Source organism: Roseicyclus marinus, from assembly GCF_036322625.1.
In the GTDB taxonomy this organism is placed as follows: Bacteria; Pseudomonadota; Alphaproteobacteria; order Rhodobacterales; family Rhodobacteraceae; genus Roseicyclus; species Roseicyclus marinus_A.
In genome coordinates this window covers 2,817,281-2,873,141 of sequence record NZ_AP027266.1, presented here as the reverse complement: position 1 = coordinate 2,873,141, position 55,861 = coordinate 2,817,281, and the positions used below count along the sequence as shown (strand labels likewise).

Sequence of the window (55,861 nt, the reverse complement as noted above, 5' to 3'; positions counted from 1 at the left end):
GGCATCGAGCCCGTCCTCTTCCTCGAAAAGCTCGAAGACGGTCTTGGCCACTTCGCGCATCCGGTCGGCGTCATAGGCGGCGAAGACCGGCAGGTGGTTCACGATCTGCTCGATCTTGATCAGTTCGGCGGTGCGGATCGCCTCGTCGGCGACGGATACGGCCACCATGACGGCGACAAGGGCGTCTTCGGCGCTGATGATGTCGGACATGGGGACACTCCTGTGGTTCGGAGGGGTATTTATTGACGCCGCCCCATCGGCACAATAGGGCGGGGGCGCGCGGGCGATGGGGCCCGGCGCAGAATGGGACCGACAGACGATGACAACGCTCCGCGACGCCGCGATGACCTCCAAGGCCTGGCCTTTCGAAGAGGCGCGGGCGGTGTTGAAACGTTACGAAAAAGCGCCCCCCGAAAAGGGTTATGTCCTGTTCGAGACGGGCTATGGTCCGTCGGGTCTGCCCCATATCGGGACCTTCGGCGAAGTTTTGCGCACGACGATGATCCGCCGCGCCTTCGAGGCGATTTCGGACATCCCGACGCGGCTGATCTGTTTCTCGGACGACATGGACGGGATGCGCAAGGTGCCGGGCAACGTGCCCAACCAGGACATGCTGCGCGAGCATCTGCAAAAGCCGCTGACGCGCGTGCCCGACCCGTTCGGGGAATTCGAAAGCTTTGGCCATCACAACAACGCGATGCTGCGGCGGTTCCTCGATACCTTCGGGTTCGAATACGAATTCTATTCGGCGACCGAATTCTACGCCTCCGGCGCCTTCGACGAGATCCTGTTGCGCGCCTGCGAGCGGTATGACGCGCTGATGAAGGTGATGCTCAAATCCCTGCGCGAGGAGCGTCAGCAGACCTATTCGATTTTCCTGCCGATCCATCCCGAAACGGGCCGGGTTCTGTACGTGCCGATCAAGCATGTCGACGCCAAGGAGGGCACGGTCACCTTTGACGATGAGACGGGCCGCGAATGGACGGTGCCGGTGACGGGCGGTCAGTGCAAGTTGCAGTGGAAGCCCGATTTCGGTGCGCGCTGGGCGGCGCTGGGCGTCGATTTCGAGATGTATGGCAAGGACCATTCGACCAATACGCCGATCTATGACGCGATCTGCGAGATCCTGGGCGCGCCCGCGCCGGAACATTTCACCTATGAATTGTTCCTGGACGAGACGGGCCAGAAGATTTCCAAGTCCAGCGGCAACGGCATCTCGATCGATGAATGGCTGAGCTATGCCTCGACCGAGAGCCTGTCCTATTTCATGTATCTCAAGCCCAAGACGGCCAAGCGGCTGTATTTCGACGTGATCCCCAAGGCGGTGGACGAATACCACCAGCAACTGGCGGCCTATGCGGGGCAGACGCTGGAACAGCAGCTGGCCAACCCCGTGCATCACATCCACAACGGCAATGTGCCGAAAAGCACGATGGTGGTGCCCTTTGCGATGCTGCTCAACCTCGTGTCGGTGTCGGGCGCCGAGGAGAAGGAGAAGCTTTGGGGTTTCATCCGCCGTTACGCGCCCGAGGCGAGCCCCGAGGGCAACCCCGATCTGGACCAGGCGGCGGGCTTTGCCATCCGCTATTACGCCGATTTCGTGAAGCCCACGCGGGTGTTCCGCCTGCCGACCGAGCAGGAAGCCGCCGCCATGGCCGAATTGTCGGCCTGTCTGGGCGACGAGGGCAAGGCGCGCGAGGTTCTGGCGCGCAAGGCGGCGCTGGAGGGCAAGGAGGCGGTGGAGCCGGTCGTCGATTGGCAGGATGACGAATTCCTGCAATCCATCGTCTTTGCCATCGGCAAGCTGCACGGGTTCGAGCCGCTGCGTGATTGGTTCGGCGCGCTTTACGAGGTGCTTTTGGGCGCAAGCCAGGGGCCGCGGTTCGGCGGGTTCATCGCGCTTTATGGCATCGAGGAAAGCCGCGCGTTGATCGCCAAGGGCTTGGCGGGCGAATTGGCCGCGTGAGTTTGGGTGGGCGATTGCGCCCACCATTTGCAGGCGGCTGGACCGTGGTGGGCGGGATCGCCCACCCTACGTGAAACCTTGGGCGGGCGGGCTACGTATCTTCGGGACAACACCTGCCCGGAGGCCCAGATGCTGCGCAATATCCTTGCCGCCCTTGTCCTGACCATGGCCAGCCTGAGCGCGAGTGCGCAGGAGGTTCTGGCCCCCGATCCCGGCATCGAGGCGGTGATCGCGGGCCAGTTCGACGCCTTCCGCGCGGGCGAGGTGGACGAGGCCTGGACCTATGCCAGCCCCAATATCCAGCGGCTTTTCGGAAACGTCGAGAATTTCGCGCGCATGGTCGAACAGGGCTATCCGATGGTCTGGCAGCCCGGCCGGGTGGATTTCATCGACCTGCAGAGTTTCGGCGGATTGCTGGTGCAGCGGGTGCAGGTGATCGATGCGCAGGGGCGCGTGCATTACCTGGGCTACCAGATGGTCGAGACGGAGGGCGGCTGGCGCATCAACGGGGTGCAGGTCCTGCCCGCGCCGGATGTTTCGGCCTGAGGGGGCGCGGGCCTTAACGCGGTCTTAACCCCTCCGCCTTAGACCTGTGTCCCGGTTCCGATCGCTGCGGTCGGGGCAATCTTGCATCGTTTCACAACCGAGCTGGCCGTCAGGGGCGCAGTTCGGTGTTCCCTGTCCGGCCCGACATGAGCGCGCCGGGGCACCGCCCGCGCGGAAAGGGGACAGGACATGAACCAGGTGATCACGGACGGGCTTGTGCTGATGCCGCCGCCCTTTGCCAATGGGCTGGGCGTCTGGTCGCGGCAGGACGGGCGGCCGGGCAGCGACACCTGGGCATCGGCGGCCAATGCGGCGCTGGTAGCCGCCGATGCCGATTTCGGCAGTTGCCTGGAGATCGTGAAGACGGAGGCGACGACGCGGCTGCGCCACATGGGTCAGACGCCGATCCGGCCGGGTCTCTACCTGCGGGTTTCGGCGCGGGTGAAGGTGCTGTCGGGCAATTTGCCCTCGGTCCGGATCGCGGCCTGGGCGGGCAATGCGGCCTCCCAGAACCTGACGGGGGTGGTGCAGGCCGGGCCGAGCACGGCGTTGACCGCTTATGGCGCGGTCATCACGGTGTCGGCGATCATCGGGACAGGCACGCGCACGGGCGTCGACATGCCCTGGGGCCCGGCGGCCAGTTTCGCCCATGTGGGTCTGGACCTGACAGGGGCGAATGGCGGGCAGGTCCGGATCGACGACATCGTGGTCGAGGATGTCACGGGCGTGTTCCTGCGCAAGCTGATGGATTGGGTCGATGTGCGCGATTACGGTGCGCAGGGCGACGGACAAAGCGATGACCGCGCGGCCTTTGTCGCCGCCGATGCGGCAGCGGCCGGGCGGGAGATCCTGGTGCCGGCGGGCGATTACCTGATCGGGTCGAGCCTGACGCTGAACAGCCCGGCGCGGTTCGAGGGGCGGCTGGTGATGCCCGATGGCGCGCGGCTGTCGCTCAACCGGAATTTCGACCTGAAGGGCTATGCGGAAGCCATGGGCGACGATGTGCTGGGTCTGAAGAAGGGCATCCAGCAATTGTTCAACCAATCCGACCATGAGGGGTTCGACCTGTGCGGGCGGCGGGTGCTGCTGGACGAGCCGCTCGACGTGCAGGCCATCGTGGGCAACCGCAACACCTATGCCAACCGGCGGGTGCTGCGGAACGGGCAGCTGGCCGCCGCACCGGGGGCGGGATGGGCCGACGCGGTGGTGACGCGGACGGGCACCTGGAGCGCGTCGGATGCGCGCCGGATCACCGGCCTGTCGAATGTCGCCGATATCCCGGTGGGGGCGCTGGTCACGGCGGGCCAGGGCGTGGGGCGGGAGGTCTACGTGACCTCAAAGGATGTGGCGGGGGGGCGCGTGACGCTGTCGGCCCCGTTCTACGGCGCGCCGGTGACGCAGACCTACACCTTCCGCCGGTTCAAGTATCTGCTCGATTTCTCGGGCTGGCTGAACCTGCAACGCTTTGTCGTGTCCGATATCGAGTTTCTGTGCGCGGGCACCTGTTCGGGGATCAACCTGCCGCGCGACGGGCTGGTGTTCCAGATCCAGGATTGTTTCTTTACCGGTCCCAAGGATCGCGGCATCACCTCGACCGGGGAAGGGTGCCAGGGGATGCAGATCGACCGCTGCCAGTTCCTGTCGAACGAGCAGGACCTGAACGCGCCGCAGCGCAAGAGCATCGCGTTCAACACCAATTCCTCGGACATCAAGGTGCGCGACAACCGCGTGAACAAGTTCCGGCATTTCGGGGTCGTGGGAGGCACCGGAAACATCTTTTCGGGCAACCATTTCTTTCAGGGCGACGGGGTGACGGACGGGCCGCGCACGGCGGGGCTGATCCTGACGGACAACAACACCAAGACGACCTTCGAGGGGAATTACGTCGACAATTGCTACATCGAATGGACCAACGAGCGTGATCCGACCCCGGCCTTTACCGGTGGGTTCAGCTTTCACGGGCTGTCGCTGGACGGGAACATCTTTTTCTCGACCGAAAGCGCGCCGTGGATGAATTTCATCACGATCAAGCCCTATGGGCCGGGGCATTTCATCAACGGGCTGACGGTGACCGACAACCTGTTCAAGAAGACAGGGGGCGCGCAGCTCGCCGCGGTCGAGGGGGTGGACAGCTCTTTCGCGGGGCTGGATCTGAACCGGACGGCGGATCTGGTCTTCGAGGGCAACACCTATACCGGCATCGTGAAGCGGACCGAGAACCCGGTGACGCTGCGCCATACCGAGGGGAGTGCGAGCAGTGTCTGGAACGTGGATTTCACGCCCTTCACCCCCTTTGGCGCGCCGGTGCGCTCGGCCACATCGTTCCTGGCCGAGGGACCGCTGCGCAGTGCGTTCAACGTGATCGTTTACCTGACGCCCTATGCCGAACCGGGGCAGGGGGCGGGGGGGCGCACACTGCGTTTGCGCTGGCAACAGGACGTGCGCGGCACGGCGCAGGTAACGGCGCGCTGCGATCTGTAAGGGCGCGTGGCGCGGGATCGGTCCGGCCCCCTGCGGGGGTCGGGCTTTTCTTTGGTGGCGGGGCAAGATAGCTCGGGTCCATGACCCTTTTGCCCGTCGAGAACGTTCAGGATTATCCCCGCCCGCCCCGGTTGGAGCGGGTGGCGCAACCGCTGCGCGTGGTCTTTGCCGGGGTGCCGGTCGCCGAGGCCGAGGCGGGGACAGCGTGGCGGGTTCTCGAAACCCATCATGCGCCGACCTATTACCTGCCGCCCCAGGCGGTTCTGGGCGCGGCATTGGTGCCTGTGGCGCGCGAGACATTTTGCGAATGGAAGGGGCGGGCGGTCTATTTCGACCTGGTCCTGAACGGGCGGCGGTCGCGGAACGCGGCCTGGTCCTATCCGGCGCCAACCCACAGGTTCGAGGCGATCAAGGATCATCTGGCCTTTTACGCCACTTCGGTCGATGCGGCCTATGTGGGCGATATCAAGGTCATGCCCCAGCCCGGCGATTTCTACGGCGGCTGGGTCACGCCCAACCTGACGGGCCGGATCAAGGGCGCGATGGGCACGCTGCACTGGTAGGGGTCATTGTGCCAGATCCGCAGGCGTCAGGCGGTAGGCCTTGCCAAAGCCGCCGTTGAGATGGGCGGCGAGGGGCGCGAAGCGGTAAAGCCCGAAATCCCCGAAATCGTAGTAGAGCGTCGCCTTGGGATAGAGCGACAGGTAATGCGCCTTGAGCGCTGTCTTGTCGGCGGGTTCGGCGCGCGCCTGAAGCGTGAGGCGGGGATGGGTGAGCGGATCGCCCTTTTCCCCCGGTTCCCCGATCAGGAGCGAACAGCGCGGATCGGCGGCAAGGGCGGAGGTGTGGGCCGAGAGCGTCGAGATCAGCGTGAGCGGCACGCCGTCGGGACCCGGCACAAGCGCGATGCGCGTGACCATGGGCGCGCCGGAGTCGGGGTCGAGGACGGCAAGGGCGGCAAAGCGGGCATGGGCGATCAGGTCGCGGGCGAGCGTCCGTGCTTCGGCATCGGTGGGGCGGATCGGGTCGGCGGGGCGCGCGGTCGGGTCGGTCATGGGGCAGATCTAGGGCGATCCTAGAAATTGTGCCAGAGGCCCGCCCCGATCCCCCATGTTTCGATGCCCCATGTCTGGTTTTCCCATGTCCGGCGCCCCCATGTGTGGGTCCGCCCAAGCTGAAGGCGCGCGCCGATCTGCAGCGTGGTCCGGTCGGTCAGCGCATAGGCCAGACCCGGCATCAGGCTGTGGCTTGTGTCGGCATCCGGCCATTCCTCGACCTTGGCCTGCAACAGGACGCGCCATCGGTCGGTGAGCGACAGGCCGATGGTCCCCTCGACCGCCCAGATGAGGTCGGAGCTGTTGGTGTCGTAAAGCCCCGTGGCGTCGATCGTGACCCAGCCGCCATGATGGCTGCGGCCCGGCCAAAGGGGCAGGTCGCCCCCGCCAAAGCCGCGCCCGATGGACAGGCCCAGCCGGGCAAGCTGCCGGTCGGGGCGGCCCGGTTCGATCCGTTGGCCCGCGCCGGCATCGAGGGCGAATTGCCATGTCGCATCGGGGGGCGTGAGCGTGTAGCGCAGGAAGATCACGCCATCCTCGGCCGTTTCGCTATGGCCGAACTGCGCGCCAAGCGTCAGCCGGTGGCCCAGCCCGTATTCGCCATAAAGCCCCGCGTAGCTGTCGAATTGCATATCCCCCGTGATCAGGCCCGTGGTCGGGCTGTCGGAGGTGATGGAAAAGGCCAGGAACCCCTCACCCGCCTGTCGCGCCCATGGACCGGCAAGGCCCGGAGCCGTCCACGACAGGATCCAGAGCGGCAGGCAGGCACAGAACGTGGCGAGGCGGCAACGCATGGTGGCATTCTTTGCGTGGCATGGTTAACAAACCGCTAACCACCTTGCGCCCGCCCGGCGGCGCGGGCAGCTTGCGGTTTCGCCACGACCAAGGGGGGATTGTCATGGCCCTGGTTCCGCCGCTTTCAGAAGAGGCGATGGACGCCGATCTCTGCGCCCATGTCCAGTTCTTCAAGGGGCCGCTTGGGGTGATCCCGAATTCGGTTCGCACCATGGCCCATCGCGCGCCCATCGCGCGGGCCTTTACCGATCTGAACGTGGCGGTGATGACCGATTACGGATCGGGCGTGACGCCGGAATTCAAGCGGCTGATCGGCTATGTCTCGAGCTTTGCCTCGGGGTGCCTGTATTGCCAGGCGCATATGATCCTGGCCTCGGAACGGTTCAACGCGAGCGAGGCACGGTTGAACGATGTCTTCGATTTCGAGGCGAGCGCGGCCTTTACCGATGCGGAAAAGGCGGCGCTGGCCTTTGCACAGGCGGCGACGCTGGTGCCCAACGCAGTGACGCCCGAGGTGGGCGCGCGGTTAAAGGCGCATTGGGACGAGGGGCAGATCGTCGAGATCATGGGGGTGGTGGCGCTCTTTGGCTACCTGAACCGTTGGAACGATTCGATGGGATCGGCGCTGGAGGATCTGCCGCTATCCAAGGGCGAGGCGCGGCTGGCAGGGGCCACCGGCTGGAGCGTGGGCAAGCACCGATGAGCGACCTGGCAGGACCTGTGCGCGAGGCGCTTCGGGAACGGGGCGAGCCGATTTCCCGGCTGGGGTATTTCTGTGCGCCGTTCCGGCCCGCAGGGGGACCGCTCAGGGACAAGGTGATCAAGACCTATCGCGGCGGGCGCGACCCCGAGTTGCTGGAACAGCTGGCGCGGCGGCACACGGCCTATGTCGAGGTTCTGACTTGGGCGGGGGTGCGCCTGCCCGAGACGCGGTTCCTGATCCTGAACGAGGCGGGCTATCTGCAACCGGTGATCGTGCAAGATGCACTGGACGAGGCGCTGTTGATGCGGCCCCAGATCGAGGCTGCCGACCTGCCGGGCGCGCTGGCGCTTTTGGAAAGTGCCGCGGCCAGCATCGCGGACTTCTGGGCGCGGGTGGCGCAACGGCCCGAGCGGATCGGCTATCACCCCTCGATCCGCAATTTCGCCCATGACGCCGAGGGGCCGATCTTTTTCGACACATTCCCGCCGCTGATCGGCTATTCGCGCGAGGATATGGGGCGGCTGTTGCTGCGCTTTTCCGAGGCAGGTCTGGTGCGCAGCATGGGTGCTGTCATGCCCGAGCGCATCCGCGCCATCCAGGACGAATGGTATTCGCCCGCGGGCACCATCGTGGGGCTGATCGGCAGCGCGGTGCGGCTCCGCCCCGAGGATGGGGCGGCGATCCTGGCCTGGGCGCGGGAATTCGCCGCGAACCGGCTGGAGCCGGGTCTGGGCGCCGAGGTTCTGGCCGAGCTGGACCGGCCGCCGCGCCTGCCCGCCTTCTGGACCGGGATGCGGCGGCTGCTGGGGCTTGAGGGCAAGCCGAATGTCTGAGGCCGCCCGGCCCGACAGGCAGCCCGGCATGAAGGTCGTGCTGGTCGCCCCCGAAATCCCCGGCAATACGGGCACGATCGGGCGGACCTGCGTGGCGCTGGACCTCGAGCTGATCCTGATCCGGCCTTACGGCTTCGACATTTCCGACAAATCGGTGCGCCGCGCGGGGCTGGATTACTGGAAACATGTGCGGCTGTCGGAATACGACGATTGGGGCGCATTCCTGGCCGCGCGCGCGCCCGGGCGCGAGCAGCTGTTCTTTTTCGAGGACGACGGGACGGGCGGCACGGTCTATGACCCGGTCTATCCCGCCGATGCCTACCTGGTCTTTGGCCGCGAGACCAAGGGATTGCCACCCGAGATCCTGGACGGGATGGCGGATCGCTGTTTTCGTCTGCCGATGCGGAGCCCGCATATCCGGTCGCTCAACCTCGCCAATGCGGCGACGGCGGTGATCTACCAGGCGATGCGCGACCATCTTGCCTGATTTTATTCCAATTTTTTCCGGGTTTTGAACCGATCCGCGCCCTGTTTCCGCCTTATGTCTCGGGTCTTGTGGGCGGGATGGAAACCTCCTCAGGGGAGTTGGAACGATGCCTGATCCAGTCAGCAGCATGTGGGCCCAGGGTTTGGTGCCGACGGATAGCCCCTTGGAGCGGGACATCCGCAAGAATGCCACCGCGCGTGGTCACATAGTCGGAGATCTTCAGATGCGCATTTCAGATTTTGCCGAGTCGGATTCGGGCGCGGTCACGGTGGATTGGGTCGTCCTGACCGGGAGCCTTGTGGGTCTGGGGATTGCCACGGCCGGTGTGGTGTCGGGCGGGGTGGAGAGCCTGTCGTCCAGCATCAGCGACACCTTGTCGAACATCGACGTATCCTCGGTCGCCGCTTTCGAGCCGGAACCGGGATGGGGCGAATTGTCGATGTTCGTTTTCTCCGATCAGGCCGGGGCGGATGCGCATATGCTGTTCGTGCTGGAATACAGCTACGGCAACGACGTTCAGGCCATGTATGACGATGTCGTGGCCAATCTGGACGCGGCCATCCAGTCCAATGATCTGGACGCTGCGCATTACGAGGTCGACCGGTTGGGGTATCTCGTCCATCACGCCTCCACCAACAACATCACGCTGACCGGCGACAACCAGCCCAGCTATGCCCAGATGCATGCGCGCGTGCTGGCCATGTCGCAGTAACGATCCCCGCGATCCGGGCCTGCGCCACCCCCGCGCCATTGGCAGGACGGGGGTGGTGTTGCTAGGCTGGGATCCAGGAGGATGCCAGCATGGTCCAGACCGTCATCACCACCTTCGAAACCTCGCCCGGGCAATGCGCCGATCTGCTTGACGAATTGCAGGCGGCCTATGCCGAGTTCATCTCGCGCCAGCCGGGGTTCGTGTCGGCGCGGCTGCATGTGAACGACGCGCAGACGCGGATCGCCAACCATTCGCAATGGCAGCGCCGCGAGGATTTCCAGGCGATGCTCCGCTCCGAGGAGATGCGGGCGCGCAACCGCAGGATCGGGGCGCTCTGCCGATCCTTCGAGCCGGTTCTGTACGACGTGGCGGCCAGCTATGGCGGATGAACCGGGGCGCGACCCGTCGCAGCCCGATGCGCTGGCTGAGGAAATACGCGCGCTCAACCGGGAATTGGCGCTGTTGCGCAGCCACCGGATGTTCGTGATCTATCAATCCGTGCCGCGTGTTCTGCTGTTGCGCTTTGCCAGCGGCATGGCCGTGGGGCTGGGCACGGTGATCGGGGCGACGGTTCTGTTGTCGCTGATCATCTGGGCGCTCAGCCAGATCGAATTCATCCCGATCATCGGGGAATGGGCCGTGCGCATCGCCAGCGAGATCGAAGCGGTGACCGTCGGGGAATAGGTTTTGCCTATCGCGTCTTGTGCGCCCCCTGTCCCCGCCTATCTGCGGATCAGGCAGAACAAGGAGGCACCGACCATGCAATGTCCCATCGACGGCACCACCCTTGTCATGGCCGACCGGCAAGGCGTCGAGATCGATTATTGCCCGCAATGCCGGGGTGTCTGGCTGGATCGCGGCGAGCTGGACAAGATCATCGAACGCTCCGCCCCGGCGGCGCAGCCGATGCGCGCGGCCCCCCAGCCAAGCTACCGCGACGAGGATCGCGGTTACGAGAAAAAGAAGCGCCGGGGATCCTTCCTCGACGACATCTTCGATTTCTGAAGCGACCGCTTAGAGCATGTCGCGCAAAAGTGGGAACCGGTTTTGCGCTCCCCGGACATGCGAAATAAGGAGCATGTCGCGCAAAAGTGGGAACCGGTTTTGCGCTCCCCGGACATGCGCACTAAGAAGGTCAGAGCGCGACGCGTGACTGCGAATGGCCGCGACGCGCTCCAGGGATCAGCCGTTCAGCGCCTCCCAGATCCGGGCGGGCGAGAACGGCATCTGCGGCGGGGTCTTGCCCAAGGGCCGGAAGGCATCGGTGATCGCGTTGATCAGTGCCGCTGGCGCGCCGGTCGTCGCGGCCTCCCCCACACCCTTGGCACCCAGCGGGTTCATGGGGCTGGGCGTTTCGGTCTGCGACAGCGTGAGCGGCGGCAGGTCATCGGCGCGCGGCATGGCGTAATCCATGAAACTGCCGGTCAGAAGCTGCCCCTCGTCATCGAGCGCGATGGCCTCGAGCATGGTTTCGCCCACCGCCTGGGCAAAGCCGCCGCGAATTTGCCCCTCGACCTGAATGGGGTTCACGATCAGGCCGGTATCGTCATGCCCATGGGCGGCAATCAGGCGGGCGATACCGGTTTCGGGGTCGATCTCGACCAGCGCAGCATAGGCGCCAAAGGCCCAGGCCTGTCCCGCGACCTCGTAGCGGCTTTCGGCGGTCAGGGGCAGGGTTTGGCCCGCCTCGCGCATCGCAAGCGCCTTTTCGCAGGCCTCCAGCAGCGCGCTGCCGCCGATGGCGGTGGCCCGGCTGCCGACGGCCCCCACGCCCACGGGGGCGGTGCCGGTATCGCCTGCATCGAGCGTGATCGCCTCCATCGGCACCCCCAGCGCATCGCTGGCGATCTGGGAAAAGGCGGTGAGCCGCCCATGGCCCTGTTGGGTCGCCCCCGTCACGATATGCACCGTGCCATCGGCGTTCAGCGTGACGCTGGCATATTCGAACCCCGCCGCCGAAGGGTCGACGTAGAAGGCCGTGCCAAGCCCCGCGATCCCGCCCGCCGCCCGGATCGCATCGCGCCGGGCGCGCAGGCCCGCCAGATCGGCCGCCGCTTCGAAGGCGTCAAGCGCTGCAGCGTAATCGCCGCTGTCGAGCTTGTTGCCCGTCGCCGTGTCATGCGGCAGGGCGGAGGCAGGCAGGAGGTTCGCACGGCGCAGCGCGATCGGGTCGCGGCCCGTGACGGCGGCGGCCTCCTCGATCAGGCGTTCGATGATCACATTCGCCTCGGGCCGGCCCGCGCCGCGATAGATGCCGACAGGCGGGCTGGGATGGGCGGTGACGGATGTTTCGATGTCGAGCGCGGGGATCACGTAGCCCGAAGGCAGAATGCGCGCCGCGTTGAAGGCGGGCATGAGCGCCGTGCCCGAGAGCCAGCCGCCCACCGGCGCGTCGATCCGCGCTTCGAGCGCGAGAAAGCGGCCCTCGGCGTCGAGCGCCAGCCGCCCGCGCGAGGTCAGGCCGCGCCCGTGGCCCGAGGACAGGAATTCCTCGGACCGTGTCGCGATCCAGCGCACATCGCGCTTGAGATGCATCGCGGCCCAGACGGCCAGAACCTCCTCCGGGTAGGAAAACCCCTTCATCCCGAAGCCGCCGCCGACATCGGGGGCCCTGACGCGCACCCGGTCGGGGTCGAGCTGCAGGATGCGGGCCAGGTCGTTTTTCGTGCGATGCGGCGTCTGGGTGGATTGCCAGATCGTGACGCCCTCGGTCGCGGGGTCGTATTGGACGGCGATGCCGCGCGGCTCCATCGGCGAGGGCGCGACGCGGGGATGGCGGGTTTCGACCTCGACCACATGGGCGGCCTCGGCAAAGGCGCGGGCGGCATTGCCGGTGCGCCAGGCGCGGCTTGCGATGCGGCGGGGTTCGGGCAGGGGGCTGTCGTCGATGTCGAGGACGATCAGGTCGACCGCGTCGGCGGCATGGGCCGGGCTGTCGGCGAATACGGCCACGACGGGTTCGCCCACCGCCGTCACATGCGCGCGCGCCAGAAGCGGAAAGGGCAGAACCTCGGCGATGTCGAGCACGGGCTGGACATCGGGGGGCAGGGTCGGGGGCAGGTCGGCCCCGGTCAGGATCGCCACGACACCAGGAGCCTCCAGCGCCTCGGAGATGTCGATGGCGGCGATGCGGCCCGATGCGACGGGGCTGCGCAGAAAGGCGAGGTGGAGGGCATCGTTGAGCATGATATCGGCGGTATAGCGGCCCTGCCCCATCAAGAGCGCCGGGTCCTCGCGCCGGGTCACGGGCGCGCCGATCATTCCGTGTTCGGGTTTCGTCATCGCATCTGTCCCTGTGGCCATCCCAACCGCGCCTGATACTGTGCCTTTGCGCGGGAATGGCAAGGGAGCGGGCGGCGATGAAACTGGCGGTGATCGGGGCGGGCAGCATCGGGGCTTGGGTGATCGCGGCCCTTGAGCGAGAGGGGCTTGGCCCTGCGGCGGTGATCGTGCGGGGCACTGCGCCTGTGGGTCTGCCTGCTGTCCGGTCGGTGGCGGCGTTGCCGCCGGGTGTGACGCATGTGGTCGATTGCGCGGGCCATGCGGGGCTGGCGGCCCATGGGCCCGCCGCGCTGGAGGCGGGGATCGACGTGATCACGCTGTCGCTGGGGGCGCTGGCCGATGCGGGGCTGGCCCGCGATCTGTCACGCGCGGCGGAGGCGGGGGGCGCGCGGCTGCATCTGGCCAGCGGGGCGATCGGCGCGCTCGATGCCTTGCGCGCCGGGGCTGCGGGCGGGTTGCGGAGCGTTCGCTACACGGGCCGCAAGCCGCCCATGGGCTGGGCTGGCTCCCCCGCCGAGGCGGTGCTGGACCTTTCCGCCCTGACCGCGCCTGCTATCCATTTCGAGGGGAGCGCGCGGCAGGCAGCGCTTGCCTATCCCAAGAATGCCAATGTGGCGGCGGCGGTGGCGCTGGCGGGGCTGGGGTTCGACGACACGCAGGCGCGGTTGGTGGCCGATCCGGGGGCCCCCGGCAATATCCACGAGGTCGAGGCCGAGGGGGCCTTTGGATCGTTCCGGTTCGAGATCATGGGCGCGCCCCTGCCGGGCAATCCGCGGTCTTCGGCGCTTGCGGCGATGAGCGTTCTGGCCGAGGTCCGACGGATCAGGGCGCGGGTGACGACCTGAGGCGACGGATCGGCCGGGCGCGGCAAGCCCGTTGAAACGGGCTTTGGCGCGCGATTTCGAAATCGCGTGCCAAAGGCGCGTCGACGCGCCTTTCCCTACCGTTTCGCCGCCTCGATTGCCTGCCGTATCACCGCCGGATCGCCCAGATGGTTCATCAGGATCAGGATCAACCGCGCGTTCAACGCCTCGCTCTCCTCTCGGGTCAGGCCGTCATGGGCGGCGATGAGCGCCTCGTAGAGATCGTCGGGATTGGCGAGGTTGGGGTTCAGGTTCAGCTCTGCCATCACGCCTCCTGTCCCATGGCGCGGTCCATGGCGCGCGCCAGTTTTCCCGCGTCGCAGGCGGCCCAGCGGGCGGCGACATGCTGGTCGGGCCGGATGAGGTACAGCGCGCGCTGCGCCTGTCCCAGGTAACGGTCGCGCAGGTCGGGGTTGGCCGCGGCGTCGAGCGTCAGAACCGCAACCCCATCGGGCAGGGCGGGCGGTGTCGCCCCCAGCACCAGAAGGGTGAAGCCCCGCCCCAGATGGTCGAGCAGGTAATCGCCATCCCCCAGCCGCACATCGGGGCAGGGCGCGCCGGGACGGCTGCGCGCAGGGCCGCCGGGCAAGGCATCGGGTGTCGTGAGCGGCGAGGCGTCATGGACAGAGGGCAGCGACAGCCGCCCCGAATTGACCATGGGCCGGGCAAAGGGCGCATGGCGGGCCAGCTGCAGCACCGCATCGCGGAAAAGCCGCGATTGCGCCGTCTTGGGCGTGATGAAATCGGTCGAGCGGGTGGAATTGCGGATGTTCTCGTCGGCGGCATGGAGGCGTTCGGCATCATAGCTGTCGATGAGGCGCTCGGGCGCTTGCCCCTGCAGCACGGCGGCCAGTTTCCAGCCCAGATTGTCGGCATCCTGCACGCCCGAATTCGCCCCCCGCGCGCCGAAGGGGCTGACCTGATGGGCGGCATCGCCCGCAAAGATCACGCGGCCATGGCGGAACCGTTCCATCCGGCGACATTGGAACGTGTAGATCGAGGTCCAGTCGAGCTCATACTCCACATCCGGCCCCAGCATCTGGTCGATGCGTTTGCGGATGCGGGCTGGGTCAAGCTCCGCCTTGCGGTCGATGTTCCAGCCAAGCTGGAAATCGATGCGCCAGATATTGTCGGGCTGTTTGTGCAAGAGCGCCGAGGCCCCCGATCTGAACCATGGTTCGAACCAGAACCAGCGTTCCGTCGGGAAATCGGCTGTCATCTTCACATCGGCGATGAGGAAATTATCCTCGAACACGCGGCCCTCGAAGCCCAGCCCCATCATCTCGCGCAGGGGCGAGCGCGCGCCGTCGCAGGCGATGAGCCAATCGGCTTGCAGGCCATAGGGCCCATCGGGGGTGTCGAGATGCAGCATCACGCCGTCGCCCGTGGCCGCCATCCCGGTCAGGCGGTTGCGGCCCCGGATCTCGATCTGTGCGCCCTGTGACCGGGCGCGGTCGATCCCCTCCACAAGGAAGCGTTCGAACCATGGCTGTTGCAGGTTGATGAAGGCTGGGTGGCGGTGGCCGTCCTCGGGCAGAAGGTCGAAAGCATAGACCTCGTCCCGGTCGTGGAACACGCGGCCCCGGTTCCAGACCACGCCCTTGGCCAGCATGTCGGCCCCGCAGCCCAAGCGGTGCGCGATTTCGAGCGTGCGCTTGGCAAAACAGATCGCGCGCGACCCTTGCCCCGCCCCTTCGTGATCATCGAGAACCAGCGCGGGCACCCCGCGCAGCCCAAGGTCGAGCGCCAGCGCCAGACCCACGGGCCCCGCGCCGATGATCACGACAGGGTGACGAACCGGCCGCGCCGCATCCTGATCGGGCGACCGCGCATAGGGGTAAAGCCGTTGCGACAGCGGATAACGGTCTTGCCAGCCCATCGCCCCTAGCCCTGCAAGGCCGCCCACATCTCGGCATCCCGTTCGGCGGTCCAGATGCGGGGATGGTCGAGCCCGCGCGCCTCGTCATAGGCACGGGCGATGTTGAAGGGCAGGCAGTGTTCGTAGATCGCGAAATCGCCGAATTTCGGGTCGCAGACGGCGCGCGCCGCCGCCATCGCCTCCTTGAGCGAGCCGCCTCGTGCCGCGACACGGGCGACGGGGTCATAGGTCGAATTCACGAAATCCCGCGTGCTGTCGATGGCGCGGTCCACCTTGTCCCCGATCAGCGCGTCGCCCCGCCCCGGCGCGATGGCGCGGGGCCGGAACCCCGCGATCACGTCCAGCGTATCGCCCCAATCGGCGAAATGCCCGTCGCCGCAATAGCAGGCCGAATGGTATTCCACGATGTCGCCGGTGAACATCACCTCGGCATCGGGCACCCAGATCGCGGCATCACCCGCCGTATGCGCGCGCCCGGGGGTAAAGATATCGACCCGGCGATTGCCCAGATAGACGGTCATGCTGTCCGAAAAGGTCGTGGTGGGCCAAGTCAGGCCGGGGATATCCTCGTGCCCCTGAAAGAGCCGGGGAAAGCGGGCGAATTCGCTGTCCCAATCCTCCTGCCCGCGTTCGACGACCATGGCGCGCGCGGCATCCGACATGATCACCTGCCCCGCCCCATAGGCCGAGGCCCCCAGAACGCGCACGGCGTGGTAATGGGTCAGCACCAGGTGCGAGATCGGCTTGTCCGTCACGCTGCGGATGCAGTCGATCACCTTCTGCGCAAGGCGGGGCGTGGCCTGCGCCTCGATCACCATGACGCTGTCATCCCCGATGATGATGCCCGAATTGGGGTCGCCTTGCGCCGTGAAGGCATAAAGCCCCTCGCCGATCTGGGTGAAGCTGATCGTCTTTTCCGACAGGTCGCCCGCCGATGCGAAGGCCTTGGCCATGGTCATTTCCCCTCTGCTTCGGGCGAGATTAGTGCAAATGCAACGATCCGTCGAGGGGCGGGGTAAGAGGGCGTGCGGCAGGACCCGGGCCGGTTTCCGCGTGATCTATGTCACGCAGGCGCAGGCGCGAGAGTCGCCATAACGGACCGCGTACGAGTTCCGGTAACGAGTTGTCTTTCGTGAAATATTCCACCCTTGCGGCTGTCTTGCCGACCTGTCTGCTGCTGGCCCTTCCGGCAAAGGCCGACCCGATGATCGGCCTCGGCTTCACCCTCTACTTCGGCCCTTCGGGGGTTCAGCCGGGGATCGGCCTGCGGGTCTTTTCCAACAATGAACAAGGCAGCGGCGCCTTTTCCGTCGGCGTGGATTACATGCCCGGCGATGGCAGCTGGCGCGGCACGCTGGGCGGCGGCTGGATGGAGAACGACGGCTATGTCGGCATCGACATGGGCATCGGCTTCGGCAGCGGCGACATCAGTTTCGGCGTTTCGACGGGCGCGGCCAATACGGTGCCCGAACCAGGTGCCCCGCCGCCGCCGCCCCAGCCACAGCCACAGCCGCAGCCACAGCCGCAACCGCAGCCACAGCCCCCGGGCCAAATCCCGGGGGGGCCCGTCTAACCGGGACAGTCCGGGCGCAACCTACCTCATCCTGTCCGGGGTGGGGCTGCCTTGCCCTGTCCGAAACCGGTTTTCCCTTTCGGGCCGTTGCGCTAGGTCTGCTCCAGGACAAGATCAGCCGCGGGGGATGAAGATGGCGAAACTGGCATTTCTGGGATTGGGCGTGATGGGCTACCCGATGGCCGCGCATCTGTTGCGCGCGGGCCATGACGTGACCGTCTACAACCGCACCACGGCCAAGGCCGAGGGCTGGGTCGCGCAGCACGGCGGCGCCTTTGCCGCGACCCCGCGCGATGCCGCCGAAGGCTGCGATTTCGTCCTGTCCTGCGTCGGCAATGACGACGATCTGCGCTCGGTCTACACCGGCCCCGATGGCGCCTTGGCGGGGATGAAGGCCGGGGCCATCGTGGTCGACCACACGACCGTTTCCGCCACCGTCACCCGTGACCTCGCCGCCGAGGCCGAGGGCGCGGGCATCGGCTGGGTGGATGCGCCCGTCTCTGGCGGGCAGGCCGGGGCCGAAAACGGCCAGCTCGCCATCATGTGCGGCGGTGATGCCGCCCATTTCGCCGCTGCCGAACCCGTCGTGGCCGCCTATTCCAAGGCCACGGTCCATTTCGGCGCGGTCGGCGCGGGCCAATTGACCAAGATGGTCAACCAGATCTGCATCGCAGGCCTGGTGCAAGCCATGTCCGAAGGGCTTTATTTCGCGATGAAGGCCGGTCTCGACCCCAAGGCGGTGGCCGATCTGGTCGCCCAGGGCGCGGGCGGGTCCTGGCAGCTCAAGAACCGCGCGGGCACGATGGTCGACAACCAGTTCAACCACGGCTTCGCCGTCGACTGGATGCGCAAGGATCTGGGCATCGCGCTGGGCCAGGCCAAGGAAATCGGCGTCGCCCTGCCGGTCACGGCCATCGTCGACCAGTTCTATTCCGATGTGCAGCAACTGGGCGGCGGGCGCTGGGATACCTCCAGCCTGATCCAGCGCTTTCGCGCCATGAACGGGGAACTCTGAGGGGCGTTTGCGCCCTCAGATCACGATATCCACGATCGCTTCCTCGCCGGTGTCGGTCATGGTGAAGACCATGGACACGGCATCGGCGGCCGCTTGCGGCATCTGGTTGAACAGAAAGTCGCTTCTGTTGGCCGGATGGCCCGCGATGTAGAATTGCGTGGTCAAAACCTCGCGCGTGCCATCCAGAACCTTGACGTGGATATGCGGTGTGCGCCCGGGATAGGCCACCGGCTTGATCGTGCGGAATTCGTAGCGCCCTTCCGCATCCGTCACGTCATGGCCGAACCCCTGGAAGGCGGCGTCGAACGTCACCGCCTGCCGGTCGCCGGGATGCATGTATTTCCCGTTCATGTCGCATTGCCAGATCTCGACCCGGTGACCCGCCAGCGCTGCCCCCTGCCGGTCCATCACCCGGCCCTTCAGGCGAAAGACCGCGCCGCCCGCCTCCTCGACCATGCCGATGATGCGGACAAGATCATTGTCCACATCGGCGCGACGCATGGGCGGGGTGGGGTAGAATGGCCCCTCCATCGCGCTGGGCGTAGGTGTATTGGCCGCTGCGGGTCCGGCCAGCGCGGCATAGCCAAAGGCGCCAAGCCCCCCTGCAACGAACCCCCTGCGGGATGGATGTGAACCGGACATGAACAGACCTCCCTCGTGACACGGATACTCAAGCTCCAGAGCTAGCGCGCCCCGCATCCACGGCCATGCTCTGCCCGTTCACATCCCCGTTCCCGTCCCTTTGCGCATCCGCTTTGACCTTGCCCGCGAACTCGCCTACTCCGGCGCAATGCCCTTTGCCTTCACCGATCTCGCCCATCTCCGCGCCGCAGGATTCGACGCGATCATCGACGTGCGCAGCCCGTCGGAATTCGCCGAGGATCATCTGCCCGGCGCGCTCTCGATGCCTGTCCTGTCGGATGCCGAACGCGCCGAGGTCGGCACGATCTACGTGCAGGACAGCCCCTTTCGCGCGCGCAAGATCGGCGCGGCGCTGGTCGCGCGCAATGCCGCCCATCACATCGAGACGCGGCTGATGGGCCATGACGGCGGCTGGCGGCCCCTTGTCTATTGTTGGCGCGGCGGGCAGCGGTCGGGCAGCTTTGCCTCGATCCTGCACCAGATCGGCTGGCGGGCCGAGGTGCTGGAGGGCGGCTATCGCACATGGCGGCGTCATGTCGTGGCCCGGCTTTACGATACGACCCTGCCGTTCCGGGTGATCCGGCTCGACGGCTATACCGGCACCGCCAAGACCGAGATCCTCAAGCGCGCGTGCGGCCTGGGCGCGCAGGTCCTCGACCTCGAAGGTCTGGCGCGGCATCGCGGCTCGATCCTCGGCGATGTGGAGGGGGAACAACCCTCGCAAAAGGCCTTCGAATCCGCGCTGATCGGCGCGCTGTCAGGGCTCGACCCCGCCCGCCCCCTGCTGGTTGAGGCGGAGTCGGCCCGGATCGGCACCCTGCGCCTGCCGCCCGCGCTCTGGGTCGCGATGCGCGCCTCCCCCCGGATCGTGATCGAGGCCCCCATCGCCGCCCGCGCCCGCTATCTGGCCGCCGTCTATGCCGATCTCGCCGCCGATGCCGCGGGGTTGACCCGGCGACTGAACGGGCTTCGGACAGTCGCGGGCCATGCGACCGTGGACGACTGGCTGGCGCTTCTGCAAGCGGGCGAGACCGAGGCGCTCTCCCGCGCGCTGATCGAGGCGCATTACGACCGTGCCTATGGCCGCCTCCGCCGCGATGACGAAAGCCCCGTGATCGCTCAGATCGATGCTGGCGATCTGGACGATGCCGCCCTCGACCAGGCCGCGCGCGCCGTCACCGCCCATCTGGCCTGACCGCCCCGTCTTTGCTTTCCAAATACTCATCAAGGGGGCAGCGCCCCTTGCAACGCCGCCACGCGCGCATCCCTCGCCCCCTTTTCCTCGCGCCCGCCATCCGCTACCTGACGCCCTGACCGACAAGAGGGACGCCGCCCATGGACAAGAGTTTCAACGCCGCCGAAGCCGAACCGCGCATCGCCGCCGAATGGGAGGCGCGCGGATGCTTCAAGGCCGGGGCCAATGCACGGCCGGGGGCCGAGCCCTTTTCGATCATGATCCCGCCGCCCAATGTCACGGGTGTCCTGCATGTGGGCCATGCTTTCAACAACACGCTGCAGGATGTGCTGACGCGCTGGCACAGGATGCGCGGCTTCGACACCTTGTGGCAGCCGGGCACTGACCATGCGGGCATCGCCACCCAGATGGTCGTCGAACGCGAACTGGCCAAGGAGGGCAAATCCCGCCGCGACATGACCCGCGAGGAATTCCTGTCCCATGTCTGGGCGTGGAAGGCGAAATCGGGCGGCACGATCCGCCAGCAGCTCAAGCGGCTGGGGGCATCCTGCGACTGGTCGCGCGAGGCTTTCACCATGTCCGGCGCGCCGGGCGCCCCCGCGGGCGAAGAGGGAAATTTCCACGATGCCGTCATCAAGGTCTTCGTGGACATGTACGAAAAGGGCTACATCTACCGCGGCAAGCGGCTGGTGAACTGGGACCCGCATTTCGAGACGGCGATCAGCGATCTCGAGGTCGAGAACATCGATACCCCCGGCCATATGTGGCATTTCAAATATCCGCTCGCCGGTGGACAAACCTATGAATATGTCGAGAAAGATGAAGACGGGAACGTGACGCTCCGCGAGACGCGGGATTACATCTCCATCGCCACGACGCGCCCCGAAACCATGCTGGGTGATGGCGCGGTGGCCGTCCATCCCGATGACGACCGCTACAAACCCATCGTGGGGATGCTGTGCGAAATTCCCGTGGGCCCCAAGGAACACCGCCGCCTGATCCCGATCATCACCGATGAATACCCCGACCCGAATTTCGGCTCGGGCGCGGTCAAGATCACCGGCGCGCATGATTTCAACGATTACGGCGTGGCCAAGCGCGGCGGCATTCCCTGCTACCGCCTGATGGACACCCGCGCGCAGATGCGCGCCGACGGCACCCCCTATGCCGAGGCCGCCGCCATCGCGCAGGCCGTGGCCAATGGCGAAAAGACCCTGACCGAGGTCGAGGCCGATGCGCTGAACCTCGTCCCCGACCATCTGCGCGGCCTCGACCGCTACGAGGCGCGCGCCCGCGTGATCGATGAGATCACGGCGGAGGGTCTGGCCGTGATGACCACACCCGACGATCCGCGCCTGGGGAAAATGGTGGGTTCCACCCACCCTACGGACCCCGGTAGGGTGGGTGAAACCCACCAATCCAACGCCACCCCCGCCCTCGTCCCCCTTGTCGAGGCCAAGACCATCACCCAGCCGCATGGCGACCGGTCCAAGGTCGTCATCGAACCGATGCTGACCGACCAATGGTTCGTGGACACCGCGAAAATCGTCGGTCCCGCGCTCGATGCCGTGCGCGACGGCCGCACCCGGATCATGCCCGAACAGCACCGCAAGGTGTATTTCCACTGGCTCGAGAATATCGAACCCTGGACCATCTCGCGCCAGCTCTGGTGGGGCCACCAGATCCCGGTGTGGTATGACGAGGACGGCGGCATGTATTGCGCGCCGACCGAGGCCGAGGCCGTTGCCAAATCCGGCGGCAAGGCGCTGACCCGCGACCCCGATGTCCTCGACACCTGGTTCTCCTCGGGTCTCTGGCCCATCGGAACGCTTGGCTGGCCGGAACAGACGCCGGAACTCAAGCGCTATTTCCCGACCTCCACCCTTGTCTCGGGCTTCGACATCATCTTCTTCTGGGTCGCCCGGATGATGATGATGCAGCTCGCCGTCGTGGGCGACGTGCCCTTCCGCGATGTCTATGTCCACGCCCTCGTCCGAGACGAGAAGGGGCGCAAGATGTCGAAATCCATCGGCAATGTCCTCGATCCGCTGGAACTGATCGAGGAATTCGGGGCCGATGCCCTGCGGTTCACCCTGACCTCCATGGCCGCCATGGGGCGCGACCTGAAACTGTCCAAGGACCGCATCGCGGGCTACCGCAATTTCGGCACCAAACTCTGGAACGCCGCCCGTTTTGCCGAGATGAACGACTGCAAGCCGGTCGCCGGTTTCGACCCGGGCGCCGTCACCCAGACGGTCAACAAATGGATCGTCGGCGAAACCGCCCGCGCGCGGCTGGCCCATGACGAGGCGCTGGCATCCTACCGCTTCAACGATGCCGCCAACGGGCTTTACGCCTTTGTCTGGGGGCGCGTCTGTGACTGGTATGTCGAATTCGCCAAGCCACTTCTGACCTCGGGCGAGGAGAGCGTCATCGCGGAAACACGCGCGACCATGGCCTGGGTCATCGACCAATGCCTGATCCTCCTGCATCCCACCATGCCCTTCATCACCGAAGAGCTTTGGGGCGCCATCGCGGACCGGCCCAAGATGCTGGTCCATGCCGATTGGCCGGAGTATGGCGCGGAGCTGATCGACGATGCAGCCTCTCGCGAAATGGGCTGGGTCATCGGCCTGATCGAGGAAATCCGCTCCGTCCGCGCGCAGATGCATGTGCCCGCAGGCCTCAAGGTGCAACTGTTGCAGGTGGAGCTTGACGAGAAAGGGCAAGCCGCTTTCGCGCGCAACGCCGCGATGATCGAGCGCCTCGCCCGCCTGTCCCAGGTGACGCAGGTGTCCGCCATGCCCAAGGGGGCGGTGACGGTCGCGGCGGATGGTGCGGTCTTTGGCCTGCCCATCGCCGACCTGATCGACGTGGCCGAGGAAAAGGCGCGTCTGGCCAAGGTGATGGACAAGCTCGGCAAGGAAATCGGGGGCCTCAAGGGGCGCTTGGGCAATCCCAAGTTCATCGAGAGCGCGCCCGAGGAGATCGTGGAAGAAGCCCGCGAGAACCTGGCCGCCCGCGAGGAAGAAGCCGCCAAGATCAAGGACGCGCTGGACCGTCTGTCCGCCATCGGCTGACGCTGCAAAACTGCAGTTTTGCGTTTCGAAAAACTGCAGTTTTTCGCCCCGGAAATCTCGAGATTTCCGCACGGGAAAACCCGGGTTTTCCCACCGGAAAATCCCGGGATTTGCCAAACGGAAAACGCGCGTTTTCCGTCACCCAAAGCTCGATTGCAGGTGACGCGCCCTCAGGCGCGACACCTGACCGTGACGCGCCCTCAGGCGCAACCCTGCGCCTCAACGCGCCCTCAGGCGCGATGCGCCCCCGCCGCCAGCCCCGCGACGAAATCCGCGATCTCGCCCACGGGCTTGCCCGCCGCGATCTGCGCCACGATGGCCGATCCCACGACGCAGCCATCCGCGATGCCCGCGATGGATTGCGCCGCCTCGGGCGTCTTGATGCCAAAGCCCACGATCACCGGCAGATCGGTCGCGGCCTTGATCCGCGCCACCTCGGGGGCGACCTGCGCCGCATCCGCCTCGGCGGCACCCGTGATCCCGGTGATCGAGACGTAATAGACGAAACCGCTCGTGTTCTGCAGCACCTTGGGCAGGCGCTTGCCATCCGTCGTGGGGGTCGCCAGCCGGATGAAATTCAGCCCCGCCTTTTGCGCCGGAATGCACAGCTCGTCATCTTCCTCGGGCGGCAGGTCGACGATGATCAGGCCGTCGATCCCCGCTTCCTTGGCCTGCGCCAGAAAGGTGTCGACGCCGCGCGAATAGATCGGGTTGTAATAGCCCATCATCACGATGGGGGTCTTGTCATCGCTCTTGCGCAATTCGCGCGCGATCTGCAGCGTCTTGTCGAGCGTCTGACCGCCTTCCAGAGCGCGCTGGCCTGCCAACTGGATCGTTTCGCCATCGGCCATCGGATCGGTAAAGGGCATTCCCAGCTCGATGATGTCCACACCCGCGCCCGGCAGCGCCTTCACGATCTCGACCGAGGTGTCGTAATCCGGGTCGCCCGCCATGACATAGGCCACGAAGGCCTTTTTCCCCTCGGCCTTGAGCCGCGCGAAGGTGTCGTCGATCCGTGTCATATCCGCCCCTCAGGTGTTCGTCCGGCCGGGTTTGGGCCATGGGCGCGCGGAAATCAATGGGGCAGGGTGGGTTTCGGCACGCGTGTCAGCCGCCAGTAGCGCAACGGCAGCGCCACGGCCGCGACGGCCAGACCCAGCGCAAAGCCGATCCAGACGCCGACAGCCCCAAGGTTCAGGACAAAGCCCATCACGTAGCCTGCGGGGAGCGCCACGGGCCAGTAGGCGATCAGCGACACCATCGTGGGCCAGCGTGCATCCATCATGCCCCTCAGCGCGCCCAATGTCGTCGATTGCACTCCATCGGCCACCTGCATCGCGGCCACGGCCAGAAACAGCGTGAGCGCGATGGCGATCACCGCCGGATCATCCGACAGGGCGCCCGCGATCGCCTCTCCCGCGATCAGCAGGACGGCCATCACCCCCAGCATCCAGGTGGTGACGATCAGAAGGGCCGCCTTGAGCAGAGGCCGCAGCCGCGCAGGCTCCTCCGCGCCCACGGCCAGTCCCACCCGGATCGAGGCTGCCCCCGCCATCCCCAGCGGAAAGACATAGGCCACGCCCGCCACCGCATGGACGATCTGGTTGGCGGCCAGCGCCTCGGCCCCCAACCAGCCGATCATCACCCCGATCAGCGCATAGGACCCGCCCTCGCCCGCATAGCCCAAGGTCAGCGGCCAGCCGTCGCGCCATTGCGCCCGGATGCGCGGCCAGATCCCGCCCGCCTGTTGGCGGAATGGGGCCAGCACCGCCCAATGCCGCCAGACCAGGACCGCAACACCCAGGTTGACCGCTTGCGACAAAAGGCTCGCCAAGCCCGCCCCGGTCAGTCCCAGCCCCAGATGGTAGATCAAAAGCCAGTTGAGCGGCACGTTCAGCGCCACGCCCAGGTAGCTCAACCCCACCCCCGCCCAGGGCCGCCCGATCGTGTCGAAAAGCGCCTTCAGCACGAAGAACATGGTGAATGGCACCAGCCCCAGCGCCACCAGCCCCCAATAGACCGGCAGCGCCGCCAGCACCGCGGGCGGCTGCCCGATCCAGCCAAGGAAGGGCAATAGCCCCAGCATCAGGACCGCGCCCGCCCCGCCCGTCGCAGCCCCCAGAGCCAATCCTGCCCGCACTTCGCCCGACACGGCCCTCGCATCGCCACCGCCATGGGCCTGCGCCATGCGCACCCCTGCCACCGTCACGATCCCCCACAGCGCCGCGACGAACAGGATCGCCACCGCCGATGCGATGCCCACCGCCGCCAAGGGCACGGTGCCCAGGGGGGCGACCATCACCGTATCCACCACCCCCATCAGCGTCATCGCCGACAGGCCCAGCATCATCGGCACCGACAGGGCCAGAAGCGGGCCGATCTCGGCACGGACGGAACCGGGCTTGGTCGGGGGCAGGGCAGGCATGGACATCACCACCGGCATCACGGGCGGGCCCCCCGCAATGTCTCAAGTCCAGGACGATACCCCAGCCGCACGGGGGCGGCCGTGCCGCAAGCCCGAGGTGGCCCGCCCCACGCCCCAAGTCAAGCCCGCCCCATCCCCGCGCAACCTTGACGCCGGGGCCCCGCCCCCCCTACATGCCCGCGAATTTCCCGCAATCCGGCAAAGGACGCGCAGATGGGCTTCAAGATGGGCATCGTGGGCCTGCCGAATGTCGGCAAGTCGACGCTTTTCAACGCGCTGACCAAGACGGCGGCGGCGCAGGCGGCGAATTTCCCCTTCTGCACCATCGAACCCAATGTGGGCGATGTGGCGGTGCCCGATCCGCGGCTTGACCGTCTGGCGGCGATTGCCACGTCGAAACAGATCATTCCCGCGCGCATGACCTTTGTCGATATCGCGGGCCTCGTGAAGGGCGCCTCCAAGGGGGAGGGTCTGGGCAACCAGTTCCTCGCCAATATCCGGGAAACCGACGCCATCGCCCATGTGCTGCGCTGTTTCGAGGATGGCGATGTCACCCATGTCGAGGGCCGCGTCGATCCCATCGCCGATGCCGACACGATCGAAACCGAACTGATGCTGGCCGACCTGGAATCGATCGAGAAACGCCTCCAGAACCTCACCCGCAAGATCCGCGGCGGCGACAAGGAAGCCGTGGCACAGGAACGCCTGCTCAAATCCGCCCAAGCCATGTTGGAGGACGGCAAACCCGCCCGCCTGGTCGAGGTCTCCGATGAAGATCAGAAGGCGTGGAAGATGCTCCAGCTTCTGACCTCCAAACCCATCCTCTATGTCTGCAACGTGGAGGAATCCTCGGCCGCCACCGGCAATGCCCAATCGGCCCGCGTGGCCGAGATGGCCGCGGCCCAGGGCGCGGCCCATGTCGTCATCTCTGCCCGGATCGAGGAAGAGATCGCGCAACTCGACGCCGACGAGGCCGCGATGTTCCTCGAGGAGATGGGGCTCGAGGAAGCGGGCCTCGACCGGCTGATCCGCGCGGGCTACGCGCTTTTGGGCCTTCAGACCTATTTCACCGTCGGCCCCAAGGAGGCCCGCGCCTGGACCATCCGCAAGGGCACATTGGCCCCCCAGGCCGCTGGCGTCATCCACGGCGATTTCGAACGCGGCTTCATCCGGTCCGAGACCATCGCCTATGACGACTACGTCGCACTGGGCGGCGAGACGGGCGCGAAAGAGGCCGGAAAGATGCGCGTCGAGGGCAAGACCTACGAGGTCAAGGACGGCGACGTGCTCCATTTCCTGTTCAACGCCTGAGCCTGCATTCCTCCGAGAATTAAGGCTTGTCCCCGGCATGGCCTGCGATTAGACGGGTCGGCGGAGACGTGGCCGAGTGGTCGAAGGCGCTCCCCTGCTAAGGGAGTAGGCGGGAAACCGTCTCGTGGGTTCGAATCCCATCGTCTCCGCCACCGCTCTATGTCTCTGTTTTCATTACAGATTCCGCGTCGAATTCCCGCCTTATTCCCGTGGCTTGCGAGGCAGGCCTGCGAACAGAGACTCACTGTAACTGGTCGTTTGCGCTGGTTTTCGGATGCGGTCTCTGTTGGCCTGATTGGCCGGTGTGGTTTTTCGGGATTTCCCTGATGCTGGGTATTTTACAGGGAATTCCCGCCGTTTTCCGCCATCGTGGTGGATTTTGGTTCTGAATCGCTCTGCGTTTTCAGTTGGTTGGTCGTAAATTCCCTACGCTTCAGAGCAGGGAATTTTTCCCGTCGAACAGGGAAACATCCACAAGGAACAGGGATCTTGTTGTGCGCAGCAGGAAGGCGATCAGGCCGTGAGCCCGAAGCGGCGCTCCTGATCAGACCAAGCTAGCGGCAGCGAGCTGCGGACGAGGACTTCAAGAGAGAGCTCGACGGGTTGGGTGCCGGAGATGATGGCTTGCTGCAGGGAGGGTGATAGCGTGGCCAGTGGCAGGAGACGGGCGACATAGCTCTCAGAGCGAGCTTCGGTTTGGGCGATGTCTTTGAGGGACGATCCACTCTTCAACATGTCAGCCCATCGATGCGCGAGCCGCAGAGCTCGAAGAAGTGTCCGATCTGGTGTTGGTGCCCTGGAGCCGACGATGATCTTTGTTTCCACGCCACGGCGACGGAGGGAGAGGGGTGCTGGGAAGGCAAGCAAGCTGGATGTGAGCAGAGCGTCGTTGAGACCGGACAGGCTTGCAATGGCTGTCCTGTCGAGCCGGATGTGGAGATGGTCCTGCCTGATCTCGATGGAGGCTATTGCATGCGCGATTACAGCGCAGCCCTTGGCTCTGATCGATTGGGCCATGCTTTGGACCTGAGCTGCGGCGCTGGCCTGTTCGGTTGCGGATCCCGATTGCAGGACATCGTGGCGTGTCGCCTGCGTCTCGAGATGTCCCGCAATCACCTCGATGATGGCGGCTTCAAGCGCAGGGGCGGGAAGGCGCCAGCCTGTGGGGTCTGGTCCAGCAGAGATAAGGCGGTTCGAGACATAGTATCGGAAGCGTCGACCACGTGCCTGCGTATGGGTGGGCGTGAGCAGATCGCCGGTCTCGTCCCGTAGCTTGCCTAAGAGCGGGGCGCCCGGGGTCGCGTCCTTCAGAGAGCCGGCCGGATGTTGCGATCCACGCTGCCGGGCGCTGGCCGATTGTAGCTGTACCTGCACCCTTTCCCAGAGCATCTCATCGATGATCGCGCTGTGTGTTCCCGGCCAGATCCGGTCGTGGTGTCGGATCTGGCCGCGGTAGATCGGGTTGGTCAGGATCCGATGGATATGGCCTCGACCGAGGAGGCCGCCGCCTTGCGTGCGTCCGCTCGTGAAGCAGCGATGTTTTGACCGTAGCCCTTCAGCGGCGGCGGCCCGGGCGGTGGCATTGAGACAACCATGCTCAAGATAGAGGGTGAATAGACGAAGGACGGTCTCGGCCTCGGCTTTGTTGATCACGAGTTCGCGTCGGTTCGTGTCGGGATGGGGATCATAGCCGAGAGGCGGCAGACCACCCATCCAGAGCCCCTTCTTCTTCGAGGCGGCAATCTTGTCGCGGATCCGCTCGGCGGTGACCTCGCGCTCGAACTGGGCAAAGGAGAGGAGCACGTTGAGGGTCAGGCGCCCCATGGAGGACGAGGTGTTGAAGGCCTGCGTCACGGAGACGAAGGAGCAGCTTGCGGCGTCAAAGCGGTCCACGAGCTTTGCGAAGTCGGCGAGGGATCGCGTCAGCCGGTCGATCTTGTAGACCACGACCATGTCGACGCGCCCGGCCTCGATGTCGCTGAGCAAGCGCTGTAGCGCAGGGCGCTCCAGCGTGCCGCCGGAAACGCCGCCATCATCATAACGAGAGGGCAGGCACTTCCAGCCCTCATGCTTCTGGCTGGCGATGTAGGCGGCGCAAGCTTCTGCCTGCGCATCAAGCGAGTTGTAATCCTGATCGAGACCCTCTTCGGAGGATTTGCGTGTGTAGATCGCACAACGGATAGCCGGCTTGGTCATGACGCGGCCTTCGCATTCAAGCCAAAGAAGCGCGGTCCGGACCAGTGCGCGCCGGTGATCTCGCGGGCAATGACTGAGAGGGAGCGCCAGCGCTGGCCGTTCCAAAGGTAGCCATTCTCGACGACTTCAACGACATGGGTGACGCCGTTCCATTCCCGCAACAGGCGGCCACCGGGTTTGAGGTTGGGGGACATGCTCCGGCCCGAGCCACCTTCTGTGTCTCGCCGGAGCGCCGTGAGAACTTGCTTTGGCAGGCCGCCCGATCTTCTGGCCTGGAGTTCGAAGGCCAAGAAGCGGCGCAGGCAGGTCCTCCCTATTCCCTTTGGTGCAGGTCTGCCGAAGATCTGTGACCAGGCCGCGAGAAGCGCGGCCCGATCCATGCCTTCAAGATCAGCGAGGCGGATCATGTGGCCGATCCGGGCGTGGCGATGATGCGGTAAACTGCGCTGTCGGTCGTGCCCTCGTCAGTCGCTGTGCGCTCGACCGTATACCCGGCTTTGCGAAGCCCGCTGAGGGCTGCGCGTGCCGAATGCGGTTGCCAGCCGGTGGCCGAGCAGATCGCTGCAAGGCTTGTGCCCTTTGGCTGCGCGAGCAAGGCCCGCACCATCTCGATCTTCGTTTGCTTGGGCTTAGACATGGGTTCTCTCCTCGGTTGGTTGGACCGACGACGTGTCGGTCCTTGTACCGAGGCATGCCCGGGAGCGATCCGGGCGTGGGTGCAGTACCGCTCTGTTCGTAGAGGAAGTCGAGCGCGTTCTGCGCTGCCGGCGAGGCCAAGTTACGCGGTGCCATAGCTGCGATAGATTGAGCGGTTTGACTAAGCATCAGTATCTTTAACCAATTGTAATAAAGCGAAAATATTACGTCAGCCCCCCTGATCTTGCTTGACACGCGCGTGCCTTGTGGCAAGGTGACGGCGCTTCAGCAGCGCAGCCCTCACGACTTGGGCATGATGGCCCTCTGAGGGCCTTAGGGCAGTCCGAAGCCACTTCACCGGATCGCGTGATCCGGGAGGCGGCGGTCTGTCCAGCGCTCCCGAGATCAGCAGCGATCCATTCCGATCAAGCGCCTGAACGGCGTCACTACGAATGGAGGCTTGAATGTCGAAACCCGAAACACCCCAAACCCGTAAGCGCCGCAATCGGCCGATCTGGTGCAGCCAGCAGATCGAGCAGGTGCCAATCACCGAGCTGACCCTTTACGGTAAGCGACTTCGGTCTCATGACGACAAAAGCCTCGCTCGCCTTGCTGAAGCGATTGCCGAGTTTGGGTTCGTTGTCCCGGTCGTGATCGACGGCGCAGGGGGTATCGTCTCCGGGGAGGCGCGGATTGAGGCGGCGCGGCGACTTGGTCTTGAGAGCGTCCCTGCGATCCGCGTCGACCACCTTACGCGGGAGCAGGTTCGGGCCTACCGGATTGCCGAGAACCGTCTGGCCGAGCTGTCGAGCTGGAACCGCGATGCGTTGCGTCTCGAGTTCGCCGAACTTGCTGAACTGCAGTTGGAGGACGCGCTTGCGTTTGATCTTACCATCACTGGCTTTGATACGCCCGAGATCGACCTGCTGATCCTCGATCCTGAGGAGCAGAGTGCATCGCCTTGCGAAGTCATCGAGCATCCAGATCGCGCTACGGTGCCGGTGACACGACGTGGCGATCTTTGGCAGTTGGGACGTCACAGGCTGTTGTGCGGCGACGCTCTGGACCGGGAGACCTATGCTCAGCTCCTTGGCGATGATCATGGTGGAGGGGTGCGGATGGTGTTCACGGACCCGCCTTACAATGTTCCGGTGAACGGGCATGTGCGCAGCGCCAAAAACGGGCACCGTGAGTTTGCGATGGCGTCGGGCGAAATGAGTGAGGATCAGTTCGCGATCTTCCTGCGGACCTTCCTTGGGAGGGTGCTTGACGCACTCGTCCCGGGGGGCGTGGCCATGGTTTGCATGGATTGGCGCCACATCGATCAGGTAATCGTAGCGGGCAAATCCTGCGGCTTCGATCTGATCAATCTCTGTGTGTGGAACAAGACCAATGGCGGGATGGGCAGCCTCTATCGGTCGAAGCACGAACTGATCTGCCTCTTCCGCAAGCCCGGCGCGCCGCATGTCAACAATGTCGAGTTGGGCAAGCACGGCCGCTACCGGACGAATGTTTGGGATTACGCTGGTGTCAACAGCTTCGGTGCGGGGAGGTCGGCAGATCTCGCGGATCATCCTACGGTGAAGCCAACCGCCCTCGTGGCCGATGCGATCCTTGATGTCAGTCGTCACGGTGACATCGTGCTCGACGCCTTTGGTGGGTCGGGCTCGACGCTGCTCGCTGCCGAAAAGACAGGGCGGTTTGCGCGGCTGATCGAGCTTGACCCGCTCTATGTGGATGTTGCGATCCGCCGCTGGCAGGCCATGACGGGCCAGCGCGCAGTGCACGCAGTCACCGGCGAAGCCTTTGATGATCGGGTTCAGGCTGCAAAGGCCGATGCTGACGGGGAGGCCTCTCATGTCGAGGCATGACGATGATGATGGCTACGAGGTGGGGTACGGCAAGCCGCCGAAGGCGTCCCGGTTCAAGAAGGGACAGTCTGGCAACCCTAAAGGACGGCCGAAAGGCGCGCGTGGCTTCAGGGCAAGCCTGATCCGAGAGCTTGAAGCGCCCATAGTGGTGCGGGATGGCAATCGCGTGACGCGGATCTCTAAAGGAGAAGCGGCGGCGAAGCGTTTGCTGGAGCTGGCGTTGAAGGGCGACATGGCGGCCCTGAAGAGCCTGCTTGCGCTCGACAACGATCTGATGAGCGTACGAGCCAGCGGGGATGCCGCACAGGCCGAAAGCGCGGAGGTCGACCAAGTCGATCTCGACATCCTGCGTCACTTCTTTGCCCTCTCGGGCTCACATCCGCCCGAAGATGCCGATGACAAAGCGGATCGGCAGTACACAGACCCTGGCGTGGGAGGCGAAGATGACAGTGATGCCTGATCCCGCGCGCTGTCGGCGGGCCGCTCAGGTCGTCTGCCGCGACAACTTCTTCCACTTCGTTTGGAGGGTCTTCGCGACCCTCCATGCCGACCCGGCGCATCGCTTTGTGCCCGCTTGGCATGTGGAAGCGATCTGCAAAGAGCTTGAAGATCTGCGCAACGGGATAAACCGCCGGCTTGTGATTACCATGCCGCCGCGCTGTCTGAAGTCGATCACTGTCGCCGTTGCCTATCCGGCATTTTTGCTCGGACACGGGCCGCATACGAAGATCATGGTGGCAAGCTACGGTCTCGATCTTGCCCGCAAACACGCAGAGGATTGCCGGCGGGTGATGGAGGCTCCCTGGTACAAACAGATGTTCCCGCGTACCCGGCTTGCCACGCGAGGCACCACGATTGACGAGCTGCGCACGACGCAGGGTGGCGGGCGCAAGGCGGTCTCGCTCGGCAGTTCCGTGACAGGGCACGGCGCCGATACGATCATCATCGACGATCTGCTGAAAGCGGCGGATGCGGGTTCTGAGGTCGAACGTTACCGCGCGCAGGACTTCATCGAGGCCACTTTGCTGTCGCGCTTCGACAATCCGGCTGAAGGCCGCGTGGTCATGGTTGCGCAGCGGCTGCACGAAATGGATCCGCCGGGCTACCTCTTGGGCAAGGGTACCTACCGTCACCTGAACCTCCCCGCCATTGCTGAGGTTGAGGACAGTGTTCTCTTGCCCGGTGGACGGGTGCATCGCCGCTTGCCGGGCCAGCCGCTCTTTCCGGAGCGTCTTGATCTTGATGCGCTCGAGCGTCTCCGGCGAGAACTGGGGACGGCGGTGTTCAATTGCCAGTACCAGCAAAACCCGATTGCACCGGATGGATCACCGCTGCGGTGGGAGTGGTTTGGAACCTATGACGAAGTGCTGGAGCCACGACGATACGAGCTCCTCGTGCAAAGCTGGGACACCGGCATGTCGGCAGATCCACGCTCTGACTATTCCGTATGTACGACCTGGGGGTTTGCGGAGACCCGTTGGCACCTGCTCGATGTGTTCCGAGCGCGGCTTGATTACCCTGACCTCAAGAAAACTGTCACGGGGCTGGTTGCGGCGTGGGATCCGGACAAGGTGCTGATTGAGGATGCGGCAACGGGCAAGCCGCTCTTTGACGAATTGTTCCGCAATGACAGGCGGCGGTTCCGGAAAGTTCCCGCTGTCGAGAACAAGGAGATCCGCTTCGCGGCCGCCTGCGCTTCCGTTGAGGAGGGCAAGGTCTTGCTGCCTAGCGAAGCTGCATGGCTGGCGGACTTCAAGCGTGAGCTTCAGAGCTTTCCCCGTGGTCGCCACGATGATCAAGTCGACAGCTTCAGCCAGTTCCTGAACTGGTCGAAGGGCAACGGCTTTTGGCGCGCCCTCGATCGTCAGCATCCACTGCGGGTCGAACGGCGCAGCCGGCCCATCCGACGTAGGCCTGCGCGGCGCTCTATGCGGGCGCGGCACGATGACGTGTAAGGGAAGGCAGGCCGCTTAGTTCAATCTGCTCTGCCCTGATTGCGCGAAATTAAGGGCACAGACCACCGAATACGTCGTTGGTAGGGATACCTTCCCAAAGAAAGCAGGAAAGTGGTTGTTTAGCGCGTTCAGACAGTGTGGCCGGTGTCGGCCCAAAGCCGACTTTCCAGATGGACGACCGTGCTGCGGTGCAGCTTCCCCGAAGCGGCCATTCGTGCATCGCGTAGCATCTCCGCACGCTGAATGACTGGAGTGCGGACAAACCAGACCGATGCGCGCACGGCATAGACAGTCGTCCAAATCACTGCCGGACGGCCATCTGATCGCTGCAGTACAGCGCGGTTGCCCGAAAGCGGTCGTTTCAGCATCCCCAAACGGGCCAGATCGGCATCGGTTATTCGCGGCGCTACGGCTTGATGTCTAGCATGCGGATCAAGCATTATGAGATAGGGTTTATTGTTTGTTCCCAGTGGCCCAACAAGGTTTGCTTTCGTTTCGCGCCATCGCGTCAAGGCGCCATTGGGTGGGCGGCCTCAATCGGCCGCCCGTTATTGTCATTGGCTGATCGCGCCAACCTCGCTGTAGTAGCGGGCCGCGCCGGGATGCAATTGCATCTCGCCCAGCGGCAGGACAGCGGTTTCGATCGTGATCGCCTCGGCCCAAGGGGCTTCGGTCGTCACCTGGTCGATGTTTTCCCAGAAGGCGCGGGTGATCTGGTAGATCATTTCCTCGTCGAGATCGGCGCGCACGCCGATGCCGACCCAAGTGTCATTCGCCGTCACGGGGCCGTCATTGACCTGGTTTGCATACACGCCGGCCGGGATTTCCGTCAGGAACCGTTCGTTGCCCAGGAACGCGGTGACGGAGTCACTCTCGTGCGTCTCGGGCCCGATGAACCGCACGGTCTCGGTCTCGGTGAACTGGATGAATTGCTGGCAGGGATCCAGGCAGCCATTGACGTACATGTCGATCGAGCCATCGAGGAACGCCTGGAAGCCGGTCTGCCAGTTGGCCGAGATCGCCTCGTAATCCTCACCGGCAACAAGGCCGGTTGTGGCCTCGATCCAGGCGCGGGCGGTGTTGAACGCCCCCCCGCCCTGCGGGCCGAGGAAGACCGTAGCGCCTTCGATGTCATCCAGCAGAAGGATGTCGCTGTCACCGCGCACCGCGTAGTGATAGGCGCCGTAGGGGAACCACATCAGCAAGCGGACGTTTTCGGACATCTCCGCCGCATCGGCCTCGTTCTGGTACATCGCGACGCCGCGCTGCATGAGCCGGTAGATCGTCGGCGACACCATGGACATCTCGAGGTTGCCGCGCCCGACTTCGAGCATGTGCAGCGTGGCCGCGCCGCCGGGGTTCACCTCGATCTCGACCCCGTCGAGATTGTCGTTCACGATATTGGCGAAGGTCGCCATGGTGATCGCCTGGCCGAGACTTGGCGCGATGGTCGCCATGCGCAGCGTGTCCTGAGCGGCGGCGGGGCCGGCAAGAAGCACAAGCCCGATGGCGGCGGTTGCCAGGTGTTTTGTCATCTCAGATCCTCCCTTGTGATGACGCGATGGCAGCCGTCAGGGTCCTGCGGCCACGGTTCCCGACCGCGCCCGATACCTGTGGACTGCAACAAGAAGACACCCCGCAGCCGCGGCAGGCAGGGCGATGGCATGGGATGGCACCAGCATGGCGAGCCCGGCCGCGGCGCGTCCGACCCGTTCGAGCCGTGACAGCCTCGCGGCCTCGTGGCCGGCCAGCGCCGAGGAGACCAGCCACAGCGCCATGGAAAAGGCCGCGACGATCCAGAGGAACTCCCCCCAGCTGATCGTGTCCGGGTCCATCATGGCAGACGAGCCGGAAAGCTCCGCCCCGAAAAGCGGGAAGAGAAGCTGCAGCTTGTAGAGCAGCGCCGGGTGGAAGGCGAAGACGAAGGGGATGAGGAAACCCGCAAAACCGATCTTGGCGGCTTCCAGGCCTGTCCGCATCGGGTCGGCCCCCGCGATCGGGGCGGCCGCGAAGGCGGCAAGCGCCACGGGCGGCGTCACCGTGGACATGACCGCGAAGAAGACGACGAACAGGTGCAGCGTCAGCTCGGGGATGCCCACCGCCTCGATGCCGGAGCTCAGCGCGATCACGATGATGAAATAGGTGGCCCCCGGTGGCAGCCCCATCCCCAGCACGATGGACCCCAGCGCGACGACGAGGAGGACCAGGATCAGCGGGCCATCGGCCAGCTGCGCCAGCAGGAGCGACAACCGCCCCGAAAAGCCCGAAAGCTGGATCAGCCCGACGATCAGCCCGATGGCGGCGACGATCACGACGATGGAGGCGGACATGCGGCCCGCATCGACAAAGGCGGCCCAAAGCTTGCTCCGCGACCTGAAGCCGGGAAACAGGACCAGCGCCGAGACGAGGGCCGCGACGAAGCCGTAGAAACCCGCTTTCGGCACCGAGGGCTGGATGAACAGGAAGGTCGACAGCACGCCGAGCGGTATGACGAAGACCAGGCACTGGCGAAGTTCGTGCCCCGAAAGCCGCGGGCGCGCCTCGGGCGGCAGCCGCCCCACACCCGCGCGCCGCGCCTCGAAATAGACCGCCATGAAGGTGCCGAGATAGTAGAAGAAGGCCGGCAGGATGGCGGCGACGACGATGTAGCGATACTCCAGCCCGATCTGCCCCGCGACGAAGAAGGCGACCACGCCCATGACCGGCGGCATGATCTGCCCCCCGGTCGAGGCCGCCGCTTCGACCGCGCCCGCGAAGCTGGGGCGGAAGCCCGCCTTCTTGATCACCGGGATGGTCATGACGCCGGTCGACACGACGTTGGAAATCGCCGCCCCTGACAGCGTGCCGAACAAGGCGGAGGAGGCGACCGAGGCATGGGCCGCACCGCCGATGAAGCCCCCGGTCAGGCGGTTCGCGATCTTCATCAACAGCTCGCCCGCCCCCGAAGCCATCAGCACCGCTCCGAAGACGATGAAGATCAGCACGTTGCCCGACACCACCTGGATGGGTTGCCCGAACATGCCCCCGGTCTGGCTCCAGAAATTCTGCACCATCGCGCGCAGGTTCTGCGCGATGGTCGCGTCCGACCCCTGGAAAATGCCGGCCCAGTCCGGGAAAAGCCCGCGGGTGAACAGGTAAAGAACCCAGAACAGGCAGAAGGCCGCGATGAACCCGCCGAACATGCGCCAGGTGAGGAAAAGCGTGACCGCCGCGGCGATGGGAAAGATCACGAAGTCGATCGGGTCCGCGGATGGCAGCAGCCCCGCATCGGTCGCGAAGATATCCACGATCCAGAGCGTCATGGTGGCGACCGCGGTACCGGCAAGCCCCCAGTTCACCCAGCGCAGGCCAGGCCGGGCCTGAAGCGACAGCGCGGAAACCGCCAGCCCGAACGCGATGGGCAGGCCCAGGATCAGGCCCGTGGGCTGCAGCAGGTTGCGCTCGACCGCACGCCAGCCCGCCCCCAGCCAGTGTTCGCGCATGACCACGCGCTGGTCGCGGCGCGACAGCTCGTCCCAGCCCTCTGTTGTGGCCTCGACAAACCAGCGCACGAAATCGCTGATCGGGCCGCCGGCTGCGTAAAGCAGGATCACCAGCGTGAAACACACGGCCAGCACATCGCGCATGCGCTGGTCCAGCGGCCGGGGCAAGGCGTCACTCATCGCGCCGCTCCGCCGTGAAATCCTGCCGGGCGGGCCCCCGATACCGGCTGGTCAGTTCCTCGGGCACCTCGGACCCGTCGACGAGGAAGGGCAATATGCCCTTGCGGCCCGATCTGCCGCGCCCTGCCAGGATCTCGGCATCGGACTTGGTCACGCGCTGGGACATGCGCCGCCCCCACCCGGCCAGGCAGGCATAGAGCCTGTCGATCTCGGCCTGGTGGTCGGCGCCCTTGGCGAGGTCGTGGAACTCGTCCGGGTCGGTCCACAGATCGAACAGCATCGGGCGGAACCCGCCTTCGGCATGGACAAGCTTCCAGCGCCCGTCGAAGACCATGAACAACCGGCAGTCGCGCGGACGCAGCCCGAGTTTCACGGCCTGCGGCGTTTGCGAGTAGTCGTACTCGGAGATGACGTAGCGCCGCCAATCCTCCGGAACCTCCCCCCGGATCCACGGCATCAGCGAGCGGCCCTCGATGATGTGGTCCGGCACCTTTCCACCCGCGGCCTCGACGAAGGTCGCTGCGAGGTCGATGGATTCGACCAGCGCATCGCAGACGGTGCCACGGGTCGCGTCGGCCCCGGGCCGCGGATCGTAGACGATCATCGGGATCTTGACCGAGGGATCGTGGAACATGTCCTTTTCCCCCAGCCAGTGATCGCCGAGGTAGTCGCCGTGATCGGAGGTCAGGACGATCATCGTGTCCTGCATTCGCCCGGTCTCTTCAAGATGGTCGAGCAGACGCCCCAACTGGTCGTCGCATTGCCGGATCAGCCCCATATAGGCCGGGATCACCTTCTGCCGGACCTCCTCCCTCTGGAAGGCCGCCGCGATGCGGTTGTCCATGTAGGCGCCATAGACCGGGTGCGGATCTTCCCTCTCGACCGGATCGCGACGGGCCGCGGGGACGTGATTGGGCCCGTACATGTCGTGGTAGGGTGCCGGGACGATATAGGGCCAGTGCGGCTTGATATAGGAAACATGCGCACACCACGGCCCCTCGGCCTGCGCTATGAACTCGATCGTCCGGGTCGTCAGCCACGGGGTCTCGCTGTCTTCCTCGCGGATATTCGCCGGCTTGTCGGCATTCATGAATATCCAGCCCGAGGCCATGTTGCCGTCATCGTCGATGCCGGCATTGGCATTCTCGGACCAGGGATTATCCGCGGCATATCCCTTCGACTTCAGGTATTCGTTATAGGGGCTGCGCTTCTCGTCGTAGAAGCCGTCCGGTCCCTCGCCCCAGAGACCGTCATCACGCACCCAGGTGTCAAAGCCGCACTCCGCCTGCCGGGCGCCGATCACACTGTCCGGCGCAAGCCCCAGCCGGGCCATCCCCTTCGCATCCGCCTTCATGTGGGTCTTGCCGATCAGCCAGCAGGCCATCCCTGCTTCGCGCAGGTGGTCGCCCAAGGTCAGCTCGCCCACGCGCAGCGGAAACGCGTTCCACGCCGCGCCATGCGAGGACACGTAGCGCCCCGTGTAGAAGGACATGCGCGAGGCGCCGCAGATCGGCGACTGGACATAGGCATTCGTGAAACGCACGCCACGTGCCGCGACGCGGTCGAAATTGGGGGTCTCGAGATGGGGATGCCCGGCGCAGCCGAGGTAATCGAAGCGCAGCTGGTCATACATGATGAACAGGATATTCACGAAACGGCGCCTCCCCCGCGATCCGTCGGGCCGGTTTCACGGGCCCGATGCGCAGGCTAACCCGATTCTCCGATAACTCGCTAAGCGCAATTTTTCAGACCCATTACCCCGGGTTATGATCGCGCAGGCGTCTGCTCTCCTCGTGCACCAGGTCGCCGAAGGCCATCGCGGCCGGCGTCAGAATGCGCCCCCGCGCATGCGTCAGGGCAATGTCCACCCCTGTCGGCCCCATCTCGACGGGCACCTGGACGACGTTCCAGCGCGACAGGATTTCGGGCAGCACGAGCGAGGGGAAGCTGCAGACAAGATCCGAGCTTTCCAGCACCGAGAGGATCGACAGGATCGAATCCGACAGCAGGACCGGCTCCTTCGCGGCAATCCCGTTGGCTTCGAGGAAATCCGCGTAATAGGGGCGGCGGCCGCGTGGACCGATCGCCGCCCAGGGGGCCTCGCCCAGGATCTTCGGGTCCGTCGTCCGCGCATAGCGCGAGTTCGCGCCGGTCAGAAGCGCCAGCCCCGTTCGTAGAAGCGGTTCGGCAATCAGCCCCGGCTCACCGCCGGATGACGGGCCCGGTCCGATGACGAAATCGGCTTCGGCACTGTGCAGTGCCGCGAAGGCCTTGGGGGCGTGGCCGCCCCGGATCTGCACCCGAACCCCACGGAACCGCGATCCGAACCGGGCCATGACGGGCGGAATAATCTTCATCGCTGCCAGCGGAGAGACGACCACGCCGATCTGCCCGGTCAGTTCGCCCCGGCGTTGCGCCAGATCCTCGGCCAGCGCGTCGAGGTCGCGCAGGATGCGGCGGCAACGTTCGACCACGCGCGCCCCGTCCGCGGTCATGTGCGCGCCATGCGCCCCCCGGTAGAACAGCTGCACCCCGACATCTTCCTCGGCGCGCTTCAGGGCCTTGGTCAAGGCCGGCTGCGTCTTGCCGATGCGCCTTGCCGCCGCGCCAAGGCTCCCGGCATCGGCGATCGCGACGATAAGCTCGACATGGCTGGGATGCATGGGCCGCTCCTCGTGGTGCGGCAGGCTGGCATGGCGTCTTGGCCTTTGGCAAGACTTCTTGCGTGCAACAAGGACTTCAGTGATGGCGCAAGCCAACGGGAGACCGGACAACGGTCGTAAACTGCACCACACACGAATTGAGTATGCTATGGGCTCGAAGCCGACTTGCTGCAGTGCAGCAGTTCATCCCAGACTCGATTGAATTGAATGTCAGCTTCCGCCCTTTGAGGGCCGACATGCTCGCCACCGCGGCGAATGACCGGAATCCGCCCAAAGCGGCCATTCAAAACTGAGGCAGCTTCTCTGCGAGGTGAGCCTTCGGTTGGCCACTGGTCGACGTTCTGACGCCTGAATCGGTCTGCGCCACTATGTCGAATGCGTTGTTTCGTGCGGTGAATTGACCTGCCACTGAACTTTCATCCAGCCGCGACTGGAGCCCGGTTCATGTTTACGCCGGTTGGCGCAGGTTGAGCAATCGCCCGACGCGCGGAGCTTTCATCTCGCGCAGCGGGGCGGGCGATTGCGGTGGTCAGGGTCCGCGCGTAGTCGGCAGGGGTCTGGTAGTCCAAGGCCGAATGCGGGCGTTCGGTGTTATAGTCGGCAGCCCAGGCGGCGATGACGACCCGCGCGTGTGCCAGGTTGCGGAACATGGTCTCGTTGAGCAGTTCGTCGCGCATCCGTCCGTTGAAACTCTCCACGAAGCCGTTTTGCGTGGGTTTTCCCGGTGCGATGTACTGCCATTCGATCCGCTGCTCGGAACACCACCGCAGGATCGCGTTACTGGTCAGTTCGGTTCCGTTGTCGCTGACAATCATGCCGGGCTTTCCGCGCCGCTCGATCAGGGCCGTCAGCTCCCGTGCTACACGCCGCCCCGAGATCGAAGTATCCGGGATCGCAGCCAGGCATTCGCGGGTGACGTCGTTAACCTCGTTGAGCACCCGGAAGCGCTGGCCTCCCGCGAACTGGTCATGGACGAAATCCAGTGACCAGCGTGCATTGGGCCGTGCCTCGACCAAGATTGGCGCCCGGGTCCCGACGGCCTTGCGTCGGGCCTTTCGCTTGCGCACCGTCAGCCCTTCCTCGCGGTAGAGCCGATAGATCCGGTTAATCCCCGAGGGCTCACCCTCGCGGCGCAGCAGGACAAATAGGCGCCGGTAACCGAACCGCCGGCGCTCGTTGGCCAGATCCCGCAACCGACCGCGCAGAACCGTGTCCGGGGCACTCTGAGAGCGATAGCGGATCATCGTTCGATCCGCGCCAATGATATGGCAGGCCCGCCGTTCCGACAGGCCATGCTCGGCCCGAAGATACGCAACGGCTTCACGCTTCACGGCGGGCCCTACCACTTTTTTGAAACCAGATCCTTCATCGCTGCCAGATCCAGCATCTGCTCGGCCAGAAGCTTCTTCAGCTTGGCGTTCTCATCCTCGAGCGCCTTCAGCCGCTTGGCCTCCGACACCGTCATGCCGCCAAACTTGGCCTTCCAATTGTAGAAGGTGCCTTCCGACATGCCGTGCTTGCGGCACAGATCTGCACACTTCGCGCCAGCCTCATGCTCGCCAAGGATGCCGATGATCTGTTCGTCCGTGAATCTCGTTCGCTTCATTGTCCGTCCTCAGGTTGGGCCGGACTCTAATCGACGGTGGAGGAAAAATCCCATGGCAGGTCAGCCGCGCCCTCGAGAAGAGCGCTCGCCTTTGTTCTCGAACCAATGGCGCACAATTGCTCGCTCCACTGGTGGATCATCGTCGGATGCACGCCATATTCGGCAGGCAGTTCCAACACCGTACGCTCGCCCCTCACGGCTTCCAGCGCCACGCGGGCTTTGGATCCCGCGTCATGGTTCCTGCGTTTCCTCATGTTTTGATCTCCTCGTTCTGGGAGGCCAGCAGACGTCAGATCGTAGCTTCCGTCACTGTCCGATTTTCGGGGAGCAGCTCAATGCAAAAACTGACAGGTCGTATTTTTTTCAGTGTTCAAGGTTCCACAATGCATTCTGCCTGATTGTTTTTCGTCAATGTCGAATCTCAGTCTATCTGGTCTCGTGTCTCATGCATCATGAAAACCAACCGTGTCGACGGAATGTTGTCGTGTCGATAAGCGCCTGCAGAAATTAGCGAATTATTCGAAGTGGTGTCGAGTTCCGATTGAGGTCGCATAGTCGTCGACGAGGGATTTTGTCGATTATTTGGTAATCCGGATCACTGGTCAAAAGTGCAAAATTGTTTTGTTCGGTTTTCAGTTGTGTGGGGGGATTTATCTACCACGATGAGCATCACTGCCAAAAGGGTATGTTGGAAATGAAATATCTGACTTTTATTGCCACCAGCATCCTCGTAATCCTTGCCGTAAATGATGCACAGGCGCAAACAACTAGGCCATTCCCACGGCCTGATGCCGCCCTGCACCTGACCATGCTGGGAATTGCGCAAGTGCGGATATCCAGCCTTTCTCGGGAACAGGTTTACGACATCGAGATCATCTTGGGCCAAGATGGTTTATCGGAGAACGAAAAGAGAGACGCAATAGATCGCATCATGGATCGCCGTTCGCTCACTCGGGACGAAGAAGAGCTCTTCCGTCTCTATGTTCTCGAACGCCTCGCCGATCTGGGGTATTCTGCGGATCACTTCAGGGGTGTCACACTGCCCCAGGCCATCATGCTAGAAGCTGTGTTGGCACAAAGGGGTCCGGACTTGACGAGAGCGGTAATCGACAGCTTGCTCGCAGAATCGGAATGGCCAATGAGGCGGCGCCAGAGTTACCGCGGCGACATCGAGACGCTTCTGGAAAACATGGGTTTTTCGCGCGAACACGTCCCGACCCTAAGCTGGCTTCAACTGCGCGAGATCGATGATGTGCTAAGCACGTCCAATCGGCCCGAAGAAGCACGGCAGTGTGTCGCGCGCATCATCTTGCGCGGAAATCTAACCTTATCCGAACGGATGGATCTGCTCCGCGATCTGCAAGAGCTTCGGATCGAGGGTGAGAACTCGGTTTATGGCGCACTTGGGGCTCGGGAACTTTTCGAGCTGCGCAGCGTTTTGCAGGCGGTCAGCCCGGATACCCAAAGACGGGATCGGGCAGCCGCCATCCTCCTGCATCGCCGTATGGCGGGGCCTTGTGACTGAACGAAGGTGCATGCTGCTCAGGCGCAACAGGTAGGCATCTGACGGTCTGAGGTTGGGGGCAATGCAAGAAATGCGTTGCCGGAGCTATTGCCCGCATTAGGCATAAGGGGGGCAGGGGTATCCATTGGCTTCCTGTTATGGGCGGTACCTTCACTTCCTCCCGATCTCGACCTCGGGGTCCTCAGTAGACGATGCCACATTCCGCGCTCACCGCCGATTTTAATTCTGTGAATTATGAGGGTCAGACTTCGAGAGAAAACCAATCAAACCATGAAACGTCGCCTGGCCTCGACAGCTATGTTGTAGCGCTGCTGAAGGGCTGCGATCAAAGCCATTGCGACATATTTGGCCTCTTCATTCTCTGCCTCCACGTAACGCTGTTTCGCCGCATCGAGCAGTTTTTTAATTTTGAATTCCTCGGGCAAGGCCCCTGCCTCGGCCATTATGCGGAAGGCCACAGCCTGCGCCATATCATTGAACGCATCACCTGATCGATCTGGCAGAGGCTTCCCTTCACCCGAGAGGCCACTCAGCTTTACCTCGGCGAAAGCCTTCTGGATTTGTCGCTCCACAAGTCGTTCAAAATTTTGGGGCATAATGCGTTATCGTTGGACCAAGTATAAAGTTATCTTATAACGCCAAAGGGCTTTTGGGAAGACTTAGGGCGGCACCTTTCGGCGCCGCCCTGCCTCAATTCCGAGATTTTCGGAGAAAATCCCCGTTTTCGGACTCAATGGCCAAATTTTCTCATGCGAGTGGCCAAACCTTGCTTGCGAAGGAAAAATTATGGCTGGCAGCACACCTGTATCAATCCACTCGATAAGGCAGTTTCTACGATGAACACTTTGCGCGCAGTTCCAGCAACCTTCGCAGGGCGTACCCCTAAGGAAATGCCAGACGGCAGCCCAAACGAAAAGCCGGACAATGCACCGCCGGAGCTTCCTGCCTTCGATGAACCGGAAAACCCGGTTAGACCACTGCCTGAATATGATCCTGACCTGCCACCCGAGGACCCAATCAATAAATTTTCGCTGATCTTGTGGCTCAGGCAGAATTTATTTTAGCGAGAAATTTGATAATTTGATGAAAATGAAAAGATTTTATTTTCCTGATGCTCGGGATGCTGATTCTATGGTCCTGACATATCTCTGAAGACAAATCGGGCTACTGACCCTTTCCGTTGTGCCAGCATCGCTATGGTGATGCCGTTTTTCGCTGATGACAATCATCAATGAATCAATCGTCGTCCATGTCAGTATAAGCGTGAAGTTGCCGCTTTGGCATGTGCGACACCCAAGCAGATAATGACGGATCCAATCGCGGAGCTGAATGGCAGCGTATGGCTTCGCTGTGGCTTAAGGATCGCGCAAAGCGCCTTTTTGCACGGCATTGGTCGGAAAATGCGACCGAACCAACAGCGAGGAGACCAAGATGCAGACGCCTTCCTTGTCGGCACAACAGGTAACCCTGTTTGCGCCAAATGTGATGAGAGTGATGCCTGACCCGGTCACCATAGTGACGGGTGGAGCCGGTTTTCTTGGGTCACATCTTTGCACGCGCCTGATCGAACAGGGCGACAGGGTGATCGCGATTGACAACCTGTCGACCGGAAAAAGGGCCAATGTGGCCCATCTGGAGGACACGAACCGGTTCACCCTTGTTGAACATGACATCATAATGCCCATCAAGATCGTCGAGGATGTCGCGGCGATCTATAACTTGGCCTGCCCTGCCTCCCCACCGAAATATCAGATCGATCCGATCCATACGCTCCGGACGTCCATCGACGGGTCGCAGAACATGCTGGAGCTTGCACGACAGAAATCCGCGCGAATTCTCCAAGCCTCGACCTCGGAGGTTTACGGCGATCCGGAAACGACACCGCAGCCAGAGAGTTACAAGGGCGCGGTCAATACTTGCGGGCCTCGGGCCTGCTACGACGAGGGCAAGCGCGCGGCGGAGACATTATTCTACGAATACCGAAAGCGGCACCATGTTGACGCGCGGATCGCCCGCATTTTCAACACCTATGGGCCGCGCATGGATCCGCAAGACGGCCGAGTAGTATCGAATTTCGTGGTTCAGGCGCTTTTTGGCGTGGATCTGACGATCTACGGAAACGGGCAGCAAACACGGTCGTTTTGCTATGTCGATGACCTCATCGATGGGCTGATGCGTCTTATGGCCAGCACCGATGGAGTTTCCGGGCCGGTCAATCTGGGCAATCCGCGCGAATTCTCGGTGCTGATGCTCGCTGACATGGTTCTGGAGAAAACAAGGTCTTCTTCGAAGCTGCGCTTTCTTGATGCCCTGCAAGACGATCCCCGACAGCGACGCCCGGACATCACGCTGGCTCGAACGATCCTCGGCTGGCAGCCAAGTACCGCCTTGACGGACGGGCTGGATCGCATGATCGCGCATTTTGCCCAGGAGCTGTGCTGCCAATCCAAGGTGGCCGTGTCATGAACGGCGCGCGCTCGGTTCTTGTGACGGGTGGCGCAGGGTTCATCGGTTCCCAGTGCTGCAAGGCTTTGGCGGCGGCTGGCTATCTGCCGGTGGTCTATGACAACCTTTCCACCGGGCATTCGGGCAATGTGCGTTGGGGGCCTGCGCGGTTTGCAGATCTCTGCGACCGGGACGCGCTTGGCGAAACGATCTCCCGCTACCAGGTCTCGGCCGTGATGCATTTCGCCGCCGCCGCCTATGTCAGTGAGTCCGTCATCGATCCTGGAAAATATCACGACGTCAACATCGGCGGAATGATCGCACTGCTGGATGTGTGCCGTGCCAGGGGTGTCGACGCGGTCATCTTCTCGTCGAGCTGCGCGACCTATGGGGCAGCTGATGTCCTGCCGATCAAGGAAGATACGCCGCAAACCCCGATCAACCCCTACGGCTTCTCGAAGCTGGTCTGTGAGCGGATGCTGCGCGAGCAGGCCGCGGCCTATGGGTTTCGGCCGATGATCCTGCGCTACTTCAATGCTGCCGGTGCTGATCCCGGCGGAGAGATGGGCGAAAGCCACGACCCCGAGACACATCTCATCCCGTTGGCCCTGAGGGCGGCAGCAGGGTGGTCCAAGCCGCTTTCAGTTTTTGGTGCCGATTACGACACACGGGATGGCAGCGGGGTCCGGGACTACATCCATGTTGCCGATCTGGCGCGGGCCCACGTCATGGCTCTCGATCACCTGATGGGGGGCGGGGGGGCAATGACCCTGAACCTTGGGTCCGGCCGTGGCGTTTCCGTATTCGAAGTCCTGGCCTCCGTCGCGCGTGTCACGGGCCGGCATGTGCCCCATGTGATCTTGCCGCGCCGGGCGGGAGATCCGGCCGCACTTGTCGCCGATCCCCGCCGCGCCGCCAGCCGGTTGGGGTTTTCGACACGCCTCAGCGATATCGACACGATGATCGCTCATGCCGCCCCCTGGTTCGGCCACGAGGTCCGCCATGCAGCGACAGCTTGATCCAACGCTTCTTGTTCCGGTTCTCAACGCGAGGATGCGGTCGCGTTATTTTTGGCTGATAGCGGTTTGGGTCGCCTGCGTGCTGTGGTTCTGGTTTTGGTGGCTTGATCCGGCCCATGTAGCAAGTTCCACGGGCTACTCGTTGTCCACGCTGGTTCTGGGGTGGATCTATGGTCTGCAACTTTACTTCGTAGTGATATTCTTGGGGGCCAAAACTTCGGCAGCACCCGATCTGGCCCCCGGCGATGTCCGTGTTGCCATGGTGGTGACCAAGACTCCGGTCGAACCGCTTTCGGTCCTGATCCCAACGCTCGAAGCCATGTTGGCGCAGGATTACCCGCATGACACCTGGCTGGCCGACGAAGACCCCGACGATCTGACCCGGGCGTGGTGTGCGCGCCATGGCGTGAGACTTTCCAGCCGAAAGGACGACCTACGCTATCACAACACGTCATGGCCCCGACGCGCCCGCTGCAAGGAAGGCAATCTTGCCTATTTCTATGACCACTGGGGCTATCGCGATTACGATGTCGTGGCACAGCTTGATGCGGATCACGTCCCGCAGCCGGGTTATCTGCGCGCCATCCTCCGCCCCTTTGCCGATCCTGCCGTGGGATATGTCACGGCGCCTTCGATCTGCGCGGCGAATGCCGGATCAAGTTGGGCCGCACGCGCGCGGCTCCAGGCCGAGGCCGCTTTTCACGGCGTGTTCCAGTCAGGGTATACGTGGCTTCTGGCACCCATGTGCATCGGATCGCATTATGCCGTGCGAACCGCGGCGCTGGCCTCCGTGGGCGGGCTTGGCCCCGAACTGGCCGAGGATCATTCTACCTCCATGATCCTGAACGCCGGTGGATGGCGCGGGGTTCACGCCCCCGACGCCATCGCCATCGGTGACGGTCCCAGAACCCTCGCCGACATGGTGACCCAAGAGTTCCAGTGGTCTCGCAGTCTGGTGGCGCTCTTGTTGACGCATACGCCGCGCTATCTTCGCGATTTGCCCTGGCGGCTCCGGTTCCAATTCCTCTTTTGCCAAGCGCTCTACCCGATGATCGCGCTGACTGCGGCGTTGATCTATGCCTTGCCCATAGCGGCATTGTTGCTCGACCGTCCTTATGCCGATGTGACCTATGCGGAGTTCCTTGGTCATAGCCTGCCCGCCGTCGGAGCCATTCTCGCCTTTGCATTAGCGATGCGGCGGGATGGGCTCTTTCGTCCCGCGGCTGCGCCTGTTCTGAGCTGGGAGAAAGCGCTCTTTCTATTGGTCCAGTGGCCATGGGTGGCATTTGGCTGCGTCATGGCGTTCCGCGACAGGCTGACAGGTAGCTTCGTCGATTTTCGCATCACCCCGAAAGGCACAGGCACAACGGCTCGATTGCCTTACAAGATTTTGGCAGTCTACAGCGTCTTGCTCATCGGCGCGATCGGGCCCGTGTTCTTGGTCAGCCGCGTCGAGGATGCGGCGGGGTTCTATCTTCTCTCGGCGCTGAATGCCTTCTTTTACGCCGCAATCCTTTGGGTCGCCGTTCTCGGCCACATTCGCGAGAATGCCGCCGACTGGTGGCGCGACATGCGCCCGCATCTCAGCAGTGCCGCCCTGGGGAGTTTCCTGGTTGTCGGGGCAGTCTCACTGCGGGCGCCGGAAGGGGTCCATGCCCTCACCTATGGGACAGCGCTTCATGATCTGACGCGGGCCGAGTTCCTTGTTTCGGGCGCAGGCAGCGGAGCCGAAGTCGGTGCCTCGCGTATCCGTTTCAACACGACACGAACAAGTCGTGCCAATGGTGACTGAGGACGAAAAGGAGATATGTCATGGCAACCCGTAACATCATGCCCGTCTTGATGGGCCGCCGCACATTTGTTTTGGGAGCTGCCTTGACCGGAGCGGGCTTGTCTGCCGCGTTAGGTCCCTCATCCGGTTCTGTTCCGCCTGGCAGGATCTCTTTCGGTGCCTACGATCCGGGAGGCGACTTTTCCGACACAGCCGATTGCACCATCGAACACATTTTTCTGCCGTGGGAGGATGTCGCCATCGAGACGGTCTTTGACGCCGACAGATACGCCAGAGCGCGCAACCGTACCCTGCTTGTAACGCTGGAGCCTTGGACTTGGTCAAGAAGCGAGCGCAACACGGCGCGCAGTTTGCGTGAAGGGATCGCTTCAGGGGCTTATGACGACAATATGCGTTCCATTTGCGAGGTCTTTGCCGCCCTCGAAAGCCCGCTCATTCTGAGGTGGGGACATGAGATGGACAATGAAAATGGCCGTTTCATCTGGTCGGGTTGGCGTCCCTCGGATTACATTGCTGCCTATCGCCGCATGGCAACTATCGCGCGGCGGGTGGTGCCTGGGATCCAGCTCATCTGGTCTCCCCTCGGCAATGCCACAATGCAGGCCTTCTATCCGGGCGATGATCTCGTCGACCTTGTGGGACTGACCGTTTTCGGATTGCAAGAATGGGATCGCGCAAATCATGGTCGGGACCGCAGTTTCGCCGAGATCCTTGCCCCGCGCTATGATCGCGCCGTCGTATTCGGTAAGCCGGTCATGTTGGCAGAGTTGGGCTATAGTGGCGATGCAGCCTATGTCGCGGCCTGGGACCGACAGGTCCGGACAATGTCGGCAAGATTCCCAGCGCTTGTGGGGGTGGTCTATTTCAACCACCCGGAGGTTTACGACTGGCCGCAAGGTTTTGGCCTGCCGGATTGGCGCATCACACGACGCGTCACTGCACCGCAGAGCTGAGCTGACCTCTCCGGGGCGGTGCGTTGAGAACCGTGCTTTGCAAGCCGTGGTCGACGCTTCATAAGCGCCTGGCTTTCTGATCGGTTCGGTTTCCGGATCGCGGCAGGCATTCGGTGGAACGCCAGTCCTCAAAAATGCAAGATCAGGGAAACCCGTGCCGAAAACATGTCGAAATTGAAGTTTCCCGACTGTGAGAAAACCGCCTGTGACGTGTTCGGACCCGTCGTATTCGAGGTGGAGAGAAACAGCCGGCTGGCTGTGTCCACGTTAAGGCGGTCATAATGCGCGTCGAGACGTAGGGACAGCCGATGTGACAGGCGCTGCTCCACGCCAAGGCCGAGCGTGAACCCCACGGCAAGGTCGTTGGTCGAAAAGGGAGAGCTTGCTCTCGAAAAACTGGATGAAGTTCCACTCACGCTGGACGAGGTGACGTAGGCGGCGCTTGTCGAAACCTGTGCAACGGCAATCCCGGCACCGCCCAGCAGCAGCAAGCCGCCGTCGACATCTCGTCCCAGCACGAGACGCACCCGGTAGAGCGGGCCGATCTCCCCGACGACTCCTGCCTCGGCACAATTGCGAAAGAGCGCACAGCCATTTTCCGGCCCGAAGCTGCGGCTTCCCAACTCCATGTCGATTTCACCGCCGAGCACCCATGATCCAAAATTTTCGCGGTAGCCGATCATGGCGTAGGGCACAAACCCGTTGGAATTGGCCATGTTCACGGAGCTACCGTTTACACTTGCCGAGAGCGTATCGAACGACAGCCGTGTGACGGTCGGCGCTAACCCCAAGCCGACATAGCCACCCGAAAGACGGGTGTCGGCAGAGGTTGCACCTGCATTCAGACCAAGAAGAAGTGTTATTAGGAAAAGCCGGATGACCATGGCCTTTAGCCTTGTCGCCTGTTCCAAGGCCGCTCATCGGGCGTAACGACCGGCCACGTACGAGTATTGCAGCAGTGATTTTATAGATCAAAAACGTGCCGCCTGCATCAAAAACAACCAGCGAGGGCTACGCGGCACAGGAAAGGAGCAGCTTCGTTGTCTGGTGCAATCGTCCTACGCAAGCGCGATGTCTGGGCCATTCCAGTCAACGTCAGGGTGCTCAAACCCGTCACGAGCAGGCCGGATCCTCCATGTGTCACTGCGGAATTGCGAAAGCACCGCCGCAGTCATGAAAAAACCCATCTCCATGGGAGCGCTGTAGATGCCAATCCACACCGCCCGACGGAATAGAAGTCAAACCGGATAGTTCGACAGTACGAAGGCGCGCAGGCTGAAATCCGCAAGCTGCGTGATGATCCTCCCAGCCAGGCAGGTGGTGCTCTGGCGTCATGTTCCAAACGGAGGAAATACTCATGAAACTCTTCGCAATTCCCTTCATCATCGCCGGCATCTGCGTTGGTGGTGCCGCGATGGCAGACGGCAACTGGTCCTTTGTCAATCAGGAAGGGTTCGGCAATGGCCAGGGCACCTTCCAGCATGGTGATTACAACGCCGCGATCACTGATCAGCGCGGCTTCGGCAACGGTTCGCTGTCGCTTCAGGAGGGTCTGGGCAACATGTCGGTCACCGGTCAGCGCGGCTGGGACAACCTCTCGATCACCGATCAGCTTGGCATCGGCAACGCCTCCGAGACGATGCAGTTCGGGAGTGGTCACGAGTCGGAGACCATCCAGACAGGCGTTGGAAACTCTTCGCTGACCGTGCAGTCCAACTGAGTGAGCGCGTCGGATAAATCATCATCCGACGCGCCGCTGGGGGCGGCGCAGACGACCTCCGTCGCCTCCAATTCCAAAACAAAGCAAGAATTGAAGGATAACTGTCATGTTTCGTCAGATCACTCTACGGCGCAGTCTCTGCATCGTGATTGGAGCTGCTCTGCTTGTTTCGACCGGTGTCGCCAGCGCACAAAATTTCTCGACCACCAATCAATCGGGCTTCGGAAACCGTGCCGAGACTACGCAGGCCGGGCGTAATTTTTCGGCCATCGCTCAAGATGGTGCAGACAACCTGGCGGATGTCACCCAGAGCGGACGGCACAATATCTCGGGCGTCATGCAATCCGGTACGGGGCACGAGGTCAGCGTGGATCAGGAGGGTGATCGCAGTATCAATGCAGCGGCGCAAGTCTCCTCCAGATTATCTTCGATCAACATGTCTGCCGAGGGTGACCATGGCGGAATAACGTCGGAATTCACCTTGCAGTCCGATTGAGACCGCCTGACTTGGAGGAAGGAAGTGATGCAGAAGCCAAGACCGAACACCCGTTTTCGCTTTGCGCCGTCCAGAGCGCATGTTTGGCTGGCCGTCAGTCTGACCGCAGCGTCGATTTCATTTGGCTTGCCGGGTCTTGCCCTTGCCGACACCGGGTCAACGCAATGCCGGGTCGTATCGCAAGAAAGTGGCAATCATGTGCTGTTGATTGCCCATGTCGTGCCGGGAGATGTCATGGTCGGACACTACCGACTGAACGTCATTACAGAGAGTCAGGGCGGTCGGTCCCAAGTTGGTCAACAAGGCAACTTCAATGGCGAGCCTGGACGCGATCTGGAACTTGGCTCGGTCGGTGTGGGGCGACGACAGGGTGCCGACACGATGGCGGAATTGGTCATCACCATCGACGGACAGACGGTCTGCACATCGGTATACGCCATGAATTCTCCCTGACCGCCCTCTCTCTTGACGGTCATCAATGCCACCTTCTGGGAGGTGGCTTTACAAAAGAGGCGCGGGCCAGCGGACACTTTGCACTGGCTGAGCGGCCGTCGCCCGGACCCGCACTGATCGTCAACGGCTTCATGCCTTGGGGGGATGCGATGCGGGATGCCACTGAGGGCGCGGACGCGCTCGTTTCACGATGTGAGATCGTCCGATTGTTCGAAGCAGCCGTGGAGGGAAACCTGCACGGAGTCGCCCTCGATCTGATCTGCGATCGGATGTCCGATGTTGCCTGCCTCATTTACAGGCAAGACGATGCGATTGCCGCCAATATCGACATCATGCACCGACGGCTTGGCGGAACCGCCATGCCGCCCTTTCCGATCGAACTGGGCACTGATTGCGCCCTCTTCCGCGAGCATCGGCGGCAGTCAGTCGGCAACGTGTTCACCAGCGACGCGCTGATGCCCCGCGACGCCTTTCGGGCAACGCGGTTCTTCATCGACTGGCTTGCGAAGGCAGGCGATTTCGATGCCAGCTGCGGCGTGGTGATTACCCGAGACCAAGCCGTCCAGACGGTGCTCGAAATACGCTATGCGGCTCATGACGCCCGTCGCTTGGAAAGCCACGCGGTGGCGCTGCTGGAGCAGCTCTCTCTGCCGCTGGTACAAGCCTCGCGGATCGCCGACTTGGCTTTTGACGCGGGACGGGCGCAGACGGAGGCACAAAACTTTCTCGAACTCAGCTCGTTTCCAACGTTCATCGTCGACAAGCGCTGCCGTCTGAAGGCGATGAATGGCCGTGGCGAGAGCCTGTTGCGACATGCCTCGGGTCTGGTCCTCGGGATGGATCATACCCTGCACGCCGTCGATCCGACCAACACTGCTTTGCTGCAAGGTGCAGTGGAACAGGCGAGCCTTGCCCACAAGAGCCGGAGCGAGGTGGTCGCCCTGCGCGCGAAATCCGGGCGCGCGCCGCAGGTTCTGACACTGACGCCACTGGTTGGCCCGTCCCACGGGCGTTTGCCCTGCACGGGCAATCGGGCTTTGCAGGGCAAAGTGGCGATCATCGCGATTGACGGATGGGACACTCTGCGGATCGGCCGGGATACGCTTTGGACGATCTTCGGTTTGACAACTCGGGAATCCGAACTTGCTCTGGCATTGCTGGAGGGGCGCACCTTGCCCGAATTCGCCCAAGACCAGTCCGTTTCGAAGCAGACTTTGCGAAATCAGCTTTCTTCTTTGTTGCGCAAGACGGGCACATCGCGGCAGAGCGAACTTCTGGCGCTCCTCCTTCAGATGGCGCGTGCCTTGCCTTTGTAGGCGGCCCGGCCAGACGGCCTCACCCTGTGACAGGCGCATATCGACAGCAATTCGATAACTTGTTGCAAACGGTATCGGGGCAAGCAGGCCCGAGCGTGCTCCTGTTCGAAACAGTTCTGCCTCAAATTAAGTTACGGTGAAGATTTCGGGCCAAAAGTTGACAGATCGTTACCGGCTGGTCGATCTTCCCGCGCTGTTTCGGACGTCAGGTCGTGTTTATGGCGTCATTGCTTCACGTGGCGTGATCTTGGTCCCGTGCGCGACGGATGATCCGGGATATGCGATGACGCGTGCGCCCTCTGCGACGCCTGCTAGGACCTCGGCCCAGTCGCGCGATACATGGCCGAGCACCACGGGGGTTTGCACCGCTCTGCCGTTCACTTCGGTGAACAGCGCCCAGTCGTCGGCGGATCTGAACAGGGCGGCTGACGGCACCTGAAGCACGTTTTCCGCCTCCCATGTGACGAGGGTCACCTCGACCCGGTAGCCGGCTCCAAGCCCGGCGCGTTGATTGGGCGGGCTCAGGATGTCGAGGATCAGGGGAACGCGCTGTTCCTCGATCCCAAGGGCCGAGATGCGCGAAAAACCGGAGGGGCCGATCTGCCGGACTTCGGCTTCCAGAACGGTTTCCCCGCCCCATCCCGTGATGCGGGCAGGGGTGCCGCGGTTAAGGCCGACAGCATCGCCCGACAGAAGATCGACGCGGATTTCGAGATCCGAGGGATCGCCGATAACGAGAAGGGTCTCACCGGCGGTGACGAGCCGGGCGCTTTCGTCCGTGAGTTCGAGAACGAGGCCGGAATGCGGTGCCGTGATCTCGACACAGCAGGTGGCGGAAGCTTGGGAACGGATTGTTGCGGGGCTTTCCAGTTGCGCTTGCATCCGCGCCAGAGTGGCGCGCCGCATGTCCAGATCGGCTTGTGCCACGTCATGCGCGGAACTTGCGACCAAGGCGGCTTGTTCTGCATCCTCCAGAACGGTCCGGGAAAGCGTGCCACGCTCAGTGAGCGCGCGGATACGGTCGCGTTCTGCCAGCGCATGATCCAGCTGTGTCTGGGCCCGGGCGCGATTGGCCTCGGCCAGCCTGACGGCAGCTTCTGCCTCGCTTACGGATGCCTCCGCCAGACGCCGCGCCCTTGCGTCCAGAAAGGGCGGCTCGGCCGGCTCGACCACGGCCACTACCGTCGATCCCCCTACCACGGCATCGCCCAGCCGAACGGGTGAGCGATGCGCAGCACCGGTGACGGGGGCGGTCACGCGCCAGCTGTCACGGACGCGGGTGATCCCTTCGGCGGAGATGGTTACCTGCATTGGTGCGTGCTGCACTTCGACCAGATCCACGGCAACCGGAGCTGGCAAAAACGCCCAGAAAAGCCCCCCGAGAATGATGGCGGCGACGAGAGCCAGTGCAACGGTGCGATTGGGTCCGGCCAAGGTCATTCCTTCCGTTTGAGGGCGCTGACGATATCAACATGGTCAAGGGTTCGGCGCACCGCGAGCACGCAGGCCAATGCCGTCAGGATCACGATCAGGGCGGCGATGGCATAGGTGCGGCGTGTGACCACAACGAGGATCGTCACCACATCCGTAGAAAATCCATCGGCCATCAGCATGCAGAAAGCGTAGCCGAAAAGCCAACCAAGCGGAACGGCCAGCAGCGTCAGGAACATCTGTTCTGCCACGAGCACATAGCCCACTTCCCGCCTGTGGAACCCGAGCACCCGGAGCGATGCCAGTTCATGAGCGCGTTCGGCCAGCTGGATCCGGGCCGTGTTGTAGACGACGCCGATGGTGATGAGCATACCGAGCGATGCGAAGATCACTGTCATCGTCACGAGGCTTTCGTCGAGCGTTTCTTCGAGCTGTCGGCGGATGTCGCTCCAGAGCGTGAGGCGCGCGATGGCGGGTGTCTGCCGCACGCTCGCCTGAAGGGCCGCGCGCTCTGTCTCGTCGATGGAGAGGTGGATCACGTTGACTTGCGGCACCTGTCCGATCAGCGCGAAAAACGCCGCTCGGTTCATGTAAGCATCTTGTCCGAGGCTCTGGCGGATCACGGCCGTTACGGGAAGATCCCAGCTGCCGCGCGGGGCGGTCAGGAGGTCTACCCTAAGCTGGTCACCTGGACGCGCCCTGAGCGCCTCGGCCAGCCCCTCGGACAGGGCGAGGCCCGTTCTGGGCATCTGTACGGCCCGGCCATCGGCATCGAGCAGGCGTGCCAGACTTGCGTCGGGGGCGCGTGCCTGAAGGCTCGCGAGCCGCGTATTTGCGCCATGCGACAGGCGAACCGGCACGTGGTAAAGTCCTTCGGCTCTCAGAACACCAGGCAGGGCGAGGGCGTCGCGCTCTGCCTGTGTTGTGGCAGGCTGGGCGAGGGTGATGGTCGCGTCCTGCCGGTTCGCGAGTTCGAACAGGTCTTCGAGGATCAGGTCGAGGGCGTCGAAGGTGAAAAACGAGGCGACCAGAACGGCGACGGAACCGCCGACCCCGAAAAGCGTGACAGCGGCGCGATCGGGCCAGCGCAGGAGCGACCGGAGGATCATCATGGTCGTCTGCCGAAACCCGAGTGCCGCTCCCAGCCTTTCGTGCCAGCCATGACGATAGTTGGGCGGGGCGGGCGGCGACATGGCCACGGCAGGTGCAAGACGGCTCGCGGCCCGAACAGCGCGCAGCCCGCCAAGCAGTGCTGCGGCCATTCCCAGCAAACAGGCGA

General features: G+C 63.7%; 52 protein-coding genes, 1 tRNA gene and 1 pseudogene (2 of these 54 cut by a window edge). 31 read left to right on the top strand and 23 right to left on the bottom strand.

The genetic code is table 11. The features are described 5' to 3' along the window. Positions 1-210, bottom strand: the 5' portion of a protein-coding gene (locus AABA51_RS13840; protein WP_338272558.1) for a tellurite resistance TerB family protein. Its footprint begins 204 nt before the window's first position; only the first 210 of its 414 coding nucleotides appear in the window; the start codon lies at positions 208-210; its stop codon lies beyond the left edge, outside the window. Positions 211-319: 109 nt separating this feature from the next. On the opposite strand from AABA51_RS13840, the gene AABA51_RS13835 reads away from it, so the two are divergent. The 4 genes from AABA51_RS13835 (at position 320) to AABA51_RS13820 (ending at position 5,556) form a co-directional block, all read left to right on the top strand. Beyond that, positions 320-1,966 carry a lysine--tRNA ligase gene (locus tag AABA51_RS13835; protein ID WP_338272557.1) on the top strand — a complete coding sequence of 549 codons (1,647 nt, stop codon included), beginning with the start codon at positions 320-322 and terminating at the stop codon, positions 1,964-1,966. Positions 1,967-2,095: 129 nt separating this feature from the next. Further along, positions 2,096-2,512 carry a DUF4864 domain-containing protein gene (locus tag AABA51_RS13830; protein WP_338272555.1) on the top strand — a complete coding sequence of 139 codons (417 nt, stop codon included), beginning with the start codon at positions 2,096-2,098 and terminating at the stop codon, positions 2,510-2,512. Positions 2,513-2,701: 189 nt separating this feature from the next. Further along, positions 2,702-4,993 (top strand): right-handed parallel beta-helix repeat-containing protein, encoded by a 2,292-nt coding sequence (locus AABA51_RS13825; protein WP_338272553.1) that lies wholly within the window; start codon positions 2,702-2,704, stop codon positions 4,991-4,993. Positions 4,994-5,073: 80 nt separating this feature from the next. Continuing rightward, positions 5,074-5,556, top strand: coding sequence for a DUF427 domain-containing protein (locus AABA51_RS13820; RefSeq protein ID WP_338272552.1), 483 nt, complete (start codon positions 5,074-5,076; stop codon positions 5,554-5,556). Positions 5,557-5,559: 3 nt separating this feature from the next. Here AABA51_RS13820 and AABA51_RS13815 read toward each other — a convergent pair whose 3' ends face one another. Continuing rightward, positions 5,560-6,048: a HugZ family protein gene (locus tag AABA51_RS13815; protein ID WP_338272550.1), complete on the bottom strand. Its 489-nt coding sequence runs from the start codon at positions 6,046-6,048 to the stop codon at positions 5,560-5,562. 20 nt (positions 6,049-6,068) lie between these two features. Then, positions 6,069-6,842: a hypothetical protein gene (locus AABA51_RS13810; protein WP_338272548.1), complete on the bottom strand. Its 774-nt coding sequence runs from the start codon at positions 6,840-6,842 to the stop codon at positions 6,069-6,071. A 104-nt stretch (positions 6,843-6,946) separates the two neighbouring features. Between AABA51_RS13810 and AABA51_RS13805 the strand changes: the two genes are divergently transcribed. The 7 genes from AABA51_RS13805 to AABA51_RS13775 all read left to right on the top strand — a co-directional run bounded on the left by AABA51_RS13805 (position 6,947) and on the right by AABA51_RS13775 (position 10,583). Next, positions 6,947-7,546 carry a carboxymuconolactone decarboxylase family protein gene (locus AABA51_RS13805; protein ID WP_338272546.1) on the top strand — a complete coding sequence of 200 codons (600 nt, stop codon included), beginning with the start codon at positions 6,947-6,949 and terminating at the stop codon, positions 7,544-7,546. After that, entirely contained in the window at positions 7,543-8,379 is an 837-nt protein-coding gene (locus AABA51_RS13800; RefSeq protein ID WP_338272545.1) for a DUF6206 family protein, read from the top strand. The genes AABA51_RS13805 and AABA51_RS13800 overlap by 4 nt, the downstream gene beginning before the upstream one ends. Beyond that, positions 8,372-8,866: a tRNA (cytidine(34)-2'-O)-methyltransferase gene (locus AABA51_RS13795; protein WP_338272543.1), complete on the top strand. Its 495-nt coding sequence runs from the start codon at positions 8,372-8,374 to the stop codon at positions 8,864-8,866. The genes AABA51_RS13800 and AABA51_RS13795 overlap by 8 nt, the downstream gene beginning before the upstream one ends. Positions 8,867-9,089: 223 nt before the next feature. Beyond that, positions 9,090-9,578, top strand: coding sequence for a hypothetical protein (locus AABA51_RS13790; protein ID WP_338272542.1), 489 nt, complete (start codon positions 9,090-9,092; stop codon positions 9,576-9,578). A gap of 89 nt (positions 9,579-9,667) precedes the next feature. Then, a complete protein-coding gene (locus tag AABA51_RS13785; protein ID WP_338272541.1) occupies positions 9,668-9,967 on the top strand; it encodes an antibiotic biosynthesis monooxygenase family protein in 300 nt (99 codons plus the stop codon). Then, on the top strand, positions 9,957-10,262 hold the full coding sequence (locus AABA51_RS13780; RefSeq protein ID WP_338272539.1) for a DUF5665 domain-containing protein: 306 nt from the start codon (positions 9,957-9,959) through the stop codon (positions 10,260-10,262). The genes AABA51_RS13785 and AABA51_RS13780 overlap by 11 nt, the downstream gene beginning before the upstream one ends. Positions 10,263-10,337: 75 nt before the next feature. Then, positions 10,338-10,583, top strand: coding sequence for a zf-TFIIB domain-containing protein (locus tag AABA51_RS13775; protein WP_338272538.1), 246 nt, complete (start codon positions 10,338-10,340; stop codon positions 10,581-10,583). A gap of 177 nt (positions 10,584-10,760) precedes the next feature. On the opposite strand, the gene AABA51_RS13770 is transcribed toward AABA51_RS13775, so the two are convergent. Next, the gene (locus AABA51_RS13770; RefSeq protein ID WP_338272537.1) at positions 10,761-12,860 is read right to left on the bottom strand and encodes a xanthine dehydrogenase family protein molybdopterin-binding subunit; all 2,100 of its coding nucleotides are present in this window, start codon (positions 12,858-12,860) and stop codon (positions 10,761-10,763) included. A gap of 77 nt (positions 12,861-12,937) precedes the next feature. On the opposite strand from AABA51_RS13770, the gene AABA51_RS13765 reads away from it, so the two are divergent. After that, positions 12,938-13,705 (top strand): aspartate dehydrogenase, encoded by a 768-nt coding sequence (locus AABA51_RS13765; RefSeq protein ID WP_338272536.1) that lies wholly within the window; start codon positions 12,938-12,940, stop codon positions 13,703-13,705. Positions 13,706-13,800: 95 nt separating this feature from the next. On the opposite strand, the gene AABA51_RS13760 is transcribed toward AABA51_RS13765, so the two are convergent. From AABA51_RS13760 to AABA51_RS13750, 3 genes are read right to left on the bottom strand one after another with little or no spacing between them, the layout of a single operon-like run. After that, on the bottom strand, positions 13,801-13,989 hold the full coding sequence (locus tag AABA51_RS13760) for a DUF2783 domain-containing protein (protein ID WP_338272535.1): 189 nt from the start codon (positions 13,987-13,989) through the stop codon (positions 13,801-13,803). Beyond that, positions 13,989-15,602 (bottom strand): FAD-dependent oxidoreductase, encoded by a 1,614-nt coding sequence (locus tag AABA51_RS13755; RefSeq protein ID WP_338272534.1) that lies wholly within the window; start codon positions 15,600-15,602, stop codon positions 13,989-13,991. The genes AABA51_RS13760 and AABA51_RS13755 overlap by 1 nt, the downstream gene beginning before the upstream one ends. A gap of 5 nt (positions 15,603-15,607) precedes the next feature. After that, positions 15,608-16,555 carry an MBL fold metallo-hydrolase gene (locus AABA51_RS13750; RefSeq protein ID WP_338272533.1) on the bottom strand — a complete coding sequence of 316 codons (948 nt, stop codon included), beginning with the start codon at positions 16,553-16,555 and terminating at the stop codon, positions 15,608-15,610. 179 nt (positions 16,556-16,734) lie between these two features. Between AABA51_RS13750 and AABA51_RS13745 the strand changes: the two genes are divergently transcribed. Together AABA51_RS13745 and AABA51_RS13740 are read left to right on the top strand one after the other, a co-directional pair. Then, the gene (locus AABA51_RS13745; RefSeq protein ID WP_338272532.1) at positions 16,735-17,175 is read left to right on the top strand and encodes a hypothetical protein; all 441 of its coding nucleotides are present in this window, start codon (positions 16,735-16,737) and stop codon (positions 17,173-17,175) included. A gap of 133 nt (positions 17,176-17,308) precedes the next feature. Continuing rightward, positions 17,309-18,190, top strand: coding sequence for an NAD(P)-dependent oxidoreductase (locus AABA51_RS13740; RefSeq protein ID WP_338272531.1), 882 nt, complete (start codon positions 17,309-17,311; stop codon positions 18,188-18,190). A gap of 15 nt (positions 18,191-18,205) precedes the next feature. Here the strand turns inward: AABA51_RS13740 and AABA51_RS13735 are convergent, their stop codons facing one another. Beyond that, a complete protein-coding gene (locus AABA51_RS13735) occupies positions 18,206-18,832 on the bottom strand; it encodes a hypothetical protein (protein WP_338272530.1) in 627 nt (208 codons plus the stop codon). A 148-nt stretch (positions 18,833-18,980) separates the two neighbouring features. Between AABA51_RS13735 and mnmH the strand changes: the two genes are divergently transcribed. Continuing rightward, positions 18,981-20,027 (top strand): tRNA 2-selenouridine(34) synthase MnmH, encoded by a 1,047-nt coding sequence (mnmH, locus tag AABA51_RS13730; protein WP_338272529.1) that lies wholly within the window; start codon positions 18,981-18,983, stop codon positions 20,025-20,027. Positions 20,028-20,167: 140 nt separating this feature from the next. Further along, positions 20,168-23,107: a valine--tRNA ligase gene (locus AABA51_RS13725; RefSeq protein ID WP_338272528.1), complete on the top strand. Its 2,940-nt coding sequence runs from the start codon at positions 20,168-20,170 to the stop codon at positions 23,105-23,107. Positions 23,108-23,337: 230 nt separating this feature from the next. Here AABA51_RS13725 and trpA read toward each other — a convergent pair whose 3' ends face one another. Both trpA and AABA51_RS13715 read right to left on the bottom strand, forming a co-directional pair. After that, entirely contained in the window at positions 23,338-24,129 is a 792-nt protein-coding gene (gene trpA / locus AABA51_RS13720; protein WP_338272527.1) for a tryptophan synthase subunit alpha, read from the bottom strand. Between the two features lie 53 nt (positions 24,130-24,182). Beyond that, the gene (locus AABA51_RS13715) at positions 24,183-25,538 is read right to left on the bottom strand and encodes an MATE family efflux transporter (protein ID WP_338272525.1); all 1,356 of its coding nucleotides are present in this window, start codon (positions 25,536-25,538) and stop codon (positions 24,183-24,185) included. A 207-nt stretch (positions 25,539-25,745) separates the two neighbouring features. Between AABA51_RS13715 and ychF the strand changes: the two genes are divergently transcribed. Both ychF and AABA51_RS13705 read left to right on the top strand, forming a co-directional pair. Further along, positions 25,746-26,843, top strand: a complete 1,098-nt coding sequence (gene ychF, locus AABA51_RS13710) for a redox-regulated ATPase YchF (protein WP_338272524.1) — start codon at positions 25,746-25,748, stop codon at positions 26,841-26,843. A 62-nt stretch (positions 26,844-26,905) separates the two neighbouring features. Then, a tRNA-Ser gene (locus AABA51_RS13705) sits at positions 26,906-26,995 on the top strand. A 361-nt stretch (positions 26,996-27,356) separates the two neighbouring features. Here AABA51_RS13705 and AABA51_RS13700 read toward each other — a convergent pair. Genes AABA51_RS13700 through AABA51_RS13690 form a run of 3 tightly spaced genes read right to left on the bottom strand, consistent with a single transcriptional unit; the run spans position 27,357 to position 29,676 of the window. Beyond that, the gene (locus AABA51_RS13700; RefSeq protein WP_338272522.1) at positions 27,357-29,039 is read right to left on the bottom strand and encodes a recombinase family protein; all 1,683 of its coding nucleotides are present in this window, start codon (positions 29,037-29,039) and stop codon (positions 27,357-27,359) included. Next, positions 29,036-29,446 carry a DUF2924 domain-containing protein gene (locus tag AABA51_RS13695; protein ID WP_338272520.1) on the bottom strand — a complete coding sequence of 137 codons (411 nt, stop codon included), beginning with the start codon at positions 29,444-29,446 and terminating at the stop codon, positions 29,036-29,038. The genes AABA51_RS13700 and AABA51_RS13695 overlap by 4 nt, the downstream gene beginning before the upstream one ends. Then, a complete protein-coding gene (locus tag AABA51_RS13690; protein WP_338272518.1) occupies positions 29,443-29,676 on the bottom strand; it encodes a DUF3489 domain-containing protein in 234 nt (77 codons plus the stop codon). The genes AABA51_RS13695 and AABA51_RS13690 overlap by 4 nt, the downstream gene beginning before the upstream one ends. Before the next feature lie 463 nt (positions 29,677-30,139). On the opposite strand from AABA51_RS13690, the gene AABA51_RS13685 reads away from it, so the two are divergent. The 3 genes from AABA51_RS13685 to terL are packed head-to-tail and all read left to right on the top strand — an operon-like array spanning position 30,140 to position 33,501. Next, the gene (locus tag AABA51_RS13685) at positions 30,140-31,546 is read left to right on the top strand and encodes a site-specific DNA-methyltransferase (RefSeq protein WP_338272515.1); all 1,407 of its coding nucleotides are present in this window, start codon (positions 30,140-30,142) and stop codon (positions 31,544-31,546) included. Further along, positions 31,533-32,006 carry a DUF5681 domain-containing protein gene (locus AABA51_RS13680; protein WP_338272514.1) on the top strand — a complete coding sequence of 158 codons (474 nt, stop codon included), beginning with the start codon at positions 31,533-31,535 and terminating at the stop codon, positions 32,004-32,006. The genes AABA51_RS13685 and AABA51_RS13680 overlap by 14 nt, the downstream gene beginning before the upstream one ends. After that, positions 31,942-33,501 (top strand): phage terminase large subunit, encoded by a 1,560-nt coding sequence (gene terL, locus AABA51_RS13675; protein WP_338272513.1) that lies wholly within the window; start codon positions 31,942-31,944, stop codon positions 33,499-33,501. Before AABA51_RS13680 ends, terL begins: the two co-directional genes overlap by 65 nt. 554 nt (positions 33,502-34,055) lie before the next feature. Here terL and AABA51_RS13670 read toward each other — a convergent pair. The 6 genes and pseudogenes from AABA51_RS13670 to AABA51_RS17155 all read right to left on the bottom strand — a co-directional run. Next, on the bottom strand, positions 34,056-35,036 hold the full coding sequence (locus tag AABA51_RS13670) for a TAXI family TRAP transporter solute-binding subunit (RefSeq protein WP_338272510.1): 981 nt from the start codon (positions 35,034-35,036) through the stop codon (positions 34,056-34,058). 36 nt (positions 35,037-35,072) lie between these two features. Then, positions 35,073-37,163 (bottom strand): TRAP transporter permease, encoded by a 2,091-nt coding sequence (locus AABA51_RS13665; protein ID WP_338272509.1) that lies wholly within the window; start codon positions 37,161-37,163, stop codon positions 35,073-35,075. After that, on the bottom strand, positions 37,156-38,814 hold the full coding sequence (locus AABA51_RS13660) for a sulfatase-like hydrolase/transferase (RefSeq protein ID WP_338272508.1): 1,659 nt from the start codon (positions 38,812-38,814) through the stop codon (positions 37,156-37,158). Before AABA51_RS13660 ends, AABA51_RS13665 begins: the two co-directional genes overlap by 8 nt. Positions 38,815-38,917: 103 nt before the next feature. Then, positions 38,918-39,826 (bottom strand): LysR family transcriptional regulator, encoded by a 909-nt coding sequence (locus AABA51_RS13655; protein WP_338272507.1) that lies wholly within the window; start codon positions 39,824-39,826, stop codon positions 38,918-38,920. Positions 39,827-40,242: 416 nt separating this feature from the next. Then, a protein-coding gene (locus AABA51_RS13650; RefSeq protein ID WP_338272505.1) for an IS3 family transposase occupies positions 40,243-41,432 on the bottom strand; the annotation gives its coding sequence in 2 pieces (ribosomal slippage) (positions 40,243-41,180 and positions 41,180-41,432; 1,191 coding nt in all). 116 nt (positions 41,433-41,548) lie between these two features. Further along, positions 41,549-41,686, bottom strand: a pseudogene (locus AABA51_RS17155) (IS3 family transposase); the annotation flags it as partial. Between the two features lie 440 nt (positions 41,687-42,126). Here AABA51_RS17155 and AABA51_RS13640 point away from each other — a divergent pair. Further along, the gene (locus tag AABA51_RS13640; protein ID WP_338272502.1) at positions 42,127-42,957 is read left to right on the top strand and encodes a hypothetical protein; all 831 of its coding nucleotides are present in this window, start codon (positions 42,127-42,129) and stop codon (positions 42,955-42,957) included. 263 nt (positions 42,958-43,220) lie between these two features. Here the strand turns inward: AABA51_RS13640 and AABA51_RS13635 are convergent, their stop codons facing one another. After that, complete coding sequence (locus AABA51_RS13635; protein ID WP_338272501.1) at positions 43,221-43,553, bottom strand: DnaJ family domain-containing protein; 333 nt, start codon at positions 43,551-43,553, stop codon at positions 43,221-43,223. Between the two features lie 240 nt (positions 43,554-43,793). Here AABA51_RS13635 and AABA51_RS13630 point away from each other — a divergent pair, with 240 nt between their 5' ends. The 5 genes from AABA51_RS13630 (at position 43,794) to AABA51_RS13610 (ending at position 49,166) form a co-directional block, all read left to right on the top strand. Beyond that, on the top strand, positions 43,794-44,021 hold the full coding sequence (locus AABA51_RS13630) for a hypothetical protein (protein ID WP_338272500.1): 228 nt from the start codon (positions 43,794-43,796) through the stop codon (positions 44,019-44,021). Between the two features lie 421 nt (positions 44,022-44,442). Further along, complete coding sequence (locus AABA51_RS13625) at positions 44,443-45,423, top strand: UDP-glucuronic acid decarboxylase family protein (protein ID WP_338276607.1); 981 nt, start codon at positions 44,443-44,445, stop codon at positions 45,421-45,423. Further along, positions 45,420-46,421, top strand: coding sequence for a UDP-glucose 4-epimerase GalE (galE, locus tag AABA51_RS13620; protein ID WP_338272499.1), 1,002 nt, complete (start codon positions 45,420-45,422; stop codon positions 46,419-46,421). The genes AABA51_RS13625 and galE overlap by 4 nt, the downstream gene beginning before the upstream one ends. After that, positions 46,405-48,213 (top strand): glycosyltransferase, encoded by a 1,809-nt coding sequence (locus AABA51_RS13615; protein WP_338272498.1) that lies wholly within the window; start codon positions 46,405-46,407, stop codon positions 48,211-48,213. The genes galE and AABA51_RS13615 overlap by 17 nt, the downstream gene beginning before the upstream one ends. A 20-nt stretch (positions 48,214-48,233) precedes the next feature. Beyond that, positions 48,234-49,166, top strand: a complete 933-nt coding sequence (locus tag AABA51_RS13610; protein WP_338272497.1) for a glycoside hydrolase family 26 protein — start codon at positions 48,234-48,236, stop codon at positions 49,164-49,166. A 128-nt stretch (positions 49,167-49,294) separates the two neighbouring features. On the opposite strand, the gene AABA51_RS13605 is transcribed toward AABA51_RS13610, so the two are convergent. Continuing rightward, positions 49,295-50,050, bottom strand: coding sequence for a hypothetical protein (locus AABA51_RS13605; protein WP_338272496.1), 756 nt, complete (start codon positions 50,048-50,050; stop codon positions 49,295-49,297). A gap of 473 nt (positions 50,051-50,523) precedes the next feature. Between AABA51_RS13605 and AABA51_RS13600 the strand changes: the two genes are divergently transcribed. From AABA51_RS13600 to AABA51_RS13585, 4 genes are all read left to right on the top strand, one after another. Next, positions 50,524-50,886 (top strand): hypothetical protein, encoded by a 363-nt coding sequence (locus tag AABA51_RS13600; protein WP_338272495.1) that lies wholly within the window; start codon positions 50,524-50,526, stop codon positions 50,884-50,886. Positions 50,887-50,992: 106 nt separating this feature from the next. Beyond that, positions 50,993-51,382 carry a hypothetical protein gene (locus AABA51_RS13595; protein ID WP_338272494.1) on the top strand — a complete coding sequence of 130 codons (390 nt, stop codon included), beginning with the start codon at positions 50,993-50,995 and terminating at the stop codon, positions 51,380-51,382. A 27-nt stretch (positions 51,383-51,409) separates the two neighbouring features. Continuing rightward, the gene (csgH, locus tag AABA51_RS13590) at positions 51,410-51,835 is read left to right on the top strand and encodes a curli-like amyloid fiber formation chaperone CsgH (protein ID WP_338272493.1); all 426 of its coding nucleotides are present in this window, start codon (positions 51,410-51,412) and stop codon (positions 51,833-51,835) included. A gap of 149 nt (positions 51,836-51,984) precedes the next feature. Next, on the top strand, positions 51,985-53,151 hold the full coding sequence (locus tag AABA51_RS13585) for a helix-turn-helix transcriptional regulator (protein WP_338272492.1): 1,167 nt from the start codon (positions 51,985-51,987) through the stop codon (positions 53,149-53,151). A 216-nt stretch (positions 53,152-53,367) separates the two neighbouring features. Here AABA51_RS13585 and AABA51_RS13580 read toward each other — a convergent pair whose 3' ends face one another. Further along, a complete protein-coding gene (locus AABA51_RS13580) occupies positions 53,368-54,462 on the bottom strand; it encodes an efflux RND transporter periplasmic adaptor subunit (protein ID WP_338272491.1) in 1,095 nt (364 codons plus the stop codon). 125 nt (positions 54,463-54,587) lie between these two features. Next, positions 54,588-55,861 carry the 3' portion of an ABC transporter permease gene (locus AABA51_RS13575; protein ID WP_338272489.1) on the bottom strand. 1,090 nt of this gene lie beyond the right edge of the window, so the window shows 1,274 of its 2,364 coding nt (coding positions 1,091-2,364); its start codon lies off the right edge, out of view; it ends in the stop codon at positions 54,588-54,590.

Bases quoted from the DNA above. Each gene is read 5' to 3' on its own strand.
- AABA51_RS13835 (WP_338272557.1), top strand. From the start codon at position 320: ATGACAACGCTCCGCGACGCCGCGATGACCTCCAAGGCCTGGCCTTTC.
- AABA51_RS13830 (WP_338272555.1), top strand. From the start codon at position 2,096: ATGCTGCGCAATATCCTTGCCGCCCTTGTCCTGACCATGGCCAGCCTG.
- AABA51_RS13825 (WP_338272553.1), top strand. From the start codon at position 2,702: ATGAACCAGGTGATCACGGACGGGCTTGTGCTGATGCCGCCGCCCTTT.
- AABA51_RS13820 (WP_338272552.1), top strand. From the start codon at position 5,074: ATGACCCTTTTGCCCGTCGAGAACGTTCAGGATTATCCCCGCCCGCCC.
- AABA51_RS13815 (WP_338272550.1), bottom strand. From the start codon at position 6,048: ATGACCGACCCGACCGCGCGCCCCGCCGACCCGATCCGCCCCACCGAT.
- AABA51_RS13810 (WP_338272548.1), bottom strand. From the start codon at position 6,842: ATGCGTTGCCGCCTCGCCACGTTCTGTGCCTGCCTGCCGCTCTGGATC.
- AABA51_RS13805 (WP_338272546.1), top strand. From the start codon at position 6,947: ATGGCCCTGGTTCCGCCGCTTTCAGAAGAGGCGATGGACGCCGATCTC.
- AABA51_RS13800 (WP_338272545.1), top strand. From the start codon at position 7,543: ATGAGCGACCTGGCAGGACCTGTGCGCGAGGCGCTTCGGGAACGGGGC.
- AABA51_RS13795 (WP_338272543.1), top strand. From the start codon at position 8,372: ATGTCTGAGGCCGCCCGGCCCGACAGGCAGCCCGGCATGAAGGTCGTG.
- AABA51_RS13790 (WP_338272542.1), top strand. From the start codon at position 9,090: ATGCGCATTTCAGATTTTGCCGAGTCGGATTCGGGCGCGGTCACGGTG.
- AABA51_RS13785 (WP_338272541.1), top strand. From the start codon at position 9,668: ATGGTCCAGACCGTCATCACCACCTTCGAAACCTCGCCCGGGCAATGC.
- AABA51_RS13780 (WP_338272539.1), top strand. From the start codon at position 9,957: ATGGCGGATGAACCGGGGCGCGACCCGTCGCAGCCCGATGCGCTGGCT.
- AABA51_RS13775 (WP_338272538.1), top strand. From the start codon at position 10,338: ATGCAATGTCCCATCGACGGCACCACCCTTGTCATGGCCGACCGGCAA.
- AABA51_RS13770 (WP_338272537.1), bottom strand. From the start codon at position 12,860: ATGACGAAACCCGAACACGGAATGATCGGCGCGCCCGTGACCCGGCGC.
- AABA51_RS13765 (WP_338272536.1), top strand. From the start codon at position 12,938: ATGAAACTGGCGGTGATCGGGGCGGGCAGCATCGGGGCTTGGGTGATC.
- AABA51_RS13760 (WP_338272535.1), bottom strand. From the start codon at position 13,989: ATGGCAGAGCTGAACCTGAACCCCAACCTCGCCAATCCCGACGATCTC.
- AABA51_RS13755 (WP_338272534.1), bottom strand. From the start codon at position 15,602: ATGGGCTGGCAAGACCGTTATCCGCTGTCGCAACGGCTTTACCCCTAT.
- AABA51_RS13750 (WP_338272533.1), bottom strand. From the start codon at position 16,555: ATGGCCAAGGCCTTCGCATCGGCGGGCGACCTGTCGGAAAAGACGATC.
- AABA51_RS13740 (WP_338272531.1), top strand. From the start codon at position 17,309: ATGGCGAAACTGGCATTTCTGGGATTGGGCGTGATGGGCTACCCGATG.
- AABA51_RS13735 (WP_338272530.1), bottom strand. From the start codon at position 18,832: ATGTCCGGTTCACATCCATCCCGCAGGGGGTTCGTTGCAGGGGGGCTT.
- mnmH (WP_338272529.1), top strand. From the start codon at position 18,981: ATGCCCTTTGCCTTCACCGATCTCGCCCATCTCCGCGCCGCAGGATTC.
- AABA51_RS13725 (WP_338272528.1), top strand. From the start codon at position 20,168: ATGGACAAGAGTTTCAACGCCGCCGAAGCCGAACCGCGCATCGCCGCC.
- trpA (WP_338272527.1), bottom strand. From the start codon at position 24,129: ATGACACGGATCGACGACACCTTCGCGCGGCTCAAGGCCGAGGGGAAA.
- AABA51_RS13715 (WP_338272525.1), bottom strand. From the start codon at position 25,538: ATGTCCATGCCTGCCCTGCCCCCGACCAAGCCCGGTTCCGTCCGTGCC.
- ychF (WP_338272524.1), top strand. From the start codon at position 25,746: ATGGGCTTCAAGATGGGCATCGTGGGCCTGCCGAATGTCGGCAAGTCG.
- AABA51_RS13700 (WP_338272522.1), bottom strand. From the start codon at position 29,039: ATGACCAAGCCGGCTATCCGTTGTGCGATCTACACACGCAAATCCTCC.
- AABA51_RS13695 (WP_338272520.1), bottom strand. From the start codon at position 29,446: ATGATCCGCCTCGCTGATCTTGAAGGCATGGATCGGGCCGCGCTTCTC.
- AABA51_RS13690 (WP_338272518.1), bottom strand. From the start codon at position 29,676: ATGTCTAAGCCCAAGCAAACGAAGATCGAGATGGTGCGGGCCTTGCTC.
- AABA51_RS13685 (WP_338272515.1), top strand. From the start codon at position 30,140: ATGTCGAAACCCGAAACACCCCAAACCCGTAAGCGCCGCAATCGGCCG.
- AABA51_RS13680 (WP_338272514.1), top strand. From the start codon at position 31,533: ATGTCGAGGCATGACGATGATGATGGCTACGAGGTGGGGTACGGCAAG.
- terL (WP_338272513.1), top strand. From the start codon at position 31,942: ATGACAAAGCGGATCGGCAGTACACAGACCCTGGCGTGGGAGGCGAAG.
- AABA51_RS13670 (WP_338272510.1), bottom strand. From the start codon at position 35,036: ATGACAAAACACCTGGCAACCGCCGCCATCGGGCTTGTGCTTCTTGCC.
- AABA51_RS13665 (WP_338272509.1), bottom strand. From the start codon at position 37,163: ATGAGTGACGCCTTGCCCCGGCCGCTGGACCAGCGCATGCGCGATGTG.
- AABA51_RS13655 (WP_338272507.1), bottom strand. From the start codon at position 39,826: ATGCATCCCAGCCATGTCGAGCTTATCGTCGCGATCGCCGATGCCGGG.
- AABA51_RS13640 (WP_338272502.1), top strand. From the start codon at position 42,127: ATGAAATATCTGACTTTTATTGCCACCAGCATCCTCGTAATCCTTGCC.
- AABA51_RS13635 (WP_338272501.1), bottom strand. From the start codon at position 43,553: ATGCCCCAAAATTTTGAACGACTTGTGGAGCGACAAATCCAGAAGGCT.
- AABA51_RS13630 (WP_338272500.1), top strand. From the start codon at position 43,794: ATGAACACTTTGCGCGCAGTTCCAGCAACCTTCGCAGGGCGTACCCCT.
- AABA51_RS13625 (WP_338276607.1), top strand. From the start codon at position 44,443: ATGAGAGTGATGCCTGACCCGGTCACCATAGTGACGGGTGGAGCCGGT.
- galE (WP_338272499.1), top strand. From the start codon at position 45,420: ATGAACGGCGCGCGCTCGGTTCTTGTGACGGGTGGCGCAGGGTTCATC.
- AABA51_RS13615 (WP_338272498.1), top strand. From the start codon at position 46,405: ATGCAGCGACAGCTTGATCCAACGCTTCTTGTTCCGGTTCTCAACGCG.
- AABA51_RS13610 (WP_338272497.1), top strand. From the start codon at position 48,234: ATGGCAACCCGTAACATCATGCCCGTCTTGATGGGCCGCCGCACATTT.
- AABA51_RS13605 (WP_338272496.1), bottom strand. From the start codon at position 50,050: ATGGTCATCCGGCTTTTCCTAATAACACTTCTTCTTGGTCTGAATGCA.
- AABA51_RS13600 (WP_338272495.1), top strand. From the start codon at position 50,524: ATGAAACTCTTCGCAATTCCCTTCATCATCGCCGGCATCTGCGTTGGT.
- AABA51_RS13595 (WP_338272494.1), top strand. From the start codon at position 50,993: ATGTTTCGTCAGATCACTCTACGGCGCAGTCTCTGCATCGTGATTGGA.
- csgH (WP_338272493.1), top strand. From the start codon at position 51,410: ATGCAGAAGCCAAGACCGAACACCCGTTTTCGCTTTGCGCCGTCCAGA.
- AABA51_RS13585 (WP_338272492.1), top strand. From the start codon at position 51,985: ATGCGGGATGCCACTGAGGGCGCGGACGCGCTCGTTTCACGATGTGAG.
- AABA51_RS13580 (WP_338272491.1), bottom strand. From the start codon at position 54,462: ATGCAGGTAACCATCTCCGCCGAAGGGATCACCCGCGTCCGTGACAGC.